Source organism: Azotobacter beijerinckii, assembly GCF_900110885.1.
Lineage (GTDB): Bacteria > Pseudomonadota > Gammaproteobacteria > Pseudomonadales > Pseudomonadaceae > Azotobacter > Azotobacter beijerinckii.
Window position 1 is genome coordinate 1 of record NZ_FOFJ01000010.1, and the last position, 55,354, is coordinate 55,354.

The 55,354-nt window shown below is 65.9% G+C and carries 53 protein-coding genes and 4 pseudogenes (1 of these 57 cut by a window edge); 35 read left to right on the forward strand and 22 right to left on the reverse strand.

All coding sequences use genetic code 11. The features are described from left to right. A partial coding sequence (locus BMY22_RS07125; RefSeq protein WP_143068469.1) for an ISAs1 family transposase occupies positions 1 to 299 on the forward strand: 299 nt, incomplete at its 5' end. A 15-nt stretch (positions 300 to 314) separates the two neighbouring features. Here BMY22_RS07125 and BMY22_RS07130 read toward each other — a convergent pair. The 4 genes and pseudogenes from BMY22_RS07130 to BMY22_RS07145 all read right to left on the reverse strand — a co-directional run. Beyond that, positions 315 to 2,331: pseudogene (locus BMY22_RS07130) on the reverse strand (molybdopterin-dependent oxidoreductase); the annotation flags it as partial. Positions 2,332 to 2,451: 120 nt separating this feature from the next. After that, a complete protein-coding gene (locus BMY22_RS07135) occupies positions 2,452 to 3,450 on the reverse strand; it encodes a Bug family tripartite tricarboxylate transporter substrate binding protein (protein WP_090620735.1) in 999 nt (332 codons plus the stop codon). Between the two features lie 60 nt (positions 3,451 to 3,510). Next, positions 3,511 to 4,652: pseudogene (locus BMY22_RS07140) on the reverse strand (LLM class flavin-dependent oxidoreductase). Positions 4,653 to 4,700: 48 nt separating this feature from the next. Then, positions 4,701 to 5,525, reverse strand: a complete 825-nt coding sequence (locus tag BMY22_RS07145) for a Bug family tripartite tricarboxylate transporter substrate binding protein (protein ID WP_244158819.1) — start codon at positions 5,523 to 5,525, stop codon at positions 4,701 to 4,703. Here BMY22_RS07145 and BMY22_RS07150 point away from each other — a divergent pair. Next, entirely contained in the window at positions 5,481 to 5,903 is a 423-nt protein-coding gene (locus tag BMY22_RS07150) for a PLP-dependent transferase (RefSeq protein ID WP_425265963.1), read from the forward strand. The genes BMY22_RS07145 and BMY22_RS07150 overlap by 45 nt on opposite strands. A 168-nt stretch (positions 5,904 to 6,071) precedes the next feature. Here BMY22_RS07150 and BMY22_RS07155 read toward each other — a convergent pair whose 3' ends face one another. Beyond that, positions 6,072 to 6,362 (reverse strand): YebG family protein, encoded by a 291-nt coding sequence (locus tag BMY22_RS07155; protein ID WP_090620736.1) that lies wholly within the window; start codon positions 6,360 to 6,362, stop codon positions 6,072 to 6,074. Positions 6,363 to 6,944: 582 nt separating this feature from the next. Between BMY22_RS07155 and BMY22_RS07160 the strand changes: the two genes are divergently transcribed. The 12 genes and pseudogenes from BMY22_RS07160 (at position 6,945) to BMY22_RS07220 (ending at position 17,263) form a co-directional block, all read left to right on the forward strand. Beyond that, a complete protein-coding gene (locus tag BMY22_RS07160; RefSeq protein ID WP_090620738.1) occupies positions 6,945 to 8,147 on the forward strand; it encodes a sugar transporter in 1,203 nt (400 codons plus the stop codon). Between the two features lie 444 nt (positions 8,148 to 8,591). After that, positions 8,592 to 9,371: a hypothetical protein gene (locus BMY22_RS07165; RefSeq protein WP_090620740.1), complete on the forward strand. Its 780-nt coding sequence runs from the start codon at positions 8,592 to 8,594 to the stop codon at positions 9,369 to 9,371. A 710-nt stretch (positions 9,372 to 10,081) separates the two neighbouring features. After that, a complete protein-coding gene (locus BMY22_RS07175) occupies positions 10,082 to 11,542 on the forward strand; it encodes a 2-hydroxymuconic semialdehyde dehydrogenase (protein WP_090620744.1) in 1,461 nt (486 codons plus the stop codon). Positions 11,543 to 11,664: 122 nt separating this feature from the next. Next, positions 11,665 to 12,462 (forward strand): 2-oxopent-4-enoate hydratase, encoded by a 798-nt coding sequence (gene dmpE, locus BMY22_RS07180; protein WP_090620746.1) that lies wholly within the window; start codon positions 11,665 to 11,667, stop codon positions 12,460 to 12,462. Further along, a complete protein-coding gene (gene dmpH, locus BMY22_RS07185) occupies positions 12,459 to 13,262 on the forward strand; it encodes a 2-oxo-3-hexenedioate decarboxylase (RefSeq protein ID WP_090620747.1) in 804 nt (267 codons plus the stop codon). The genes dmpE and dmpH overlap by 4 nt, the downstream gene beginning before the upstream one ends. Before the next feature lie 165 nt (positions 13,263 to 13,427). Further along, on the forward strand, positions 13,428 to 13,637 hold the full coding sequence (locus BMY22_RS07190; RefSeq protein ID WP_090620749.1) for a tautomerase family protein: 210 nt from the start codon (positions 13,428 to 13,430) through the stop codon (positions 13,635 to 13,637). Continuing rightward, a complete protein-coding gene (locus BMY22_RS07195) occupies positions 13,634 to 14,548 on the forward strand; it encodes an acetaldehyde dehydrogenase (acetylating) (protein WP_090620751.1) in 915 nt (304 codons plus the stop codon). The genes BMY22_RS07190 and BMY22_RS07195 overlap by 4 nt, the downstream gene beginning before the upstream one ends. Further along, positions 14,545 to 15,597 (forward strand): 4-hydroxy-2-oxovalerate aldolase, encoded by a 1,053-nt coding sequence (gene dmpG, locus BMY22_RS07200; protein WP_341865006.1) that lies wholly within the window; start codon positions 14,545 to 14,547, stop codon positions 15,595 to 15,597. Before BMY22_RS07195 ends, dmpG begins: the two co-directional genes overlap by 4 nt. Positions 15,598 to 15,699: 102 nt before the next feature. Beyond that, positions 15,700 to 15,918, forward strand: coding sequence for a tautomerase family protein (locus BMY22_RS07205; RefSeq protein ID WP_175559786.1), 219 nt, complete (start codon positions 15,700 to 15,702; stop codon positions 15,916 to 15,918). Next, complete coding sequence (locus BMY22_RS07210; protein ID WP_090620753.1) at positions 15,915 to 16,277, forward strand: 2Fe-2S iron-sulfur cluster binding domain-containing protein; 363 nt, start codon at positions 15,915 to 15,917, stop codon at positions 16,275 to 16,277. The genes BMY22_RS07205 and BMY22_RS07210 overlap by 4 nt, the downstream gene beginning before the upstream one ends. 63 nt (positions 16,278 to 16,340) lie before the next feature. Then, a pseudogene (locus BMY22_RS23700) lies at positions 16,341 to 16,436 on the forward strand (NAD(P)H-dependent oxidoreductase); the annotation flags it as partial. Positions 16,437 to 16,864: 428 nt separating this feature from the next. Next, the gene (locus tag BMY22_RS07220; protein ID WP_090620757.1) at positions 16,865 to 17,263 is read left to right on the forward strand and encodes a hypothetical protein; all 399 of its coding nucleotides are present in this window, start codon (positions 16,865 to 16,867) and stop codon (positions 17,261 to 17,263) included. Positions 17,264 to 17,536: 273 nt separating this feature from the next. Here BMY22_RS07220 and BMY22_RS07225 read toward each other — a convergent pair whose 3' ends face one another. Then, on the reverse strand, positions 17,537 to 18,157 hold the full coding sequence (locus tag BMY22_RS07225) for a cell wall hydrolase (protein WP_090620759.1): 621 nt from the start codon (positions 18,155 to 18,157) through the stop codon (positions 17,537 to 17,539). Positions 18,158 to 18,315: 158 nt separating this feature from the next. Here BMY22_RS07225 and BMY22_RS07230 point away from each other — a divergent pair, with 158 nt between their 5' ends. The 10 genes from BMY22_RS07230 (at position 18,316) to BMY22_RS07275 (ending at position 28,271) form a co-directional block, all read left to right on the forward strand. After that, entirely contained in the window at positions 18,316 to 18,531 is a 216-nt protein-coding gene (locus BMY22_RS07230) for a hypothetical protein (RefSeq protein ID WP_090620760.1), read from the forward strand. Between the two features lie 24 nt (positions 18,532 to 18,555). Continuing rightward, positions 18,556 to 20,235 (forward strand): urocanate hydratase, encoded by a 1,680-nt coding sequence (gene hutU, locus BMY22_RS07235; protein ID WP_090620762.1) that lies wholly within the window; start codon positions 18,556 to 18,558, stop codon positions 20,233 to 20,235. Between the two features lie 110 nt (positions 20,236 to 20,345). Then, positions 20,346 to 21,557, forward strand: coding sequence for an imidazolonepropionase (hutI, locus tag BMY22_RS07240; RefSeq protein WP_090620896.1), 1,212 nt, complete (start codon positions 20,346 to 20,348; stop codon positions 21,555 to 21,557). Further along, positions 21,550 to 22,359: an N-formylglutamate deformylase gene (gene hutG, locus BMY22_RS07245; RefSeq protein ID WP_090620763.1), complete on the forward strand. Its 810-nt coding sequence runs from the start codon at positions 21,550 to 21,552 to the stop codon at positions 22,357 to 22,359. Before hutI ends, hutG begins: the two co-directional genes overlap by 8 nt. A gap of 265 nt (positions 22,360 to 22,624) precedes the next feature. After that, positions 22,625 to 23,740, forward strand: a complete 1,116-nt coding sequence (locus BMY22_RS07250) for a branched-chain amino acid ABC transporter substrate-binding protein (protein ID WP_090620765.1) — start codon at positions 22,625 to 22,627, stop codon at positions 23,738 to 23,740. A 153-nt stretch (positions 23,741 to 23,893) separates the two neighbouring features. Continuing rightward, on the forward strand, positions 23,894 to 24,808 hold the full coding sequence (locus BMY22_RS07255; protein ID WP_090620767.1) for an ABC transporter permease subunit: 915 nt from the start codon (positions 23,894 to 23,896) through the stop codon (positions 24,806 to 24,808). Positions 24,809 to 24,810: 2 nt separating this feature from the next. Beyond that, on the forward strand, positions 24,811 to 26,088 hold the full coding sequence (gene livM / locus BMY22_RS07260; RefSeq protein ID WP_090620769.1) for a high-affinity branched-chain amino acid ABC transporter permease LivM: 1,278 nt from the start codon (positions 24,811 to 24,813) through the stop codon (positions 26,086 to 26,088). Then, positions 26,085 to 26,960 carry an ABC transporter ATP-binding protein gene (locus BMY22_RS07265; protein ID WP_090620771.1) on the forward strand — a complete coding sequence of 292 codons (876 nt, stop codon included), beginning with the start codon at positions 26,085 to 26,087 and terminating at the stop codon, positions 26,958 to 26,960. The genes livM and BMY22_RS07265 overlap by 4 nt, the downstream gene beginning before the upstream one ends. Next, a complete protein-coding gene (locus BMY22_RS07270; protein ID WP_090620773.1) occupies positions 26,957 to 27,673 on the forward strand; it encodes an ABC transporter ATP-binding protein in 717 nt (238 codons plus the stop codon). The genes BMY22_RS07265 and BMY22_RS07270 overlap by 4 nt, the downstream gene beginning before the upstream one ends. A 127-nt stretch (positions 27,674 to 27,800) precedes the next feature. After that, positions 27,801 to 28,271, forward strand: a complete 471-nt coding sequence (locus tag BMY22_RS07275; RefSeq protein ID WP_090620775.1) for a hypothetical protein — start codon at positions 27,801 to 27,803, stop codon at positions 28,269 to 28,271. 10 nt (positions 28,272 to 28,281) lie between these two features. Here the strand turns inward: BMY22_RS07275 and BMY22_RS07280 are convergent, their stop codons facing one another. From BMY22_RS07280 to arsB, 6 genes are all read right to left on the reverse strand, one after another. After that, a complete protein-coding gene (locus BMY22_RS07280; protein ID WP_090620776.1) occupies positions 28,282 to 29,466 on the reverse strand; it encodes a thiolase family protein in 1,185 nt (394 codons plus the stop codon). A gap of 310 nt (positions 29,467 to 29,776) precedes the next feature. Continuing rightward, on the reverse strand, positions 29,777 to 30,394 hold the full coding sequence (locus tag BMY22_RS07285; RefSeq protein ID WP_090620778.1) for a TPM domain-containing protein: 618 nt from the start codon (positions 30,392 to 30,394) through the stop codon (positions 29,777 to 29,779). A gap of 15 nt (positions 30,395 to 30,409) precedes the next feature. After that, positions 30,410 to 31,132, reverse strand: coding sequence for a TPM domain-containing protein (locus tag BMY22_RS07290; RefSeq protein WP_090620780.1), 723 nt, complete (start codon positions 31,130 to 31,132; stop codon positions 30,410 to 30,412). Next, positions 31,129 to 31,743: a LemA family protein gene (locus BMY22_RS07295; RefSeq protein WP_090620781.1), complete on the reverse strand. Its 615-nt coding sequence runs from the start codon at positions 31,741 to 31,743 to the stop codon at positions 31,129 to 31,131. The genes BMY22_RS07290 and BMY22_RS07295 overlap by 4 nt, the downstream gene beginning before the upstream one ends. A gap of 101 nt (positions 31,744 to 31,844) precedes the next feature. After that, complete coding sequence (arsA, locus tag BMY22_RS07300; RefSeq protein WP_090620783.1) at positions 31,845 to 33,608, reverse strand: arsenical pump-driving ATPase; 1,764 nt, start codon at positions 33,606 to 33,608, stop codon at positions 31,845 to 31,847. 13 nt (positions 33,609 to 33,621) lie between these two features. Further along, complete coding sequence (gene arsB, locus BMY22_RS07305; protein WP_090620898.1) at positions 33,622 to 34,701, reverse strand: ACR3 family arsenite efflux transporter; 1,080 nt, start codon at positions 34,699 to 34,701, stop codon at positions 33,622 to 33,624. 254 nt (positions 34,702 to 34,955) lie between these two features. On the opposite strand from arsB, the gene BMY22_RS07310 reads away from it, so the two are divergent. Continuing rightward, positions 34,956 to 35,312, forward strand: a complete 357-nt coding sequence (locus BMY22_RS07310; RefSeq protein WP_090620785.1) for a metalloregulator ArsR/SmtB family transcription factor — start codon at positions 34,956 to 34,958, stop codon at positions 35,310 to 35,312. Between the two features lie 68 nt (positions 35,313 to 35,380). Here BMY22_RS07310 and BMY22_RS23705 read toward each other — a convergent pair. Then, positions 35,381 to 35,479, reverse strand: a pseudogene (locus BMY22_RS23705) (arsenical resistance protein ArsH); the annotation flags it as partial. A 9-nt stretch (positions 35,480 to 35,488) separates the two neighbouring features. Here BMY22_RS23705 and BMY22_RS07315 point away from each other — a divergent pair. The 3 genes from BMY22_RS07315 (at position 35,489) to BMY22_RS07325 (ending at position 39,455) form a co-directional block, all read left to right on the forward strand. Then, complete coding sequence (locus BMY22_RS07315; protein ID WP_090620900.1) at positions 35,489 to 35,818, forward strand: YnfA family protein; 330 nt, start codon at positions 35,489 to 35,491, stop codon at positions 35,816 to 35,818. A gap of 22 nt (positions 35,819 to 35,840) precedes the next feature. After that, entirely contained in the window at positions 35,841 to 36,845 is a 1,005-nt protein-coding gene (locus BMY22_RS07320; protein ID WP_090620787.1) for an ArsJ-associated glyceraldehyde-3-phosphate dehydrogenase, read from the forward strand. A gap of 660 nt (positions 36,846 to 37,505) precedes the next feature. Continuing rightward, the gene (locus BMY22_RS07325) at positions 37,506 to 39,455 is read left to right on the forward strand and encodes a DNA topoisomerase III (protein WP_090620789.1); all 1,950 of its coding nucleotides are present in this window, start codon (positions 37,506 to 37,508) and stop codon (positions 39,453 to 39,455) included. A gap of 30 nt (positions 39,456 to 39,485) precedes the next feature. On the opposite strand, the gene BMY22_RS07330 is transcribed toward BMY22_RS07325, so the two are convergent. Then, on the reverse strand, positions 39,486 to 39,695 hold the full coding sequence (locus BMY22_RS07330) for a hypothetical protein (protein ID WP_090620790.1): 210 nt from the start codon (positions 39,693 to 39,695) through the stop codon (positions 39,486 to 39,488). A 196-nt stretch (positions 39,696 to 39,891) separates the two neighbouring features. Between BMY22_RS07330 and BMY22_RS07335 the strand changes: the two genes are divergently transcribed. Then, complete coding sequence (locus BMY22_RS07335; protein WP_090620792.1) at positions 39,892 to 40,224, forward strand: FxLYD domain-containing protein; 333 nt, start codon at positions 39,892 to 39,894, stop codon at positions 40,222 to 40,224. 414 nt (positions 40,225 to 40,638) lie between these two features. Further along, positions 40,639 to 41,850 carry an organoarsenical effux MFS transporter ArsJ gene (gene arsJ / locus BMY22_RS07340; protein WP_090620794.1) on the forward strand — a complete coding sequence of 404 codons (1,212 nt, stop codon included), beginning with the start codon at positions 40,639 to 40,641 and terminating at the stop codon, positions 41,848 to 41,850. Positions 41,851 to 41,867: 17 nt separating this feature from the next. On the opposite strand, the gene BMY22_RS07345 is transcribed toward arsJ, so the two are convergent. From BMY22_RS07345 to BMY22_RS07355, 3 genes are all read right to left on the reverse strand, one after another. Continuing rightward, positions 41,868 to 44,231: a heavy metal translocating P-type ATPase gene (locus tag BMY22_RS07345; protein WP_090620796.1), complete on the reverse strand. Its 2,364-nt coding sequence runs from the start codon at positions 44,229 to 44,231 to the stop codon at positions 41,868 to 41,870. A 145-nt stretch (positions 44,232 to 44,376) separates the two neighbouring features. After that, entirely contained in the window at positions 44,377 to 45,027 is a 651-nt protein-coding gene (locus BMY22_RS07350) for a methyltransferase family protein (protein ID WP_090620798.1), read from the reverse strand. Then, positions 45,014 to 45,268 carry a DUF2933 domain-containing protein gene (locus BMY22_RS07355; protein WP_090620799.1) on the reverse strand — a complete coding sequence of 85 codons (255 nt, stop codon included), beginning with the start codon at positions 45,266 to 45,268 and terminating at the stop codon, positions 45,014 to 45,016. The genes BMY22_RS07350 and BMY22_RS07355 overlap by 14 nt, the downstream gene beginning before the upstream one ends. 361 nt (positions 45,269 to 45,629) lie before the next feature. Here BMY22_RS07355 and BMY22_RS07360 point away from each other — a divergent pair, with 361 nt between their 5' ends. From BMY22_RS07360 to BMY22_RS07370, 3 genes are all read left to right on the forward strand, one after another. Continuing rightward, positions 45,630 to 45,953 (forward strand): hypothetical protein, encoded by a 324-nt coding sequence (locus tag BMY22_RS07360; RefSeq protein ID WP_090620801.1) that lies wholly within the window; start codon positions 45,630 to 45,632, stop codon positions 45,951 to 45,953. A gap of 84 nt (positions 45,954 to 46,037) precedes the next feature. Next, the gene (locus tag BMY22_RS07365; RefSeq protein ID WP_090620803.1) at positions 46,038 to 46,685 is read left to right on the forward strand and encodes a c-type cytochrome; all 648 of its coding nucleotides are present in this window, start codon (positions 46,038 to 46,040) and stop codon (positions 46,683 to 46,685) included. Between the two features lie 136 nt (positions 46,686 to 46,821). Continuing rightward, entirely contained in the window at positions 46,822 to 48,942 is a 2,121-nt protein-coding gene (locus BMY22_RS07370) for an LTA synthase family protein (RefSeq protein WP_090620805.1), read from the forward strand. A 41-nt stretch (positions 48,943 to 48,983) separates the two neighbouring features. Here the strand turns inward: BMY22_RS07370 and BMY22_RS07375 are convergent, their stop codons facing one another. From BMY22_RS07375 to BMY22_RS07395, 5 genes are all read right to left on the reverse strand, one after another. Continuing rightward, on the reverse strand, positions 48,984 to 50,228 hold the full coding sequence (locus tag BMY22_RS07375) for a VWA domain-containing protein (protein WP_090620807.1): 1,245 nt from the start codon (positions 50,226 to 50,228) through the stop codon (positions 48,984 to 48,986). A 121-nt stretch (positions 50,229 to 50,349) separates the two neighbouring features. Continuing rightward, positions 50,350 to 50,928 carry a TerD family protein gene (locus tag BMY22_RS07380; protein ID WP_090620808.1) on the reverse strand — a complete coding sequence of 193 codons (579 nt, stop codon included), beginning with the start codon at positions 50,926 to 50,928 and terminating at the stop codon, positions 50,350 to 50,352. Between the two features lie 38 nt (positions 50,929 to 50,966). Further along, positions 50,967 to 51,542, reverse strand: coding sequence for a TerD family protein (locus BMY22_RS07385; RefSeq protein ID WP_090620810.1), 576 nt, complete (start codon positions 51,540 to 51,542; stop codon positions 50,967 to 50,969). An 80-nt stretch (positions 51,543 to 51,622) separates the two neighbouring features. Beyond that, on the reverse strand, positions 51,623 to 52,795 hold the full coding sequence (locus tag BMY22_RS07390; RefSeq protein ID WP_090620811.1) for a TerD family protein: 1,173 nt from the start codon (positions 52,793 to 52,795) through the stop codon (positions 51,623 to 51,625). Then, positions 52,792 to 53,388, reverse strand: coding sequence for a TerD family protein (locus tag BMY22_RS07395; protein WP_090620813.1), 597 nt, complete (start codon positions 53,386 to 53,388; stop codon positions 52,792 to 52,794). Before BMY22_RS07395 ends, BMY22_RS07390 begins: the two co-directional genes overlap by 4 nt. A 525-nt stretch (positions 53,389 to 53,913) precedes the next feature. Between BMY22_RS07395 and BMY22_RS07400 the strand changes: the two genes are divergently transcribed. After that, the gene (locus BMY22_RS07400; protein ID WP_090620815.1) at positions 53,914 to 54,384 is read left to right on the forward strand and encodes a (2Fe-2S)-binding protein; all 471 of its coding nucleotides are present in this window, start codon (positions 53,914 to 53,916) and stop codon (positions 54,382 to 54,384) included. After that, positions 54,381 to 55,354, forward strand: the start of a protein-coding gene (locus BMY22_RS07405) for a xanthine dehydrogenase family protein molybdopterin-binding subunit (RefSeq protein ID WP_090620817.1). 1,342 nt of this gene lie beyond the right edge of the window; the window shows 974 of its 2,316 coding nt (coding positions 1-974); the start codon lies at positions 54,381 to 54,383; its stop codon lies off the right edge, out of view. Before BMY22_RS07400 ends, BMY22_RS07405 begins: the two co-directional genes overlap by 4 nt.

Here is a 55,354-nt window from a genome sequence, read left to right on the forward strand (position 1 = left end):
GCGAGTGCCGCTATTTCCTGAGCTCGATCGGCGACCTGGAACGCTTTGCCGGCGTGGTGCGCGACCACTGGGCCATTGAGAACAGCCAGCACTGGGTGTTGGATGTGCAGTTTCGCGAGGATGCCAATCGCAGTCGCAAGGACCACTCGGCCAGCAACCTGGCCGTGATACGCCGTGCGGCACTGAACCTGATACGACAGAACGACAGCAGTCAACTGAGCATTGGCAGGCGGCGCATGCGGGCTTGCACCAATGCGCAGTACCGAACCCAACTGCTGTTTGGCCCGGATGCCTCATAGCGCGATTGCCCTGGCTCCCGCCAGCAGCGCACCGTGCGCGTTGAACACGCGCACCACGTCGCCGTCGGCGATACCCCGTGCGGCGGCATCCTGCGAGTTGAGCATCAAGGGCTCGCGTTCGCGGATCTTCGAGGCGCGGCTGTAGGCACCGTGATCGTACTGGCTGTGCAGGCGGGTCTTCGGCTGGTTGGAGATCAGGTGCAGCGGATAGCGGGGCGCCGGCGGCTCGAACCAGACCGGGTGGCCGGGACAATCGGCATAACCGAAGCCGGCGATGCGTTCGGAGTAGAGTTCCAGCCTGCCGGAGGGCGTGCCCAATGGATGGGCGTGCGGATCGTCGCGGAAGGCCTTGAGCAGGACGGTCTGCTCCGCCGGACGGGGCACCTCGAAACAGCCCTCCGCCCAGAAGTCGTCGAAGTCCGGCAGCTCGATGCCCTGCTCCCGGGCGCGCTGCCGCGAGCCCTCGTAGGTGTGGCGCAGCCAGTCCATTTCGTCGCGCCCTTCGCCGAAGGCTTCGGCAAAGCCCAGGCGCCGGGCAAGATCGAGAAAGATGCGGTAATCGTGGCGCGCCTCGCCGACGGGGGCGATGGCTCGCTTCATCGCCACCATGAAACGGTCCGAGCTGGCGCTGCCGATGTCGTCGCGCTCCAGGACCGTGGTCGCCGGCAGCACGATGTCGGCGTACTTGGCCTGGGCCGTCCAGTATTGCTCGTGGACCACGATGGTCTGCGGGCGCTGCCAGGCACGGACGAAGCGGTTGAGGTCCTGGTGGTGATGGAAGGCGTTGCCGCCCGCCCAGTAGACCAGTCGGATATCCGGGTAGTGGTGGCGCTGACCGTCGTAGTCGAATGGCGCGCCCGGCTGCAGGAGCATGTCGGCGATGCGCGCGACGGGAATGAAATCGCGAACCGGGTTGCTGCCCTGATCCAGGCGTGGACCGGAAAACGGCTTGCGCCCGCTGCCGGTATTGTTCATCGCGCCATAACCCAGGCCGAAACCGCCGCCGGGCAGGCCGATCTGGCCCAGCAAGGCCGCCAGCGTCACGGTCATCCAGAACGGCTGCTCGCCGTGCACGGCGCGCTGCAGGGCGTAGGCGACGTTGATCATGGTGCGGCTGGCGGCCATGCGCCGGGCCAGTTCGACGATGCGCGGCGCGGGGATGTCGGTGCGCGCGGACGCCCAGTGCGGGTCCTTCGGCTGGCCGTCGGAATGCCCCAGCAGATAGTCGCGAAAGCGTTCGAAGCCCACCGTGTAGCGCGCCAGGAAGGCCTCGTCCTGCAGGCCCTCGTCGACCAGCACATAGGCCAGCGCCAGCATCAGCGCGGTGTCGCTGCCCGGCCGCAGGGGCCACCACTCGCAGTCGGTCGCCCCCTCCAGGTCGCTGCGCAGCGGGCCGACGTTGACGAAACGGACGCCGGCCCGCGACAGCTTGCCGATGGCCTCGCGCAGCAGGTGATCGCTGGCACCGCCCGGACTGACCTGGGCATTCTTCAGCGGCAGGCCGCCGAAGGCGACGAACAACTGGCAATGCTCGGCCAGGTTGTCCCAGGAGGTGTGCTGCGCGAGCAGCCAGTCCATGTCGCCGGCGATGTGCGGCATCAGCACGCGCCCGGCGCCCAGGCTGTAGCTGTCGCGGCTGGAGACGTAGCCGCCGAAGCCGTTGAGGAAGCGATGCAGCTGGCTTTGCGCATGGTGGAAGCGGCCCGCGCTGCTCCAGCCGTAGCTGCCGCCGAAGATCGCCCGGTTGCCGTAGTCCCGGCGGACCCGCTGCAACTCGGCGGCGACCAGATCCAGTGCAGTCTCCCAGTCGACTTCCACGAAAGGCTCGCGGCCCCGGCCGCTGCCGTCTTGTCCCGGCCGCTCGAGAAAGCCCCGCCGGACGCCGGATGCGGCTGGGCGAGTCGATCGCTCCGGGCAGAGAACTGCCGATCGGCGAGGGGTCGCGATCCCTGGGCACCGGACGCATTTCCACCAGCCGGCCGTTCTCGACCAGCGGCCGGTAGGCGCCCCAATGCAGTGAGGTGTAACTCATCGGACGGCTCCCGGGGCGATGGCCCGCTTCGGGGTGTCGTGCCAGCAAGGCTGTCGCCTTCCCTATCGATGCGCCGGCTGGCGCTCCGCCACGCCATAGCCATACCGCGGCGGACGCGGGCTACTCGATCCTCGCCCCAGACTCGGCGGCGATCTTGGCCCACTTCGCACTGTCCTCGCGGATCAGTCTGGCGAATGCCTCGGGCGTGGTGCTTTCCACGTCCAGGCCCTGCTCGGCGAACCTCGCACGGGTCGCCGGCTGACTGGCGATTTCGGCAAGCTCCCGGCCAAGGCGCTCCACCACGGGGGCGGGCGTGGCCACCGGCACCACGATGCCGAACCAGGAGGACACCTCGTAGCCCGGCAGGCCCGCCTCGGCGGCGGTCGGTACGTCCGGCAGAGCCGGCGAGCGCTTCGCGCTGGTGATCGCCAGCCCCTTCGCCTTGCCGGCCCTGATCTGCGGCGCCAGCACGGTCAGGGTGTCGAAGGCCACGTTCACCTCGCCGCCGAGCAGTGCGGCGACTGCCGGCGCGCTGCCCTTGTAGGGCACATGCAGCAGTTCGGTGCCGGTCAGGCTGCCGTACAGCGCGCCGGCCAGATGGCACAGCGTGTCACTGCCGCAGGAGGAATAGCTGACCTTGCCCGGATTCGCCCGCGCATGGGCCGTCAACGCTTGCAGGCTGTTTACCGGCAGCGTGTCGTTGGCCGCCACCACATAGGGCACCGAGGCCACCACCGATACCGGAGCGAAATCCTTGAGCGGGTCGAAGCGCAGGTCCTTGGCCAGGTGCGGCAGGATGGTGAGCTGGCCGGCCGGCGCCAGCGATAGTGTGTAGCCGTCCGGCACGGCCCTGGCCGCCGCTTCGGCGGCGATCGCGGTACCGGCGCCGGGCTTGTTCTCGACCACCACGGGTTGGCCCAGGCTGCTCGCCAGGCGTTCCGCGTAGAAACGCCATACCGTGTCCGCCGCGCCGCCCGGCGGGAACGGCACGATGAGCTTGAGCGGCCTGCTCGGCCAGTCGCCGGCCTGGACGCCCAGGGGTAGCAGGGCGATGGCGCCAAACGCGAGGAGACGCCGCAGGGGGCGACGGAGCAAGGATTTGCAACTGCGATACGACATGCATGACTCCAAGGATGACTTCCACAATGGAAGGGAATTGGGTGCCCGGACAAACGCCGCTCAAAACGGCGCCAAGGCCGCCGCCGGGATCGAGGCGGGGATCTTCCCGCGCACCCGCGGGAGCAGTTCGCTGCCGTATTGCAGCGCATCGGCGAGCAGGTCGAAGCCACGTACCAGGAAGGTGTCGACGCCGAGCCGGTGATAGGCAACAAGCGCGTCGGCGACCTGCTCCGGGGTGCCTACCAGTGCGGTGGAGTTGCCGCCGATGCCGGTGCTCGCCGCCGCACCGGAGGACGCGCCAGTCAGCGCGGTGATACCGGTCCACAGGCAACTGTCGAGCACCTCGCCACGCGCGGCGAACTCCAGCAGACGCTGCGAGCCGGTGTTCTGCGGCATCCCGCCAGCCGGCCGGGCACCGCCCAGGCGGGCGCGCACCGCGTCGCGGATGCGCTCGGCGCGCGCCCAGGCCTCGGCCTCGGTGGCGCCGAGGATCGGTCGCACCGAGAGGCTGAAACGCACCGCGCCGGCGCGCCCATGGCGGGCGGCGGCGGCGCGAACCGCAGCGATCTGCTCGGCGATGCCGGCCAGCGGCTCCCCCCGCATCATGAACACGTCGGCGTGCCGGCCGGCCACCTTCAGGGCCGCCGGCGAAGAGCCGCTGAAATAGATCGGCAGGTGTGCCTGCAACGGCTGCACCTGGGCGAAATGCTCCTTGACCCGATAGTAACGGCCCTCGAAATCGAAGGGCTCGCGGCTGCGCCAGGCGTGCTTGAGGACGTCCAGGTACTCGTCGGTGCGCGCATAGCGCTCGTCGTGATCGAGAAAGTCGCCGTCGCGCCGCTGTTCGGCTGCGTCGCCGCCGCTGATGATGTTGATTGCCGCGCGTCCGTCGCTGAAATGGTCGAAGGTGGCGAATTGGCGCGCCGCTACCGTCGGCGCGATCACGCCTGGCCGGTGCGCCACCGCGCCACCAGCAGGCCGAGGCGGCGAGTTTCTTGGGCCGCCTGGGCAGCCACCTGCAGGCCGTCCGGGGCCGTGCTGTGGTAAGCGATCAGCGCCCGGTCGAAGCCGGCGTGCTCCTGGGCACGGGCACAGGCGCCGAGAAAGGCCTTGTTCACCAGCGGACCGTCGCCCGGCCGGGCCTCGCTGGCTTCCCGATGGGAAAGAAAACCGATGAACTCGACGCGATGGGTGGCGCTCATGGTGGGGCTCCTGTGGGTGGGGGCGGGCGCGCTCGCCTTGCCCGGTAGCTATTGCGCCTGCGCCTTCAGGTTCGCCTTCTCGATGATCTCGGCGCTGACGTCGTGGGTCTTGCGGATCAGCCGGGAGGTCTCCTCCGGCGGCAGGCGCTGCGGGGACACCCCCATCGCCTGCAACTGGGCGATCACCGGCGCCGAGGCGAGCACTTTGTCGAAGGCTGCGCGCAGACGGGTCACCACCGCATCGGGAGTGCCGCGCGGGGCGACAGCCAGGAAGGCACCGGAGAAGTTCCACTGCGGGTAGGTGTCGAGTAGGGACGGGACACCGGGCAGGTCGGTGGCGTCGGGTGCGCCGAAATAGGCCAGCCCGCGCAGGTGCCCGCTCTTCACCGCAGCATTGGCCAGTGGGTCGGAGATCAGGTCGACGTGGCCGGAAATGACGTCGCTCAGGGCCGGTGCCGAGCCCTTGTAAGGCACATGGACGAGGTCGATGCCGGCCAGCAGCTTGAGGTACTCCAGCGAGATGTGGCCTGGAGTGCCGACGCCGGAGCTGCCGTAGGTGAGCTTGCCGGGATTGGCTTTTGCGTAGGCGACCAGCTCGCTGAGGCTGGTGACCGGCAACTTCGGATTGACCGCAATGACCGAGCGGGATTCGCCGATATTGGCCAGCGGGGTGAAGTCGGCGAACGGGTCGAACTTCGCCGGGATCAGCTGCGGGGCTATCGCCAGGTTGCCGACCGAGGCGTTCAGCAGGGTGTAGCCATCGGCCTTGGCGTGCGCGACATAGGCGGCGCCCAGGGTGCCGCCGTCAGCCCGGACGACGCCTGGCTGGTGCTGCGCGGCGCGCGGACGCTGGCGGCGCGCCTGGAGGTGCACGAACGCCAGGCGCTGGAGATCGCCCGCTGGCTGCAGGCGCGCCCGGACGTCGGCCGCGTCTACCACCCGGCCCTGCCCGAGCATCCCGGCCATGCGCTCTGGCGGCGCGATTTCACCGGCAGCAACGGGCTGCTGTCGTTCGAATTCGCCCGGGACGATCCGGCGCTGGCTGCGCGCTTCGTCGATGCGCTGCGCCTGTTCGGCATCGGCGCCTCCTGGGGCGGCTACGAAAGCCTGGCGGTCCTCGCCGAGCTGAGCGGACGCGGCGCCTTGCCCACGGCTTCGCGCAGCGTGGTGCGCCTGCATGTCGGTCTGGACGACAGCGCCTCCCTGATCGCCGATCTGGAACAGGCGCTGGCGGTGGCGACGGCGCGCTGAGTGGCACTGTCACGTTGTCGATGTATGGCAGACCGAAAGCGCAGCGCGCGAAGATGGCGAACTCACGCGGCGGCATCGGGGGCGCATCTCCCGTTTCTGCTGCGCGCTCAGTACCCGCGGAGCGCCTCCAGTGCTGGGAACCCCCCATTCTTCAGGGCGGCGAGGAGGTCAATCCTGGGCGTTGTCGTCGCCTTCTTTACCGGCATCGATGCCGGTGATCAGGGCGTTCAGGGCATCCGGTTTCTTACTGAATGCTTTGGCGAAGACATCGCGGTTCTTTGCCATGTAGATGCTCAGTTCTTCGGCTTGCTCTTCGCTGATGCTCGGAACTGCCTTCAGGATGACGGCCTGCACACTCTCGGCCAGCTCCAGCATCCGGTCGTGGGCATCTGCCTCAGCGCGATCCATGAACAGTTTCTCCGGGTCTCGACTGCTGCGATACAGTATTTCTACGGCCATTCACTGGCACTCCTTCCTCTCGATAGGCCCGGCCGGGCTTGATGGGTTTCCGCCTGCTATACAGCAGCTCTGCCGGGAACGCCAAAGCCGATGATCGCTTTCTGTGTCGTTGAATAAAACAGGCAGTGATCTTGCCCAGTCAGGTGGCCACCAGCAAGCGCGGCCACCAAGGTGGACGAGCCCAAGGCCTGGGGCGATGCCGCGACGGCTCGCACCCATGTCTCACCGAGCGCCTCATCAAGGCCTCGAAAGGCAAAAGACCTTGAAAGGGGGGCGACGTTAGGCCCATCGAGATGCCGGCTGTCAGGTACTAGAAAACGGCCCTGACAGGCCTGTTGTGGTGCAGGCCGGCGCACCCTAGAATTCGAGCCGTCTGGCTGTCTCCCCCATACCCATAATAAGTCTCCTAACTGCGCGCTATGCCGCTGCGCCCTGGCTTCAAGCCGTGGGCGGCGGGCTTTGGCGTGTCTGCGTTTTGGGTATGGGTGCGTGTCCCTATTTTGCGAGCAGGCGCTTGGTGTGTGCTTCCCATGCCCGGCGGACGGCCCCTGTCGCCTCCCTTTTGAAGGTGCACGTCGTTAAATGAACACTCCATCGAATGCCTCCGCCAGCAGTTGGCTGAGTGTGGTTGCACTGGCCCTGGCAGGCTTCATTTTCAACACGACCGAGTTCGTTCCCGTTGCCTTGCTGAGCGCCATTGGCGGCAGTTTCGACCTGTCGACCGACCGGGTCGGCCTGATGCTGACGATCTATGCCTGGGTGGTTACCCTCATGTCGCTGCCGATGATGCTGCTGACGCGCAATATCGACCGGCGCAAGCTATTGATATTTGTGTTCGTCTTGTTCATTGCCAGCCATGTTCTTTCGGCTGTGGCTTCCAGCTTCGGTGTCCTGCTGCTGGGCCGGATCGGCATTGCCCTTGCGCACGCCGTGTTCTGGTCGATCACTGCCTCCCTGGTCGTGCGTGTGGCTCCAGCGGGCAAACAGACGCAAGCCCTTGGCCTGCTGGCAACCGGCACCTCTCTGGCCATGGTGCTGGGCATCCCGCTGGGGCGCGTGGTGGGCGAGATGCTCGGCTGGCGCACGACATTCGCGGCGATTGCAGCGGTCGCCATGCTGGTCCTGGTGTGTCTGGCCAGGACGCTGCCATCGCTGCCCAGCCAGAACTCGGGTTCGCTCCGCAGCCTGCCGGTGCTGTTCAAGCGCCCGGCACTGGTGGCGTGCTACGCGCTGACCGCCGTGGCGATCACCGCGCATTTCACGGCCTACAGCTATATCGAGCCTTTTGCCGAGACCGTCGGGCATCTGACCGGCGAGGGGACGACGATCCTGCTGCTGCTCTTCGGCGGTGCCGGCATCATCGGTTCCCTGGTGTTCAGCTGTTTCTACAATAGGACCCCGAACGGCTTGCTGGTCACGGCAGTCTCCGCCATGGCGCTGTGCATGCTGCTGCTGTTGCCTCTGACCCAGGACGCCTGGGCGCTCGGCGCGCTGAGCCTGGCATGGGGGATCGCCATCATGTGCTTCGGGATGGTACAGCAGTCCAAGGTCATGGCCTTGGCTCCGGACGCCACCGATGTGGCGATGGCCCTCCATTCGGGCATCTACAACATCGGCATCGGCGGCGGAGCCTTGCTCGGCGGCGTGGTGAGCAGCCAGTTGGGGCTGGCGAATGTCGGCGTCGTTGGCGGACTACTGGCAGTGGGTGGACTGCTGTTGTGCTGCGCGACGGTCTATCGCTTCGGCAAACCGCTGCCCTCCCAGGCTTTTGCCGTTGGACAGTAGCAGGGCATGCACAGTGTGAGAGTAGGGTCGCCAGTTCAGGCGCTGCTCTTTTTTCTTCTGCCGGTGGCGAGATTTAATTGTTGATTTTTATATGAGAAATTTGGAGTGCGCTATGTGGAGTAATCAGGTTTCACCTGGATTTTGGTTGTTTTACTCTTCTCTGTTCTGGGTTTCCCGTATCAGATGTCTGCTGGTCGATGCGCTGGTTTTAATATGTTGTATCGGATTTATGCTTTTCTTGGCGCCACGAAGTGAAGCCCTTTTGGCTGTCGGTCTTGGTATGTAATTGATTGATCTTGCTCTCCCGATCTATTGTCGGGAGAGGCTACGCCAAGCCTTTGAAAGGGGAGATGCTTAAAGCCGTGTCCACGACTGCTGGGCAAGATCACTCGGCATCGGTGGAGAAAGACAGCTTCATCGGGATACTCGCGCAATGGGACGGGATTGTTTCACCCGCATGGCGAAGTCTTTTTCAGGGTTTTCCTGAATAACCCAAACCAGATCACCGTCAACCAACACGTGATCCCTCAGAAGCACCTAGCGGAATGGCTGTGCGGTGAGAATCTCATAACGGTCATCAACAAGCTGACTGGTGAGTCTCTGCAAAGGGCTCCTAAAGACGCGTTCGTGGTAGCCAGATTGTGGGATCAGCCCGCCGAGCAGGGCATGATCAAATCCACCGAAGACCTCTATCAGGAACAGATAGACCTCCTTCGGAGCCAGGGGAGCATAGACCGCCAGGTCATCATCACGGAATATTTCGTCATGTTGGCAGCGCGGGCCTACTGTACCGCCAGAGCAAGACCTTATTACGGCTCAATAATGGAACCGTCATCTTGGATGCCATCCCAGGCAGAGCTTGAAGAAGATGAAGTGGATCAGATTCATGATACTGTCCGTATATTCAGGGGGGCGGGGAATGCTCATGCTATGGCACGGCAGGTTGTGACAATGGCCCTCACGCAGATCTTCATTCGGGGTCGCTTGGTGCTGCAAGACACCGTCTGGGTGCCTTACTCAACAACTGGTGGAAAATTCATCCTCCCCGACTCGAACTGGGCACTGTACGAAGCGAAATTTCTCGCAGTGCCAGTGAGCCCAGATCTTGTGTTACTGGATGAGTTGCTCTTCAACCAGCTTTACGAAGCTGGACAGCTCAGCCCGGAGTATCTGAACGCACGCTTCCTTGAGGCGTCACTTCGGCACTACGTAGTGCCGAAGTGAGTTTCTCGCGCCTCAACGAGGAGGCCAATCACTTCCTGGCGATGGGGTAGGTAAGTCGCAGGAGAATGTATGGCAGCCGGAATGAAGGCTGAATCCCGGCTGCTCGCCATCGTTGTCGGGCTGGCTGGATGGTATATGGTCTGTTCCGGAGCTGGTTGCTGGGCACAATGCGATGCCGCCAAAGCAAGGCTTGGTAGTCGTACGCGCAGTTTTGACTGCCGCGATCCGAGTGCAGCAGTACCTCTGCTTGTGGCTGGTGGCGTGCAATGGCCATCTCCAGAGTTCGCGCTTGCGCCCCTTGAAGGGCAGTTCGCAGTTGATCCAGAGCGGGTGCTCGTACTGCCCGGATGAGTTTGATGTCTGCGTCGTGCAGACGCCCCAGATTGCTCATCCAGCGGCCCTTTTTAATGATGGCATGCAACTGGCCAAGGGGAGAAACTCGGTTTTGCAGGTGCACGTTGGACCTCTCCTTGTCTCGACGACGGTGGCACCAATTTGGTGCCAGATGCAGAACCCCCGATTTTGAGCGGTCCAACGGGGGGCAGAGGTTGATTGCTCGATAAAATACCCTGTAGGTATTGATGCAAAAGAAACAAAGTATTAGCCGGTATAGCTCCCCATCCCTATCCTCACTCCCAAGGCCCAGCCCCTCCGACCACCACCCCGGTCGCACCGGCTGGCCACCCCCAGAACAACAACGCGGAGTGACCATGCGCAAGATTGAGAACTTCATCGCCGGCGAGTACGTCGCCGCCGCCAGCGGCAAGCGTTTCGACAAGCGTTCGCCGCTCGATAACCGCGTGATCGCCTCCATTTCCGAGGCCGGTCGCCCCGAGGTGGATGCGGCGGTCAAGGCTGCGCGTGGCGCGCTCAACGGCGAGTGGGGCGGGTTGAGTACCGAGCAGCGCGTCGAGCTGCTGTACGGCGTGGCCAACGAGATCACCCGTCGCTTCGACGACTTCGTCGAAGCCGAGATGGCCGACACCGGCCAGCCCTCGCACGTGATGAAGCACGTGTTCATCCCGCGCGGCGCGGCCAACTTCAAGGTGTTCGCCGACGTGATCAAGAACGTCGCCAGCGAATCCTTCCAGATGGCCACCCCGGACGGCCGCGGCGCGCTCAACTATTCGATGCGCGTGCCCAAGGGCGTGGTCGGCGTGATCTGCCCGTGGAACGCGCCGTTCATGCTGATGACCTGGAAGGTCGGCCCGGCGCTGGCCTGCGGCAACACCGTTATCGTCAAGCCGTCCGAGGAGTCGCCGCAGACCGCCGCGCTGCTCGGCGAGGTGATGAACGCCGTGGGCATTCCGAAGGGCGTGTACAACGTGGTGCACGGCTTTGGTCCGGATTCGGCCGGCGAGTTCATCACCCAGCATCCGGGCGTCAACGCCATCACCTTCACCGGCGAGACCCGCACCGGCGCGGCGATCATGAAGGCCGCCTCGGAAGGCATGCGCGACGTGTCCTTCGAGCTGGGCGGCAAGAACGCCGGCATCGTGTTCGCCGACGCCGATTTCGACGCGGCGGTGGACGGCATCTTCCGCTCCGCCTTCCTCAACTCCGGGCAGGTGTGCCTGGGCACCGAGCGCGTCTACGTCGAGCGGCCGATCTTCGAGCGCTTCGTGCAGGCGCTGAAGGTCAAGGCCGAGGCCGTCAAGTTCGGCCGCCCGGACGATCACAACGCCAACTATGGTCCGCTGATCAGCCAGGAGCACCGCGACAAAGTGCTGTCGTACTACCGCAAGGCGGTGGAAGAGGGCGCCACCGTGGTTACCGGCGGCGGCGTGCCGGAGATGCCCGGCGAGCTGGCCGAGGGTTCCTGGGTGCAGCCGACCATCTGGACCGGCCTGTCCGACGACGCGGCGGTGGTGCGCGAGGAGATCTTCGGCCCGTGCTGCCACATCCGTCCGTTCGACAGCGAGAGCGAAGTGGTCGCGCTGGCCAACGACAACGTCTACGGCCTGTCCACCACCATCTGGACCAACGACCTGGCCCGCGCCCACCGCATGGCGGCGCGCGTCGAGGTGGGCATCACCTGGATCAACAGCTGGTTCCTGCGCGACCTGCGCACTCCGTTCGGCGGCTCCAAGCAGTCCGGCATCGGCCGCGAGGGCGGGGTGCATTCGCTGGAGTTCTACACCGAGACGCGCAACGTCTGCGTGAAGCTGTAAGCCGCGCCGCGGACCTGTAGGGGCGAATTCATTCGCCAATGAGGTACGTAAAAGGCGAATGAATTCGCCCTACAAGAGCCGGCCCAGACATTCGATTGCATTCGCCCCCACGGGACACAGACATGGACAACAACAAGATCGAGCAATACGGCGACGAGCTGTACGAGGCCTTCGTCGCCCGCCGTGCGGTGCCGCCGCTGCTGAGCCGCGAGCCGGAGATCACCATCGAGGACGCCTACCGCATCCAGCAGCGCTTCGTCGCGCGCCGCCTTGAGGCTGGCGAGACGGTGGTCGGCAAGAAGATCGGCGCCACCAGCAAGCCGGTGCAGGATTTTCTCGGCGTGTACCAGCCGGACTTCGGCATCCTCACCTCGGGCATGGTCTACCAGGAGGGCGACACCATCGACCTCGGCGAGCTGATCCAGCCCAAGGCCGAGGCGGAGCTGGCCTTCGTGCTCAAGCACGACCTCAAGGGGCCGGGCATCACCGCGATGGACGTGATCCGCGCCACCGACTACGTGCTGCCGTGCTTCGAGATCGTCGATTCGCGCATCACCGACTGGCAGATCAAGATCCAGGACACCGTGGCCGACAACGCCTCCTGCGGCGTGTACGTGCTGGGCAAGACCAAGGGCGACCCGCGCAAGCTCGACCTGAGCCTGGCCGGCATGGTGCTGGAGAAGAACGGCGAGCTGTTCTCCACCGGCGTCGGCGCGGCGGTGCAGGGCTCGCCGGCCAACGCGGTGGCCTGGCTGGCCAACACCCTCGGCGAGCTGGGCATTCCCTTCAAGGCCGGCGAGGTGATCCTCTCCGGTTCGCAGTCGGCGCTGGTGCCGGTGGTCGATGGCGACGAGCTGGTGTGCACGGTCGGCGGCCTCGGTAGCTGCCGGGTGAAATTCTCCGGGAGGAGCGCAGCATGAGCAGCAACCTGACCCTGTCCCGCGAGGACATCGTGCGCCTGGGCGAGCGCGTCGAAGGGGCGCAGACCCGCGCCTACGCGATCCCCAAGCTGACCGACGAATACCCGGACATGACCATCGCCGACGGCTACGCCGTGCAGAGCGAACTGCGCCGCCGCTTCATCGCCAAGGGCCACAAGCTGGTCGGCTGGAAGGCCGGGCTGACTTCCAAGGCGAAGATGCAGCAGATGGGCGTCAGCGTGCCGTCGATTGGCTTCCTCACCGACCGCATGGCGCGCCCGGAAAACTCGGCGATCAGCACCTCCGACCTGGTGCACCCGCGCGTCGAGTGCGAAGTGGCCTTCGTGATGAAGAAAACCCTGCAGGGGCCGGGCTGCACCGCGGCTGACGTGCTGGCGGCCACCGACTACGTGCTGCCGGCGGTGGAAATCATCGATTCGCGCTTCTCCGGCTTCAAGTTCGACCTGGCCAGCGTGATCGCCGACAACGGCTCCTCCGCGCGTTTCGTCGGCGGCGGCCGTGCCCGCTACGTCGAGGACCTCGACCTGCGCACCCTCGGCGTGGTCATGGAGAAGAACGGCGAGATCGTCACCATGGGCGCCTCCGCCGCGGTGCTCGGTCATCCGGCCGAAGCCATCGCCATGCTGGTGAACATCCTCGCCGAGCTGGGCGAAAACCTGCCGGCCGGCAGCTTCGTCATGAGCGGCGGCATCACCGAGGCCATCCCGGTCAAGCCGGGCGACAGCATCGTCGCGCGCTTCCAGGAACTGGGCAGCGTTTCCATGCGCTTCATCGAATAAGCGCCAGTCCACGATCTGCTGCGCGTCGGCCATGCGGCGTTGGAAGTGGTTTCGGAATGCTCATTTGCATTAAGCAAACTCCGCTTCCTCAACCACTTCCGCCTTGCCTGGCTCTAGCTCGCGAGATCGTGAACAGGCCCTTTCACAACAATAAGGAATACAGCCATGCCCATCATCGAAATGCACATGATCGAAGGTCGCACCGTCGAGCAGAAGCACCGCGTCGCCGCTGCCGTCACCAAGGCGGTCGCCGAGAGCCTGAATTGCAGCCCGGAAACCGTGCGCATCCTGATCACCGAGCACGGCACCGAGGAGTTCTACGTCGCCGGTCTGACCAAGTCGCAACGCGCCGCGTTGCAGGAGCAGGGCCAATGAAGAAGATTCGTTGCGCACTGATCGGCTCGGGCAACATCGGCACCGACCTGATCTACAAGATCCAGCGCAGTGAAGTGCTGGAGCCGGTGTGGATGGTCGGCATCGACCCCGAATCCGAAGGTCTGGCGCGTGCCCGCGCGATGGGCCTGAAGACCACCGCCGAGGGCGTGGACGGCCTGCTGCCGCACGTGCTGGAAGACAACATCCAGATCGCCTTCGACGCCACCAGCGCCTACGTGCATGCCGAGAACAGCCGCAAGCTCAACGAGCTGGGCGTGCTGATGATCGACCTGACCCCGGCGGCCATCGGCCCGCTGTGCGTGCCGCCGGTGAACCTGCGTCAGCACGCCGAGAAGCTGGAGATGAACGTCAACATGATCTCCTGCGCCGGCCAGGCGACCATCCCGGTCGTCCATGCGGTGTCGCGCATCCAGAGCGTCGGCTACGCCGAAATCGTCGCCAGCCTGGCGTCGAAGTCGGTCGGCCCGGGCACCCGCGCCAACCTCGACGAATTCACCTACACCACCTCCAGTGCGCTGGAGAAGGTCGGCGGCGCGCGCAAGGGCAAGGCGCTGGCGATCATCAACCCGGCCGAGCCGCCGATGATCATGCGCAACACCATCTACTGCCTGACCGACGACGAGCCGGACCAGGACAGGATCACCGCCTCGATCCTGGAGATGATCGGCGAGGTGCAGAAGTACGTGCCGGGTTACCGGCTGGTCAACGGGCCGCTGTTCGACGGCAACAAGGTCACGGTGTTCATGGAAGTGGCCGGCCTCGGCGACTACCTGCCGACCTACGCCGGCAACCTCAACATCATGACCGCGGCGGCCACCCGTACCGCCGAGATGTTCGCCGAGGAGATCATCAAAGGAACGATCCAGCTGCCAGCCCCGGAGGTTGCGTGATGAGCCAGTCCAATAGTCTGAAAGGCCGCAAGGTCATCCTCCACGACATGTGCCTGCGCGACGGCATGCACGCCAAGCGCGAGCAGATCAGCGTCGAGCAGATGGTCAAGGTCGCCAGCGCCCTCGACGCCGCCGGCGTGCCCTACATCCAGGTCACCCACGGCGCGGGCCTGGGCGGCAACTCGCTGCAGCACGGCTTCGCCCCGCACAGCAACGAGGAGTACATCAGCGCCGTCGCCGCGCAGATGAAGCAGGCCAAGGTCTCGGTGCTGCTGATTCCGGGGCTGGGCACTATGAAGGAACTGCAGTCGGCCTACGACTGCGGCGCGCGCAGCGTGCACGTCGCCACACACTGCACCGAGGCGGACACCTCGCCGCAGCACATCGCCTTCGCCCGCAAGCTGGGCATGGACACCTCGGGCTTTCTGATGATGGCCCACCTCAACGACGCCGCCGGCATCGCCAGGCAGGGCAAGCTGATGGAGTCCTACGGCGCGCAGACCGTGTACGTCACCGACTCGGCCGGCTTCATGCTGCCCGAGGACGTCAAGGCGCGCATCGGCGCCCTGCGCGAGGTGCTCAACCCGGAAACCGAGATCGGCTTCCACGGCCACCACAACCTGGGCATGGGCATCGCCAACTCCATCGCCGCCATCGAGGCCGGCGCCAGCTGCATCGACGGCTCGGCGGCGGGCCTCGGCGCCGGCGCCGGCAACACCCCGCTGGAGGTGTTCGCCGCGGTGTGCGAGCGCATGGGCATCGAGACCGGCGTCGACCTGTTCAAGCTGATGGACGTCGCCGAGGACATCATCGTGCCGATGATGGAACACGTGGTGCGCGTCGACCGCGAGTCGCTGACCTTGGGCTACGCCGGCGTCTACTCGACCTTCCTGCTGCACTCCAAGCGTGCTTCCGAGCGCTTCGGCGTGCCGGCGCGCGACATCCTGGTCGAGCTGGGCCGCAAGAAGATGATCGGCGGCCAGGAGGACATGATCCTCGACACTGCGATGACCATGGCCAAGGAGCGCGGTCTGCTGAAGAGCGCCTGAGTCGCCGGGGGCAAGGAGCGGGTCGACCGTGTTGGGGGTCATGCAGTCGCGGCCGACTCCGTTCCTGCCGGTGCGGCGAACGGATAGCGAGGGGAACCGAGCATGAGTGAGCACAAGGAACTGGCTGTGGTGGTGGGCGCCACCGGGGCCTTCGGCGATCTGCTGGTGGAGGTGCTCGGCGTGCGCCGCGAGCCGGTGTGCGGACGCTGCCACCGAGTGCCGCCGGAGGCGTGGTCCATAGGCGGCGCGCCGGCCAGCGTGCTGCGCGCCGAGGAAGTGGCCGCGCGTGCCCGCGCCGCAGCCGGGGAGGGCGCCGCATGAAGCATGAGATCCATATCGAGGACACCGGCGAGCGCTACGCCTGCGACGAGCAGGAAACGGTGCTCAACGGTATGGCCAGGCTCGGCCGCAAGGGCATCCCGGTTGGTTGCCGTGGCGGCGGCTGCGGGGTGTGCAAGGTACGGGTCACCGGGGGCAGCTATACGCAGACCCGGACCATGAGTCGCCAGCACGTCAGTGCCGACGAGCAGGAGCACGGCACCGTGCTGGCCTGCTGCATCCAGGCGCAGAGCAGCCTGAGCCTCAAAGTGGTGGGCAAACTGCAGAAGGCAGTGTGCAAAGGGCCGATTCCGCTGATCCTGGTGGCGACCGAGACGCCGCTAAATCGAATGAGCATCTGAGCCGCGCTGTAGGGACGAACTCGTCCGTCCTTGCGTTACGACCGGCTGGATTGGCAGGAGAACGGCGCGGGCCACGAGGTGCAGGTCTCCGACCTCTACGCGATGAGCTGGAAGCCGGTGGCCAGCGCCGCCGACTTCGGCAGCCGGGCCAACCCGGACCGTTCACGCAGGTCTTCAACGTGGCGATGGCCGAGTAGTCGACGAAGCTCAGGTGGCGACAGTCGAGGGTCATCTTGGCCGGGTCGAACTGGCTGGGGAAGGGCGTTGCGGAGGCGAGTCCCAAGAGCCATGGGTTACAGAGCGACCTCGTTAGGGTGGCCATCCTCGCGACAGAACGGTCTTGCCAATCACGAGTTTTTATTTCCACACAAAATCAATGGATTAGCGTTCCGATAAGAAGCGATCTCCGGTGTAATTGATACTTTTTGTCTTTAAATGCGTCGATATACAGTAAAAAATGAGGTTTTTATTGACTTGGATCAATGGAGCTGTTAATTTCTGCCTCAACGAAGGGACGCACCCTGAAGCGCTCGACGCTTCGCTCGGTCCCCAACGATTCGCACAAAGGTTTCCTCGGAGGATTCGCCATGAAAAAGCTCGGTACCCTGGCTCTGACCGTTACCCTGCTGGCCGCCGGCGCTGCTAACGCCGCTGAAGTGCTCGAGGAAGTCAAAGTTCAAACCACCGGCAAGTCGACCGGCAGCATGACCGGGATGATGATCGGCGGCGTCGGCGGCCCCATCGGCGCTCTGATCGGTGCCGGCGTCGGCGCCCTGTTCGGTGGCACTGCCCAGGAGACCACCGGGCTCAGCGAGCGCGCCTACAAGGTCCGCATCGCTGACGGCCACGAGAAGATCGTGCGCTCCAGCGAAGAGCTGGCGATTGGCGAAGAGGTCGACGTTCGCGGCCGCCGCGCCTTCCGCACCAGCGACATGGCGGTGGCTGACAAGAGCACCTACCGCAACGCCTACAGCTACCGCGACTGACTGATCGGTCCGCAGGTTCCAGGGCTCGGCTTTCACGCCGGGCCTAATGAGATGGATCAGCCCGATCCCCGCGAAGCGGTTACGCTGAGCGGGGATTGTTTTTTCCGGAGACCATCGCCATGAGCGCTGTCACGTCGATCTGGCTGCTCGACACCGTCTTGCGAAATACCATCCGCCCTTGTGCGCCCTTGCCGTGCAGGTGAAAGCAGTGTTTGCCCCAATGTTGTTGAAGATGGGATCAACCATTCAGCTGCCACTGATGAGCGCACCGACCTATCGTGCCTTACCGTCGGAAGGCTTATAGAAGAGAAATTTGCCGGTCTCGGCTGTCTTGATGTATTCCTTGGCCCAATCGGGGGTCACATTCTTACCGTGGAAATACAAAGCGCCGTTGGTTCGGTCTGTTAATTGTCGGTTGAGCGCTTTTCGCGCTATTTCCTTGGCAATCGCATATTGGTCGTCCTCCTTCACCTGATCCGAACGCCCATCACACCACCACGAAAACTGACAGGTCCCCTGCTCGGAGCCTTGCTTGACAACCTCGCACAGCGTGTCTGGAAACCCTTCGTGGCCTAGCCGGTTCATGGCAACGTTGGCGACGGCCTCCATGTTGGAAGACGCCTCGCCTTTGGCCTCCCAGTAGATGCTGCGCGCAAGACAGGTGATTGCATCGTCCAGGGGCGCTTCGCCTGCCGGATCGACCGCCTGCGCTTCAGGTTTCGTGATGGCCTTGGTCGGAGGTGCAGGTGCCTCGTTTCCCTTGGTCGCTGCCTTCTGTTCCAGTATCTCCGCCTTGTCTACTGCCGCTTCCGCTTTTTGCTCTCGGTCAGTCGCGATTACCTGGCCCCCGAGAAGGATTGTCGTGAGGCAGGCTACTATCCATATAAAGCGCATGATCGAACCTTTGGAATGAACCGAACTTGACCATATCTGCGCTTGTCCAGCCGACCATTCCGAGGCTCGCAAGTCAGGTGCGTAGCCGGATTGAATGCAGCTGACAGGGCAGTGCTACGGTCAAAGTAGGTGCGCTTTTTCAGGAAAGCAAAACTCACATGGGGAGCCCCATCCTGGCCGGCGAAGGCGACCCGCTCGACGGAATGCTGCGGATCTCCTCGGCCGACTGGTTCGGCACCTACGTCCTGCCGCCGGTGCTCGCCCGCTTCTCGCTCAGCCATTCCAAGGTCGTGGTCGAACTGGTGAGCGGCGCGCGCCTCTTCGCTGCCTGGGCCGCTTCGGTTGAGTCCGGCCGCGGCGGCTATGCTTGGTAGCAGGCCGCCGCGCGAGGACGCCCCATGAGCGAGTCCTTCCACCCGTACCGCGATGTCGAGATCCGCGCCCCGCGCGGCACGGCGCTGAACGCCCGAAGCTGGCTCTGCGAGGCGCCGCTGCGCCTGTTGATGAACAACCTCGATCCGGAGGTGGCGGAGAACCCCAGGGAGCTGGTGGTTTACGGTGGCATTGGCCGGGCGGCGCGCAACTGGGAATGTTTCGACAAGATCGTCGAGTACCTGAAAGCTCTGGAGGACGACGAGACCCTGCTGATCCAATCGGGCAAGCCGGTGGGGGTGTTCCGCACCCACCGCGATGCGCCGCGGGTGCTGCTCGCCAATTCCAACCTGGTGCCGCACTGGGCCACCTGGGAGCATTTCCACGAGCTGGATGCCAAGGGCCTGGCGATGTACGGGCAGATGACCGCCGGCAGCTGGATCTACATCGGCAGCCAGGGCATCGTCCAGGGCACCTACGAAACCTTCGTCGAGGCCGGCCGCCAGCACTATGCCGGCGACCTGCGCGGGCGCTGGCTGCTCAGCGCCGGGCTCGGCGGCATGGGCGGCGCGCAGCCGCTGGCGGCGACTTTGGCCGGGGCCAGCGCGCTGCTGGTCGAGTGCCAGCAGAGCCGGATCGATTTCCGCCTGAAGACCGGCTACCTGGACGAACAGGCGCGCGATCTGGACGACGCCCTGGCGCGTATCGTCCGCTACTGCGGCGAGGGCCGGGCGGTGTCGGTCGGCCTCTGCGCCAATGCTGCGGACATCCTCCCGGAACTGGTGCGCCGCGGCGTGCGACCGGACCTGCTCACCGACCAGACCAGCGCGCACGACCCGCTCAACGGCTACCTGCCCAAGGGTTGGACCTGGGTCGAGTACCGCGAGCGCGCCGCCCGCGAGCCGGCCGTGACCGTCAAGGCGGCCAAGCAGTCGATGGCCGAGCATGTGCGTGCCATGCTGGCCTTCCACGGGCAGGGCGTGCCGGTGTTCGACTACGGCAACAACATCCGCCAGATGGCCCGGGACGAGGGGGTGGAGAATGCCTTCGCCTTTCCCGGCTTCGTCCCGGCCTACATCCGCCCGCTGTTCTGCCGCGGCGTCGGGCCGTTCCGCTGGGTGGCCCTGTCCGGGGAGGCCGAGGACATTTACCGCACCGACGCCCGGGTCAAGGAGTTGATCCCCGACGATCCGCACCTGCACCGCTGGTTGGACATGGCCCGCGAGCGCATCCGCTTCCAGGGGCTGCCGGCGCGGATCTGCTGGGTCGGGCTCGGCCAGCGCGCCCGGCTCGGCCTAGCCTTCAACGAAATGGTCCGAAGCGGCGAACTCAAGGCGCCGGTGGTCATCGGCCGCGACCACCTCGACTCCGGCTCGGTGGCCAGCCCCAATCGCGAGACCGAGGCCATGCGCGACGGCTCGGACGCGGTGTCCGACTGGCCGCTGCTCAACGCCCTGCTCAACACAGCGAGCGGCGCCACCTGGGTGTCCCTGCACCACGGCGGTGGGGTGGGCATGGGCTACTCGCAGCATGCCGGCATGGCGATCGTCTGCGACGGTAGCGACGAAGCGGCGGCGCGGATCGCCCGGGTGCTGCACAACGATCCGGCCAGCGGGGTGATGCGCCACGCCGACGCCGGCTACCCCGAAGCCATCGCCTGCGCCCGTGAGCAGGGGTTGAAGTTGCCGATGGTGGACGCCGGATGATGCGCCTCGGCAGGAGCCAGCGTGCTGGCGATGCTTTTTCGCTGTCATGGATCGCCAGCACGCTGGCTCCTGCGGGAGCGGCGGTGGCGATCGAGGGGAGCCGTCCGACCATGACCTATACCCGCTGCTGGTACCACTGTCATGCCGCCACCATGAGGGGCGGGCATTATTCGGTGATCGAGGACGCCGCGATCCTCGTGCGCGGCGAGCGGATCGCCTGGATCGGCCGGCGCGAGGCCTTGCCGCCCGGCGCTGCCGAGGCCGTCGACCTCGGCGGTGCCTGGGTCACGCCGGGGCTGATCGACTGTCACACCCACCTGGTGTTCGCCGGCGAGCGCACTGCCGAGTTCGAGCTGCGCCTGGAAGGCGCCAGCTACGCGGAGATCGCCGCGCACGGCGGTGGCATCGCCAGCACGGTGCGCGCGACCCGCGCGGCCAGCGAGGAGGCCCTGCTGGAAGGCGCCCTGCGCCGCGCCCGGCAGTTGCTGCGCGACGGGGTGACCTGCCTGGAGGTGAAGTCCGGCTACGGCCTCGACCTGGCCAGCGAGCGCAAGCTGCTGCGGGTCGCCCGTCGGCTCGCCGAGCGCCTGCCGCTGACGGTGCGCACCACCTGCCTGGCCGCCCATGCGGTGCCGGCGGAATACGCCGGGCGGGCCGACGACTACATCGCTCGTGTCTGCGAGGAGATGCTGCCGGCGCTGGCCGAGGAGGGGCTGGTGGATGCGGTGGACGCCTACTGCGAGCACCTGGCCTTCTCGCCGGAGCAGGTCGAGCGGCTGTTTCGCTGCGCCAGCGCGCTTAGGCTGCCGGTCAAGCTGCACGCCGAGCAGCTCTCCGCGCAGGGCGGTACGCGGCTCGCAGCGCGTTACCGGGCGCTCTCCGCCGATCACCTGGAATACGCCGACGAGGCCGACATCGCCGCCCTGGCGGAAGCGGACACGGTGGCGGTACTGCTGCCGGCGGCCTTCTACCTGCTGCGCGAGCGCCAGTTGCCGCCGGTCGGGGCACTGCGCCGGCACGGCGTGCCCATCGCCGTGGCCAGCGACCTCAACCCCGGCACTGCGCCGGTGCTGTCTCTGCGCCTGATGCTGGCCATGGCCTGCACGTCCTTCGGCCTGACGCCGGAGGAGGCGCTGGCCGGCGTCACCCTGCACGCGGCCCGCGCCTTGGGGCTGCAGGACAGCCACGGCAGCCTGGAGGTCGGCAAGTACGCCGATTTTGTCGCCTGGGACATCCACCGCCCGGCCGAACTGGCCTATTGGCTGGGCGGCGAGCTGCCCAGGCAGATCGTTTTCCACGGACTGGAGGTCACCCATGGATGAGGTTCTGGCGTTCAGCCGCGGGCGGGTACCGCTGCTGATCAGCATTCCCCACGCCGGCACCCGCCTGACGCCCGAGGTCGAGGCCGCCTTGATACCGCGCGCCCGTTCCTTGCCGGACACCGACCGCTACCTGCCGCGGCTCTACGACTTCGCCGCCGGGCTGGGCGCGAGCTTGCTGGTAGGACGCTATTCGCGCTACGTGGTGGACCTCAACCGGCCGCCCGACGACAGCCTGCTGTACACCGTGCCGGGCACCGGACTGTTTCCCGCGACCTTTCTCGACGGCACGCCGCTGTTCCTGCCGGGGCAGGAGCCGGGCGCCGCGCAGCGGGCCGGCTATCTGGAGCGGGTCTGGAAGCCCTATCACGCCACCCTGGCGCAGGAGCTGGCGCGCTTGAAGGCGGAATTCGGCTACGCGCTGCTGTTCGACGCCCACTCGATCCGCGCCGAAGTACCCTGGCTGTTCGAGGGGCGCCTGCCGGACCTCAACCTGGGCACTCACTCCGGGGCGAGCTGCGCGCCGGAGCTGGCCGAGCGGCTGATGGCGGTGTGCGCGGCGGCCGAGGGCTACAGCCGGGTGCTCGACGGGCGCTTCACCGGCGGCTACATCACCCGTCGTTACGGGCGGCCGGGGGAGGGCGTCCACGCCGTACAGCTGGAGTTGGTCCAGTGTCGCTACATGGAGGAGGACGAGCCCTTCCGCTATCGCGAGGATCTCGCCGGGCCGACCCGCGACGTGCTGCGCGCGCTGCTGGAGGCTATGCTGGCTTGGGGCCGGGAGCATGGCCGGCGCAACCTGTGACGTGTCTTCGCAGCTCCGACGGCGCGCCGTCGACGACACGTAAGTCATTGTTTAAACTCGGCCCGCGAATCGTATACCCCTTATGCCAGTGTGACTTTCCACGCGCCGGTCTGATTGACCGTGTAGTGTGGCCGGGCATTCTCGCGCACCCACTGTCCGGATATCCCCGCAGGACAACCGTCGGGACCCGGATGCAGGAGACGACAGGTCTCGCTGGAAACGAAACGTCACTCCCCATACCTCCAACAACAAGGAGCTTCACTTCATGACGATGGTGAGAAAAGGCATGCTGGCTTTCGCGGTGTCCGCCGCGCTGGGCCTGTCCTCCGTGGCCCAGGCCGACGTGCTGATCGGCGTGGCCGGCCCGCACACCGGCCCCAATGCCGCCTTCGGCGAGCAATACTGGCGCGGGGCCAGCCAGGCCGCCGCCGACATCAATGCGGCCGGCGGCATCAACGGTGAACCGATCAAGCTGGTCAAGGGCGACGATGCCTGCGAGCCGAAGCAGGCCGTGGCCGTGGCCAACCGTCTGGTCGACCAGGAAAAGGTCGCCGCGGTGATCGGCCACTTCTGTTCCTCTTCGACCATCCCGGCCTCCGAGGTCTATGACGAGGCGGGCATCCTCACCATCACCCCCGGCTCGACCAACCCGCAGATCACCGAGCGCGGCCTGAGCGCCATGTTCCGCATGTGCGGCCGCGACGACCAGCAGGGCCAGGTCGCCGCCGACTTCATCGTCGATACCCTGAAGGGCAAGCGGGTGGCGGTCATCCACGACAAGGACACCTATGGCCAGGGCATCGCCGATGCGGCCAAGGCCCGTCTGCGCCAGCGTGGCGTGACCGAGGTGCTCTACGAGGGCCTGACCCGCGGCGAGAAGGACTTCAACGCGCTGGTCACCAAGCTGCGCGGCGCCAACGTCGATGTGGTCTATTTCGGCGGCCTGCACACCGAGGCCGGCCCGCTGCTGCGGCAGATGCGCGAGCAGGGCCTGACCGCCAGCTTCGTCTCCGGCGACGGCATCGTCACCGACGAGCTGGTCACCACCGCCGGTGGTCCGAAGTACGTCAAGGGCACCTTCATGACCTTCGGCGCCGACCCGCGCAAGATCCCCGAGGGACAAGCCCTGGTCGGGAAGCTGCGCGCCAGCGGCTACGAGCCGGAGGGCTACACCCTGTACGCCTATGCTTCCCTGCAGGCCCTGGCCGCGGCCTTCAATGCGGTCGGCAAGACCGACTCGGAGAAGGCCAGCCAGTGGCTGAAGAGCCATCCGGTCGCGACCGTGATGGGCACCAAGGAGTGGGATGCCAAGGGCGACCTGAAAGTCAGCGACTACGTGATCTACGAGTGGGACGACCAGGGCAAGTATCACCAGAGGTGACAAGCCGCCCAGGCCGAGTAGGGTGGAAAACGACCGCAGGTCTTTTCCACCTGCTGGCGGTGCGGTCCGGTGGAAAACCGCTGCGCGGGTTTTCCACCCTACGACGCTGCGCAGCCGCATTCTTCATGAACCGCCCATAGACGAGACTTACGCATGGACGGCATCTTCCTGCAACAACTGATCAACGGGCTGACCCTCGGGTCGGTCTACGGCCTGATCGCCATCGGCTATACCATGGTTTACGGGATCATCGGCATGATCAACTTCGCCCACGGCGAGGTGTACATGATCAGCGCCTACCTCTCGGCCATCGGTCTGTCGCTGCTGACGTTCTTCGGCCTGGAATCCTTTCCGCTGCTGATCTTCGGCACGCTGCTGTTCACGGTCTGCGTCACCGGCCTGTACGGTTGGACGATCGAGCGCATCGCCTACCGGCCGCTGCGCAACTCCACCCGCCTGGCGCCGCTGATCAGCGCCATCGGCATCTCGCTGATCCTGCAGAACTACGTGCAGCTCAGCCAGGGGGCGCGCCAGCAGGGCATACCGACCCTGCTCGACGGCGCCTTCCGCTTCCACGTCGGCGAGGGCTTTTTGCAGATCAGCTACACCAAGGTGTTCATCCTGGTCGCCGCCTTCGCCGGCATGGCCGCGCTGACCTGGGTGATCCACTGCACCCGGCTCGGGCGGATGTGCCGGGCCACCCAGCAGGACCGCAAGATGGCGCAGATCCTCGGCATCGATACCGACCGGGTGATCTCCTGGGTGTTCGTCATCGGCGCCGCCATGGCCGCGCTGGCCGGCCTGCTGATCACCCTGAACTACGGCACCTTCGACTTCTACGCCGGCTTCGTCATCGGCATCAAGGCATTCACCGCCGCGGTGCTCGGCGGCATCGGCTCGCTGCCCGGCGCCATGCTCGGCGGCCTGATCCTCGGGGTCGCCGAGGCGCAGTTCTCCGGAATGGTCAACACCGACTACAAGGACGTGTTCAGCTTCTCGCTGCTGGTGCTGATCCTGATCTTCCGACCGCAAGGACTCCTGGGACGGCCCCAGGTGACGAAGGTATGAACATGCCCGAGCGTTCTTCCCTGGATATCCGCCAGCCCCTGCTGGATAGCGTGCTCGCCGGGCTGATCGCCCTGGTGGTGTTCGGCCCCATCGTCGGCGTGGTGCTCGACGGCTACGGCTTCAACCTGCAGCCCGCGCGCGTCGCCTGGATCGTCGGCACGGTGATGCTCGGCCGTTTCCTCCTCAGTCTGTTCCTGCACAGCGTCATCGGCCGCGGCTGGCTGCAGCGTCTCGACGGCGGCGGCGCGGGCGTGCAGGTGCTGGCGCCGGACTATCGCTCGCGGTTGCGCTGGATCGTCCCGCTGGTGCTGCTGGCGGCAGTGGTCTTGCCATTCTTCGCCAACAAATACCTGCTCACCGTGGTCATCCTCGGGCTGATCTACGTGCTGCTCGGTCTCGGCCTGAACATCGTGGTCGGCCTCGCCGGGCTGCTCGACCTGGGCTACGTGGCCTTCTACGCGATCGGCGCCTACGGTCTGGCGCTCGGCTACGAATACCTCGGCCTCGGCTTCTGGAGCGTGCTGCCGCTGGCCGCGCTCACCGCGGCGCTGGCCGGGGCGCTGCTCGGCTTCCCGGTGCTGCGCATGCATGGCGACTATCTCGCCATCGTCACCCTGGGCTTCGGCGAGATCATCCGCCTGGTGCTGAACAACTGGCTGTCCCTCACCGGCGGGCCGAATGGCATGTCGGTGCCGGCGCCGACCTTCCTCGGCCTGGAGTTCGGCCGCCGGGCCAAGGACGGCGGGGTGCCGTTCCACGAGTTCTTCGGCATCGCCTACGACCCCAACCTCAAGTTCCTGTTCATCTACGCGGTGCTGTTGCTCACCGTGCTGCTGGTGCTCTACGTCAAGGGCCGGCTGATCCGCATGCCGATCGGCCGGGCCTGGGAGGCGCTGCGCGAGGACGAGATCGCCTGTCGCGCCATGGGCCTCAACCACGTGCTGGTCAAGCTCTCGGCGTTCATGCTCGGCGCCTCCACCGCCGGGCTGGCGGGGGTGTTCTTCGCCAGCTACCAGGGCTTCGTCAACCCGACCTCGTTCACCTTCTTCGAATCGGCGCTGATCCTCGCCATCGTGGTGCTCGGCGGCATGGGCTCGACCCTGGGTGTAGTGCTCGCCGCCTTCGTGCTGACGGTGGCGCCGGAGCTGCTGCGCAGTTTCGCCGACTACCGGGTGTTGCTGTTCGGCATGCTGATGGTACTGATGATGATCTGGCGGCCGCGCGGACTGATCCGCATCAGCCGCCGCGGTTTCGCGCAGCGTCCGGGGGTGGCGCCATGAAGGACGACGAGATTCTCAGCGTCGAGCACCTGTCCATGCAGTTCGGCGGCATCCGCGCGCTCCACGACGTCAGCCTGGGCGTCAAGCGCCACTCGATCACCGCGCTGATCGGCCCCAACGGCGCCGGCAAGACCACAGTGTTCAACTGCCTGACCGGCTTCTACCGCGCCAGCGGCGGCAGCATCCGCCTGAATGCCCGCGGCCGCAGCACCGACGTGCTGCAGGTGCTCGGCGGGCCGTTCCGGGCGGGCGACTTCGTCAACCCGCGGCGCTTCGCCAGCCGCCTGCGCTACAAGCTGTTCGGCGGCACCCACCTGGTCAACCGTGCCGGGCTGGCGCGGACCTTCCAGAACATCCGGCTGTTTCGCGAGATGTCGGTGCTGGAGAACCTGCTGGTGGCCCAGCACCTGTGGGTCGAGCGCAACCTGCTGGCCGGCATCCTCAACACCCGGGGCTTCCGGCGAGCCGAGGAGCAGGCGCTGGAGCACGCCTTCTACTGGCTGGAGGCGGTCGATCTGGCCGACTGCGCCAACCGCCTGGCCGGCGAGCTGTCCTACGGCCAGCAGCGCCGCCTGGAGATCGCCCGGGCCATGTGCACCCGGCCGCAGCTCCTCTGCCTGGACGAGCCGGCCGCCGGCCTCAACCCGGCCGAAACCGCCGCGCTCAGTCGGATCATCCGCACCCTGCGCGACGCGCACGAGGTCACCGTGCTGCTGATCGAGCACGACATGGGCCTGGTGATGGGCATTTCCGACCACATCCTGGTGCTCGACCACGGCGAACTGATCGCCGAAGGTCCGCCCGCGGCGATCCGCCACGACCCCAAGGTGATCGCCGCCTACCTGGGCGCCGACGAGGAGGAGCTGGCATGAGCGTGCCGCTGCTGGAATTTCGCAACGTCGACCTGCACTACGGGCCGATCCAGGCGCTGCGCCAGGTCAGCCTGCACGTCGAGGAGGGCGAGACGGTCAGCCTGATCGGCGCCAACGGCGCGGGCAAGTCGAGCCTCTTGATGTCGATCTTCGGCCAGCCGCGCCCGAGCGCCGGGCAGATCCTCTACCGCGGCGAGGACATCACCCGCAAGTCGGCCCACCATGTCGCCTCCGGCGGCGTGGCCCAGTCGCCGGAAGGACGCCGGGTGTTCCCCGACATGAGCGTGGAGGAGAACCTGCTGATGGGCACCATCCCCATCGGCACGGCGCACGCCGACGAGGACCTGCGGCGGATGTTCGCGCTGTTTCCGCGTCTCGAGGAGCGGCGCAACCAGCGCGCCATGACGCTCTCCGGCGGCGAGCAGCAGATGCTCGCCATCGCCCGCGCGCTGATGAGCCGGCCGCGCCTGCTGCTGCTCGACGAACCCTCCTTGGGCCTGGCGCCCATCGTGGTCAAGCAGATCTTCCAGATCCTCCGCGACCTGGCGGCCGGCGGCATGACTATCTTCCTCGTCGAGCAGAACGCCAACCACGCGCTCAAGCTCTCCGACCGCGGCTACGTGATGGTCAACGGGCAGATCCGCCTGTCCGGTACCGGGGAGGAACTGCTCGGCAACCCGGAGGTGCGCAGCGCCTATCTGGGCGGGCACTGAGCGGCGGTGCTGCGCAAGGAGGGACTTTTTCCGCCCGCAGCCCGGCTCCAGCCCTTAAACTTGCATCGCCCACGGGGCGGCCGCCGGCCGGCCCCGTTTCGTTTCGGCTCGATTCAGCGAGGATTTCATGCAGGACAACGCTTTCCCGGTTGCCGGTCAGGTCGGTTACGTCGCCATCGAGCAGCCGTTCGGCGTGCAGCCGCCCAAGGTGCATTGCCCGATCTGCGGCCAGCAGCAGTTCGTCGAGCGGGACGACGAGTATCTGGAAACTCCCTGCGAGCACCTGGCCTTCGTTTTTGGCGGCGATGAGGACGAGTTCGTCTATGCCTCTGCCGACTTCACCGAGCGTTTCGCCCGCTTCGATGCCGAACTGGATGCGCGCTTCCCCGACGAGGCATCGCGCGGCGGCGAGGACTACGAGGAGGCCAGCAGCTTCTACCGCGACCTGTTTCCCCGCCGGCTGGCCGAGATGGGCTACGGTGCCCACCTGCTGGCCCTGCGCATCACCTATGGCGGCATGGCCGAAGGCGGCCCGGTGTGGTTCAGCGACGTCTACGGCTTCGACTACGCCGCAATCCGCGAGGACGATGCGCCTTAACCCATCCGGATCACAATATTTCCAGCGCGAGCGCGATGCCCTGTCCTCCGCCAATGCACAGCGTCACGATGCCGCGCTTTTCACCGCCACGCTGCATGGCGTGCAGCAGGCGGGTCGTCAGCACCGCACCGCTCGCACCAATCGGGTGTCCATGCGCGATTGCGCCGCCCTCGACGTTGACGATCGCCTCGCTGAAGCCGATCTCGCGAAGACAGGCCAGTGCAATCGCCGCGAAGGCTTCATTGATCTCGACCCGCTCCACATCGGCCACCGACCAGCCGGCCCGGGTCAGCGCCTGCCGTACCGCAGGCACCGGCCCGAGGCCGAACAAGCCTGGCTCGACCGCGCCCACACCATAACTGACCAGTCGGGCCATCGGGGCCAGACCGTTGCGCTCCGCCCAGTTGCGCTCGGCCACCAGCATGGCCGCCGCACCGCTATTGAGCCCCGGCGCATTGCCCGCCGTGATGGTGCCGTCCTTGCGAAACGCCGGTTTGAGCCGGGCCAGGGATTCGGCCGTGGTTTCCGGGCGGTTGTGCTCATCCTTGGCAAACAGGCTCGGCCCCTTGCGGCCAGGCACCTCCACGGTGGCGATTTCGGCCTCGAACAACCCCGCCGCCTGAGCTTGTGCAAAGCGCTGCTGGGAACGAAGTGCCCAGCGATCCTGATCGTCACGCGAGATACCGCACTGGCTGACCAGGTCTTCGGTATGCCAGCCGGAATGCTGCCCGCTGAAGGCATCGTTCAGCCCATCGAAGAGCATGCTGTCGTGCATGGTGACATCTCCCATCCGCGCACCCCAGCGACCCTGTGGCAGCAGGTAGGGGGCACGGTCCATGTTCTCCATGCCGCCGGCAATGGCACACTCGGTCATGCCTGACCAGACTTCAAGCGCAGCACTGGCGATAGCCTGAGCACCGGAGCCGCAGACGCGGTTGACTGCCAGGGCAGGAACTTCCAGCGGCAGCCCCGCTGCGATACCGGCCTGGCGGGCCGGATTCATTTTCACGCCGGCCTGAATCACGTTGCCCATGATCAGCGACTGCACCTTGTCGGCCGCCAGACCCGAGCGTGCCAGACTCTCGCGAATCGCCGCCGCTCCCAGATCCGGTGCCGGCACATTCTTGAGCGCGCCATCATAGGTGCCAATCGCGGTACGTACGGGGTTGCACAGCACTACGTCGATCTTGCTCATGGATGGTTCTCCTGCCTGCCGAGTGAGTTGAAGAACTGCCTCTGGAGGTCGCCATGCCCGTCGTGCTCAGGGCAAGGGCGCGAGTCCCGGAGACACCGGCGCGAAGCTGTCGCCGAGGGGCGTTGGTGGCCGGTCACGGAGACGGAAGGGACGCCCCCCGTTGCACGGCACCGCCGTAAGCGTAGTTGCGCACGTTGAACTTGAGCGACTGGCCCGGGACCCCGGCCGACATGATGTCGCTGCGGTAGACGGCGTGCGCAAGGCTTGAAGAATAGCCGTCGGCGCTCAGGAGCCTTGAAAGGGCGGGCTCTCAGGACAGAATCACCAGACGGTCGGGCAGCTCGTTGCGTTCATGGGTGGCGGGCAGGTGCTCCTTGAGCAGCGCGCCGCAGGCCTCGATGCAGGTGAGGAAGCCCTGCAACGTCTCGCCGCGTTTCACCTGGGCGGTGAAGGTTTCGACGATGGCCTGCCAGGTGGAGTCGTCCAGGCGACTGGAAATTCCCCGGTCGACCAGAATTTCCACATAGCGCTCGGCCTCCGAGACGAAGATCAGCATGCCGCTCTCCGCCTCGGTGCGATGCAGGTTGAGTTCGATGAACTGCCGCCGGGCCAGGTTGCTGGCGCGCCAGTGGCGTACCGCCCGGGGGACCAGTCGGGTGGTGATGGCGGGAAGACGGAACAGCAGGCTGCAGAGGATGAAGGTCGCCCACTGCGCCAGCAGCAGGTGCCCCGCGCTCAGCCAGCCACCGACGAGGTTGACCGGGCCGGGCAGCAGCAGGGCGACCAGCCCGGCCCAGAGCAGGGAGATATAGGTGTAGTCGTCGGCCCGCGCCGCCAGTACCGTCACCAGTTCGGCATCGGTATCGCGCTCGATCCGCTCGATCGCCGCGGCGACCTGCCGCTGTTCGCTTTCGGTCAGCAATTTCATGGGTTGTCCGTGTCCTTACCAGCCACCTGAGGCTCCACCGCCGCCGAAGCCGCCGCCCCGCCCGCTAAAACCACCCCCACCACCGCCTCCGCGACGCAGGCCGCCCAGCAGCGCACCGGCTATGAATGCACCGCGGCCATGCCCGCTGCGGATCAGCAGCAGGATGACCATCAGCAGCAGGAGTAGCGCGCCCGGCGACGGCCCGTCCGCATCCCGATCCGCGGCGCCCGATCCTTGTTCGCCCGGCAAGGGCTCGCCGCCCAGTACCCGGATCATCGCCGCCGCCCCTTCGGTGACGCCGCGGGCAAAGTCGCCTTGCTTGAAGGCGGGAGCGATGATGTTGTGGATGATGAGCGAGGACTGGGCGTCGGTCAGGCGCTCTTCCAGGCCATAGCCGACCTCGATGCGGACCTGCCGTTCGTCGCGCGCGACGATCAGCAAGGCGCCGTTGTCCTTGCCCTTCTGGCCGATGCCCCAGCGGCGGCCCAGTTCGACGCCGAACTCCTCGATGCTGCGCCCTTGCAGGTCCGGAACGGTGACCACCACCAGCTGATCGCCGGTCGCCTGCTCATGGGCCGCCAGCATCTGGGTCAGGCGGGCCTCGGTGGACGCATCGAGCAAGTCGGCATGATCGACCACCCGTCCGCTCAAGGTCGGGAAACTGACCTCCTGCGCCTGGACGAGGAGGGCGCAGGCGCAGAGCAGCAGGCCCTGAAGGAGCCTGTGTGCCGCGCTCATCGGAACTTCACTTGCGGCGCCTGTTCCGCGCCCTGGGTCGTGGCCTCGAAGCTCTCGCGGACCGGCATGTCGCTGTAGAGCACGCTGTGCCAGATGCGCCCGGGGAAGGTGCGAATCTCGGTGTTGTAACGCGCCACGGCGGCAATGAAGTCGCGACGCGCCACCGCGATGCGATTTTCGGTGCCTTCCAGCTGGGACTGCAGGGTGAGGAAGTTCTGGTTGGACTTCAGCTCGGGATAGCGCTCGGAGACCACCATCAAGCGGCTCAGCGCGCCGCTCAGCTGATCCTGTGCCTGCTGGAATTGCTGCAGCTTCTGCGGATCGTCCAGCGTGCGGGCATCCACCTGGATGGAGGTGGCCTTGGCCCGGGCCTCGATCACCGCGGTCAGGGTTTCCCGTTCCTGCTGGGCGTAGCCCCTGACCGTTTCCACCAGATTGGGAATCAGGTCGGCACGCCGCTGGTACTGATTTTCCACCTGCCCCCAGGTCGCCTTGACCTGCTCGTCGTAGGTGGGAATGTCGTTGATGCCGCAGCCCGCCAGGAGCCACGACACGACCAGGAGCGTGGCCAGCCGCCAATCGAACCGATAGCCTTGCTTGGAATGGATCATCCGCTTGTTCCGTCTTGCCAATGGAGTGGGCCTGCCACAACGGTAGACCATTGGCAGCCAGAAGCCTGGCGGCCAAGGGGTTTCGAACGGCCGCGGATGCGTCACCGGCCGCCCGGCCTGCTCAGTGCCAGCAGGCGCTGCACGCCGACCGGCTCCTCGGCGAGCAGCGGCACCACCGCATGGCGGCGGGCATGTCGGCTGGCCACCGCCTCGATTTCGCGCAACTCGCTCCAGGCCCGCTGGCGCAGCAGGGGCGAGTCGGTGTGTGCGGCGGCGACGCTGTTGTTGATCACCCAGGCCCAGGGTTCGATGCCGGCGCGGCGCAGGTCGGCCTGCAGGTTGGCGGCCTCCAGTACCGGGGTGGTTTCCGCCAGGGTCACCAGCAGCACCTTGGTCTGCTGCGGGTCCTGCAGTTGCATCATCGGCGTGGTGAAGCGCATCCCGCTGGCGCCCATCTGCCGCTCGATCTCGCGGTGGTAGGCGCCGGTGGCGTCGAGCAGCAGCAGGGTGTGGCCGGTCGGTGCGGTGTCCATGACCACGAACTTGCGGCCGGCCTCGCGGATGACCCGCGAGAAGGCCTGGAACACCGCGATCTCCTCGGTGCAGGGCGAGCGCAGGTCCTCGGCCAGCAGCGCGCGGCCGGCCTCATCCAGCTTGGCGCCCTTGGTCGCCATCACGTGCTGGCGGTACTGCTCGGTCGCGGCCTGGGGATCGATGCGGCTGACGCTGAGGTTGTCCAGCGAGCCGTTCAGGGTTTCGCCCAGATGGCCGGCGGGGTCCGAGGTGGTGAGGTGCACTGGCAGGCCGCGGTGGGCCAGCTCCACCGCCACGGCGGCGGCCAGGGTGGTCTTGCCCACGCCGCCCTTGCCCATCAGCATCACCAGGCCATGGCCGGCGGCGGCGATCTCGTCGACCAGTTCGGCGAGGCTCGGGGCCGGCAGCGTGGGCGCGGCGGCTACCGCTTCGAGGGGGGCGCTGCCGGCGCCGTCGAGCAACTGGCGCAGCGCCTCGACGCCGACCAGGTTGAACGGCTTGAGGGCGATCCGGTCGCAGGGCAGGGCGCCGAGTGCTGCAGGCATGGCCGCCAGCGCCGCCTGCTCGCGGGCGCAGACGGCGGCGGCCAGGGTGTCCTGCGCGGCCTCGGTGGGTGGCAACACGCCGTTGATCACCAGGTACTGCTGGCGCAGGCCGATGGCAGCCAGTTCCTCGTGGGTGCGTGCCACCTCGCGCAGGGTCGCCTGCTGGGCGCGGGCGACCAGCACCAGGCGGGTGCGTTGCGGGTCTGCGAGGGCTTCCACCGCTTCGCGATACTGGCTGCGTTGTTTGTCCAACCCGGCCAGCGGGCCGAGGCAGGAGGCGTCGCCCTTGCCGGCTTCGAGAAAGCCGCTCCAGGCGCCGGGCAGTTGCAGCAGGCGGATGGTGTGGCCGGTGGGGGCGGTATCGAAGACGATGTGCTCGTAGTCGGCAGTCAGCGCCGAGTCGACCAGCAGTGCGGTGAACTCGTCGAAGGCGGCGATCTCGGTGGTGCAGGCGCCGGACAGCTGCTCCTCCATGCCGCGGACCACGTCCTCGGCCAGCACGCCGCGGGCCGGGCCGACGATGCGCTCGCGATAGGCCTCGGCGGCGCCCTGCGGGTCGATCTCCAGCGCCGTCAGGTTGGCTACCGCCGGCACGGCGGTGATGTGGTTGCCGATGGCGATGCCGAACACCTGACCGACGTTGGACGCCGGGTCGGTGCTGACCAGCAGCACCCGCTTGCCGCTCTCGGCGAGGCGGATGGCGGTGGCGCAGGCGATCGAGGTCTTGCCGACGCCGCCCTTGCCGGTGAAGAACAGAAAGCGCGGTGGCTGCTCGAGAAATTCCATGGGTGTTGCCTCCTCAGTTGTGCGACAGGCCGCGCTCGTACCAGGCGCGGCTGCGGTTCACCGTGCGTACCAGCCAGAGCATCACCGGCACCTCGATCAGCACGCCGACCACGGTGGCCAGCGCGGCGCCGGAATCGAAACCATAGAGAACGATGGCTACCGCCACCGCCAGTTCGAAGAAGTTCGAGGCGCCGATCATCGTCGAAGGCCCGGCGATGTCGTGGCGTACCCGGAAACGGCGATTGAGCCAGTAGCCGAGTCCGGCGATGAACAGGGTCTGCAGCAGGATCGGTACGGCCAGCATCAGGATGATCAGCGGCTGTTCGACGATCGCCTCGCCCTGGAAGGAGAACAGCAGCACCAGGGTGGCGAGCAGGGCGACGATGGAGAACGGGCCGATCTTCGCCAGCGCCGTCTGGAAGGCCGCCGCACCGCGCCTGAGCAGCCGGGCACGGATGAACTGGGCGATGGCCAGCGGGACGACGATGTACATCGCCACCGACAGCAGCAGGGTGTCCCAGGGCACCGGGATCGACGACACGCCGAGCAGCAGGGCGACGATGGGCGCGAAGGCGAAGATCATCACCAGGTCGTTGAGCGCCACCTGGGTCAGGGTGAAGTTGGCGTTGCCGCCGCACAGGTTGCTCCACACGAACACCATCGCCGTGCAGGGCGCGGCGCCGAGCAGGATCAGCCCGGCCATGTAGCTGTCGATCTCGCCGGCCGGCAGCCAGGGCGCGAACACCTGTTCGATGAACAGCCAGCCGAGCAGCGCCATGGAGAACGGCTTGACCGCCCAGTTGACGAACAGAGTGATGCCCATCCCGGCCTTCTGCTGGTAGAGCTCGTGCAGGGCGCCGAAGTCGATCTTCATCAGCATGGGGACGATCATCACCCAGATCAGCACGCCGACCGGGAGGTTGACCTGGGCGATCTCCAGCGCGCCGACCCCCTGGGCCACGGCCGGTGCATAGAGGCCGAGCAGGGTGCCGGCGACGATGCAGAGGAACACCCAGAGGGTCAGGTAGCGCTCGAAGAAGCCGAGCGGGGCGCCGGCGGCCTGCCTGGCCGCCACTTCGCAGGGGCTGGACATGGGGGAGATCTCCTTTTCCGGCCGGTTCACGTCGATGGTCATCAGTCTTTCATCTGTCTTTTCGAATATGTTGACATCCAGATGAGTTCGGGCTGTCGGGGGGGCTTTGGCCCCGATAGCCCGGAGCTTCAAATCATCGACTCCTTGAAAGTCCATGCAGCTCGGACTCGTCAAGTGTGCTCCTTTCACTTAATATGCGGCAAGCCATATGTTTTGGTTTCCAAATTCATGAAAAGCAACGTCTGGGGATTGCCATGGTCGAGCACCTGACTCCCACCATGGTCTTCAAGTGTCTGGCCGAAGAGACCCGGGCGCGGATGACCCTGCTGATCGCCCGCGAGGGTGAGCTGTGCGTCTGCGAGCTGACCGCGGCGCTGGAGCAAAGCCAGCCGAAGATTTCCCGCCACCTCGCCCAGCTGCGCGCCTGTGGCGTGCTGGAAGACCGCCGCCAGGGGCAGTGGGTGTATTACCGCCTGCATCCCCATCTGCCGGACTGGGTGCACGAGATGCTGAAGACCATCCTGGCCGCCAACCGGAACTGGCTCGGCCCCGAGTTGCAGCGTCTGGAGCGCATGCGCAATCGCCCCGAACGCGCAACCATCTGCGCCTGAACCTGCAACCCGCGTCGCGGACGGAGACAGCCCATGCACGACGATCTGCCCAACCTCGGTCCGCGCATTCTGTTGCTCTGCACCTTGGGATGGGTTTTCTGCGCGTCGTCCGGCAGCGGCAGGCCGAAAGGATCGAAGATCCGCGTTTCGGCGCCGAAACGCTCCAGGCCAGGCCCATGCTGAAAACCGTTGCCCTGTTTGCAGTGACCGCCGTTGCCGAGATTCTCGGCTGCTATCTGCCCTATCTCTGGCTCCGGGAGGGCAGGAGCGCCTGGCTGCTGGTGCCGGGGGCGATCTCCCTGGCGCTGTTCGCCTGGCTGCTGTCGCTGCATCCGACGGCGGCCGGGCGGGTCTATGCCGCCTATGGCGGGGTATACATCGGCGTTGCCCTGTTCTGGCTGTGGTGGGTCGATGGAGTACGTCCGACCTGGTGGGACCTGCTCGGCGGCAGCGTCGCCCTCACCGGCATGAGGGCGATCATCATGCTGGCCCCGCGAAACTCCTGATTTCTGAAACGAGGAAACCTTCATGACCATCAAGGTAGGCATCAATGGCTTCGGCCGCATCGGACGTCTGGCCCTGCGCGCCGCCTGGGGCTGGCCGGAGCTGGAGTTCGTGAGAATCAACGACCCGGCCGCCGACGCAGCCACCCACGCCCACCTGCTCAACTTCGACTCGGTGCACGGCCGCTGGCGGCACGAGGCCGGCAGCGACGGCGACTGCGTGACGATCGACGGCAAGCGCATTCCGGTCACCGCCAACAAGGCCATCGCCGACACCGACTGGTCGGATTGCGACGTGGTGATCGAGGCCAGCGGCAAGATGACCAAGGTCGCCCTGCTGCAGGCCTATCTGGACCAGGGCGTCGGGCGCGTGGTGGTCAGCGCGCCGGTCAAGGAGCCGGGCGCGCTCAACGTGGTGATGGGGGTGAACGACCAGCTGTTCGATCCGGCGCAGCACCGCATCGTCACCGCCGCGTCTTGCACCACCAACTGCCTGGCGCCGCTGGTCAAGGTGATTCACGAGAACCTCGGCATCCGCCACGGCGCGATCACTACCATCCACGACCTGACCAACACCCAGAGCATCCTCGATACGCCGCACAAGGACCTGCGCCGCGCCCGCGCCTGCGGCATGAGCCTGATCCCCACCACCACCGGTTCGGCTACGGCGATTGCCGAGATCTTCCCGGAGCTGCGCGGCCGCCTGAACGGCCACGCGGTGCGCGTGCCGCTGGCCAACGCCTCGCTGACCGACTGCGTGTTCGAGGTGGAGCGCGAAACCACGGTGGAGGAGGTCAACGCCCTGCTCAAGGCCGCCGCCGAGGGGCCGCTTGCGGGCATCCTCGGCTACGAGGAGCGGCCGCTGGTGTCCATCGATTACCGTACCGACCCGCGTTCGTCGATCGTCGACGCGCTCTCGACCATGGTGGTCAACGGCACCCAGGTGAAGCTCTATGCCTGGTACGACAACGAGTGGGGCTACGCCAACCGTACCGCAGAGCTGGCGCGGCTGGTGGGACTGGCCCGCTAAGCACGCCGACGTTTCCCGCTGTCATTACCGCTCAGCGCGGGGGTCCAAGCGCCTGGCAGAGGCATCGGCTCGATGGGGTGCCGGCGCCCCGTTGAGGGGAAAGTCCAGACGCAAAGGCTTCAATCGCCTTTGTATGTGCCTTGCCAGGCGATACCGACTATCGACACCAGAAGAATCGTCGACCAGAAAGCCCACTGAATACCCATGGTGCATAACCTCCGGAGCAGTGATGCTTGCTAAATCCCAAGCAAGTATCCTTCCAGCGAAGGGGTGTCCGCTCTACGGGGCTCACTGCGCGGCAGGCTCGCATCCGCGACGATGGGCAATTGTCCCATATATGAAACAGTCGGCCTTTCTTTAAGAGGTGGCATGTTTCATATGTGGGATATTCCGGCGGGCTGCGGGTTTCCAGACCATGGCGTCCGGCAAGCTGGTGTTGGGGATTTTTGCCGTGCCGGCCGCGTTCGAGCGAGGTCGGCCTGATCCTCGGCGCGGGCATGTGGCTCGAAAAAGGGCAGCCGTTCACGACAAACGCCGCCAGGTGGTGCTTGTCGGGGCCAGGTCGGCATCTTTATCTGTGCATTTATACAGGCAGCGATTGCCTGAACGCCGATTACTGCACATGCTTGACGCCATCGCGACAACCGACGATGGCGGACCATGCGACTCTTCCTCTGTGAAAAACCTTCCCAGGCCAAGGATATTGCCAGGATGCTCCAGGCCACCCGGCGCGGCGACGGCTGCTGGCTGGGTGCGAACGTGACGGTGACCTGGTGTATCGGCCACCTGCTGGAAACCGCGCCGCCGGATGCCTACGACGCCCGCTACAAGCGCTGGGTGCTGGATGATCTGCCGATCGTTCCCGAGCAGTGGAAGATGCTGGTCAAACCCAAGACCGCCAGTCAGTTCAAGGTCGTCAAGCGCCTGCTCGGCGAGGCCCGCGAGCTGGTCATCGCCACCGACGCCGACCGCGAGGGCGAGATGATCGCCCGCGAACTGGTGGAGCACTGCCGCTATCGCGGGCCGATCCAGCGGCTCTGGCTGTCGGCGCTGGACGATGCGTCGATCCGCAAGGCGCTGGCGGCGCTCAAGCCGGGCGCCGAGACCTTCACCCTCTACCATGCGGCACTGGGCCGCTCGCGCGCCGACTGGCTGATCGGCATGAACATGAGCCGGCTGTTCACCCTGCTCGGGCGGCAGTCCGGCTATCAGGGCGTGCTACCGGTGGGCCGTGTGCAGACGCCGACCCTGCGCCTGGTGGTCGACCGCGACCGCAGCATCGCCGACTTCGTTCCGGTGCCGTACTGGGCCATCGAGGTGCAACTGCTCGGCGCCGACGGTACGCCCTTCGTCGCCCACTGGCGTGCGCCGGAGGAGGTCTGCGACGAGCAGGGGCGCTGCCTCAAACAAGAATTGGCGCAACGGGCGGCAGACGCCATGCGCCGCGCCGCCAGCGCGCGGCTGGTCGAGCTGAAAACCGAGCGGATGCGCGAGGCGCCGCCGCTGCCGTTCGACCTCGGCACCCTGCAGGAGGTCTGTTCGAAGAAGCTCGGCCTGGGCGCCCAGGAAACCCTCGATATCGTCCAGGCACTCTACGAGACCCACAAGGTCGTCACCTATCCGCGCAGCGATTGCGGCTACCTGCCGCTCAGCCAGCACGGCGAGGCGCCGGCGATCCTGGCGGCGCTGGGGCGTGCCGATCCCGCCCTGGCCGGGCTGCTGCCGTACCTCGATCCGCAGCGCCGCTCGCGGGCCTGGAACGATGCCAAGGTCGGCGCCCACCACGGCATCATCCCCACCGCTGCCGCCAAGGATCTCGACCGCCTGGTGGGCAAGCAGCGCGCCGTGTTCACCCTGATCCGCGCGCGCTACCTGGCGCAGTTCCTGCCCAACCACGAGTACGACCGCACTCAGGCCGACTTCGACTGCGCCGGCCACGCCTTGCGCGCGGTGGGCAAGCGCATCGTCGAGCCGGGCTGGCGCCGTGCGCTGCCCGAAGCCCTGACCCCGGCCAAGGGGCGCGAGGCACCGCCGCCGCAAGACCTGCCGGCCCTGTGCGAGGGGCAGGACTGCGCCGTCGCGCAGGTGACGCTCAAGGATCTCTGGACCCAGCCGCCCAAGCCGTTCACCGAGGGCGACCTGATCAAGGCGATGAAGAACGTCGCCAAACTGGTCGACGACCCGCGGCTTAAGCAGAAGCTCAAGGACACCACCGGCATCGGCACCGAGGCGACCCGCGCCGGAATCATCCAGGGCCTGCTGGAGCGCGGCTATCTCATCAAGCAAGGCAAGGCCCTGGCGGCCACCCCGGCGGCCTTCGGTCTGATCGACGCCGTGCCGCGGCCGATTGCCGACCCCGGCACCACGGCGATCTGGGAGCAGGCGCTGGACATGGTGCAGAGCGGCGAGATGCCGCTGGAGGAATTCGTCGCCAAGCAGTCGGCGTGGATGAGCAAGCTGGTGGAGCGTTGCGCGGGCCTGCGCCTGACCATCGGCGGACCGGCGATCCCGGCCGGAGGCGGCGCCGCGCCCTGGAAGAAGAAGCGCAAGGCCGCCCCGCGCAAGACGGCGACGGGGCGGCGCAGCAAAAAGCCGGTTGCTACGGATTGAACCCGGTAGGGGCGGGTAATCGAGTGAATCCTAGACGCCTTCGGTGCGAATGTACTCCTCGGTCGCCCGGACTACCTGTTCGCGCCAGCTATCGGCCTCCTCGCCGAGCAGGGCTACGGCCTGGCACATGGCCAGGAGGGCTTCGCGGTAGAGTGTCGGATCGTTGTGTGCGACGGCCTGATCGGCCTGTCGCCGGGCTTGTTCGAGCAGGCTGTCGAGAGCGTTCTTGTCGAAGTGCATGGCGGTCGCTCCGGAGATTACTTTTATAGAGAGTAGATCAGCGGTTCTCTGCAGAAATAGCGCTTTATGCTATTAACGCCGGGCTTTACTTCAATCTGGGCAGTATGGAGAGGTACTTAAATGGGACTTTTTCATGGGCGAATGACCAAGTGTCAGGCTGCCCGATTCGGGGGATGCAATGCAGTCAAGAGTGAAAATGGCACTGATGGCCCTGGTGTTCTCGGCCGGTGCGCTGGCAGCGGATGACATTAGGTTGCGAAACATGCAGCTGATCACCATGGGCCACAAGACCTACCTCCAGGGGACGGGGGTGAACGTCTCGGGACGCGATCTGGAAAACGTGGCCATCGATCTCGATATCCTCAAGGCGGGCAAGATAGTCGGCAGCCGTGTCATCGAGGCACGCGTGATCGGTGCCGACGAGGCCTGGCGGATCTGGCTGCCCATCGACATCGATGGCTCCGACGGTTTCCGCGTCCGCACCATCCGCGCGGTTGGCGCGTCCAGCGAAGGCGTGGCTGCGCACTGATCCACCGGGCTGCGGTGCCGTGACCCTCTATGCCGCCATCGAGAGCGGCGTGCGTTCGGCGATGTCCGCAGCCGCAAGGTAGCGTCAGCGTGCGATCACCGGCGGCAGTTCGCCCGTCCAGCGTTCGATCTCCACACACCACGTCGCCGTCGGCAATGCCGCCGTGCGGCGGCATCCTGCGGGTTGAACATCTCTTCTCGTCGCGGCCTTGCAGAAGCATGGATATTCCTCGATGAGGGCCGGAACCGATCCGGCCGGCTGGATGAGGCGACATGCTGGGTAGGCACAGTGCAGGCAAGGAAATTCGAATATCCGATAGGGGTTATATTTGGCTTGCTTTTTATTCTTCTGGTCGGCGTTTAGCCGCCGTCTTTCACAAGCGATCCGAACCTCTGCTTCCCAGGACCCAACCCCATGCACACCCTGTCCAACCTGTCCCCGGAGGTACGTCAGTACCTCTTGGTCACCGGCAACTACTGGGCCTTCACCCTCACCGACGGCGCTTTGCGCATGCTGGTGGTGCTGCATTTCCACGGCCTCGGCTACAGCCCGCTGGAGATCGCCGCGCTGTTTCTCTTCTACGAGTTCTTCGGCGTGGTCACCAACCTGGTCGGCGGCTGGCTCGGCGCGCACTTGGGCCTCAATCGCACCATGAACCTTGGCCTCGGCCTGCAGGTGCTGGCGCTGCTGATGCTCACCGTGCCGGCGGCCATGCTCACGGTGCCCTGGGTGATGGCGGCGCAGGCGCTGTCCGGCATCGCCAAGGACCTCAACAAGATGAGCGCCAAGAGTTCGATCAAGCTGCTGGTGGCGGACGGCCAGCAGGGCACGCTGTATCACTGGGTCGCGCTCCTGACCGGCTCGAAGAACGCCCTCAAGGGCGTCGGCTTCTTTCTCGGCGGCGCGCTGCTGGCGCTCTTGGGGTTTTCCGGCGCGGTGCTGGCCATGGCCGCGGTGCTGGCGCTGATCTGGCTGGGCAGTCTGGCGACGCTCAAGAAGGATCTGGGCAAGGCCAAGAGCAAACCCAAGTTCCGCGACCTGCTCTCGAAGAGCCGGGCGATCAACATCCTGTCCGCCGCGCGTTTGTTTTTGTTCGGTGCCCGCGACGTGTGGTTCGTGGTGGCGCTGCCGGTGTATCTGGCGAGCACCTTCGGCTGGGACTTCTGGCTGGTCGGCGGCTTTCTCGCCGTCTGGGTGATCGGTTACGGCATCGTCCAGTCGTTCGCCCCGTACTTCACCGGCAAGCGGCGCGGCCAGGTACCGGACGGCCGCGCCGCCTTCGGCTGGGCGCTGTCGCTGGCCGGGCTGCCGGCGGCGATTGCCCTCGGCCTCGACACGGGGCTTTCCGCGCAGGCGGTGCTGATCGGCGGCCTCCTGCTGTTCGGCGCGCTGTTCGCCGTCAACTCCTCGCTGCACAGCTACCTGATCGTCAGCTATGCGAAGGAGGACGGCGTGTCGCTGGACGTGGGCTTCTACTACATGTCCAACGCCCTCGGCCGGCTGCTCGGCACCCTGCTGTCGGGCTGGGTGTTCCAGGCGTATGGCCTCACGGCCTGCCTGTGGGTGTCGAGTCTCTTCGTGCTGCTGGCGGCGCTGATCTCCCTCGGGTTGCCGAAGGTTCGTTGACCGGCACGCTGCGATGCTCAGGCGCTGCCGATGGTCGCCCGCTTGAGTAGGGCGGAGTTGACGATCACCGACAGCGACGACAGGGCCATGGCCGCGGCGGCGAGGATCGGGTTGAGCAGGCCGAGGGCGGCGATGGGCACGCCGATACTGTTGTAGACGAAGGCCCAGAACAGGTTGCGCTTGATGGTGCGCATGGTCGCCCGCGACAGGCGGATGCCGGTCACCACGTCGCGCACGTCGCTGCGCACCAGGATGATCCCGCCGGTTTCCTTGGCCACGTCCGAGCCGGAGCCGATGGCGATGCCGATGTCGGCGGTGGCCAGCGCCGGGGCGTCGTTGACGCCGTCGCCGACCATCGCCACGACCTTGCCCGCGGCCTGCAACGCCTTGATCGCCTTGGCCTTGTCGGCCGGCAGCACGTCGGCGATCACCCGGTCGATGCCCAGCGCGCGGCCGATCGCCTCGGCGGTGCGGGCGTTGTCGCCGGTGAGCATCACCACCTCGATGCCCTCGGCGCGCAACGCGACGATGGCCTCCAGGGCTTCGTGCTTGAGGGTGTCGGCCACTGCGACGATGGCCGCCAGCCGGCCGCCCTCGGCCAGTAGCATCGCGGTCTTGCCGTCGGCCTGCAGGCGTTCCAGTTCGCTCTCGGCGTCGCCCAGCGCCACCCCCTCGCGCTCCATCAGCCGGCGATTGCCGAGCAGCACGGTATGACCGTCGATCTCGCCGCGCACGCCGTGGCCGGGGATCGAGTCGAAGCCCTGCACCCTGGCCGGCTCGATGCCTTCCTCGCGGGCGCCGCGCAGTATCGCCTCGGCCAGGGGGTGTTCGGAGTCGACTTCCAGGCTGGCGGCCAGGCGCAGGGCCTGACCGCGGTCGAAGCCGCCCAGAGGCAGCACGTCGGTGAGCGCCGGTTCGCCGCGGGTCAGGGTGCCGGTCTTGTCGAAGACCACGGTGTCGAGCTTCTCGGCCTTCTCGAGGATCTCGCCGCCGCGGATCAGGATGCCGGCCTGGGCGCCGCGGCCGACGCCGACCATCAGCGCCGCCGGGGTGGCGATGCCGAGGGCGCAGGGGCAGGCGATGATCAGCACGGCGATGAACGCCAGCAGGCCCTGCGGGAAGTTGCCGGCCAGCCACCAGCCGACGAAGGCCAGCACGGCGGTACCGACCACCGCCGGCACGAAGTAGCGGGTCACCTGGTCGGCGATGCGCTGGATCGGCGCGCTGCTGGCCTGGGCTTCCTCGACCATGCGGATGATCTGCGCCAGCGCCGTCTCGGCGCCGATCCGCGTGGCCTCGAAGCGGAAGCTGCCGGTGCGGTTGAGGGTGCCGCCGATGACGCGGGCGCCAGGCTGTTTCTCCACCGGCATGGATTCGCCGGTCAGCATGGACTCGTCGACGGCCGAGCTGCCCTCGGTCACCAGGCCGTCGGTGGCGATGCGCTCGCCGGGACGGACCACCACGGTTTCGCCGACCATCACGCTGTCGGCGGGGATTTCCGTCTCCACGCCGTCGCGGATCACTCGGGCGGTGGCGGGCTTGAGGTCGAGCAGCTTGCGCACCGCCGCCGAGGAGTGCTTCTTGATGATCTCTTCCATGTACCTGCCCAGCAGCACGAAGGCGATGATGACCGCGGATACCTCGAAGTAGACGGCGCGCTCGTCCACCTTCACCGGCAGTACCTCGGGGAAGAACAGCACCGCCACGCTGTAGAAGTAGGCCACCGAGGTGCCCAGGGCGATCAGCAGGTCCATGTTGATCGTGCGGTTGCGCAGGGTGTTGAAGGCACCCTTGTAGAAGCTCCAGCCGCCGATGAACTGCACCGGGGTGACCAGCAGGAACAGCCACATGCCCCAGGTGAACCAGGGCAGGGCGGGAATCGGCGCCCAGGTGAGAATCGTCGCCCCGGCGGCCAGGCCGATGAAGGCCCCGGCGCGCAGGATGGCCAGCGCCAGCACGCCGGTCAGGGCGATGGTCACCCGCCGGCGCATGGATTTCAGTTCGGTTTCCGGCGACTCGAAGATGCGCTGGCAACTGGTGCTGCAGAAGTAGTAGGTCCGCCCGCCGCGCTCGCTGTGCAGGGCGGTGGCCTTGTCGACCAGCATCCCGCAGACCGGGTCCTTCGCCAGGCCCGCTCGTTCCTTGCCGGAGGTCGCCTGCATCGGTTGCTCCGCGTGGGCTGTGAATGGCGCGCGCGCGCGGGCTGCGGGAGCTCTGACGTACTTGCCGGGTGCGGCTTCGAACTGTTCGAGGCAATGCGGCGAGCAGAAGAAGTAGGGCTGACCCTCATAGGTGGTGCGGGGGGCTGCCGAGGTTTCCTCGACCGGCATGCCGCAGACGGGGTCTACTGTTGGGGTGCGTCCGGGTACTTCGGTGTTCATAAGTCCCTCGCCATTGTCCGAAATCTAGGCAGCGGCTTCGACGCTGCTTGTGGAGCCTCGGGGGGCTCGTCTCTTCTGCCCGGTACGCGATTAGTCCGCACTCAGGTGGGGGCCGCCGCAGAGATGGGATACCCGACAGCCTGTTTCAGACTTCGTGGGCTTCCCGCTTCCGGCGAGGAAAAAACCTGGGCGTGTGCTGGGCGTATTGCTCGAAGTCCCTGCCGAACTGTTTGCGCATTTCCGCTTCTTCGGTAATTGCCAGGCGGCCGTACATCGCCAGCAGGAGCGGAAACATGATCAAGGTCAGCAGTGTCGGCCACTGCAGCAGGAACCCCAGCAGGATCAGTACGAACGCCACGTACTGCGGATGCCGGATTCGTGCGTAGGGGCCGGTCGTTGCCAGCCTGTGGTTGCGTTGCGCCTGATAGAGGACATTCCAGGCACTGGCCAGCAGATAGAAACCAAAGCCGAGCAAGAAGTAGCTGGCGATATGGAGGATGCCAAAGTGGGGATTGCCCTTTTCGCCAGCCAGAGTCGACCAAAGGTGCCCAGCATCATGGGACAGGAGATCGAGTTCCGGATGTTTGCTTTGCAACCAGCCGGACAGCAGATAGATGGTCAGCGGAAATCCGTACATCTCGACAAAGAGCGCGACGATGAATGCGGAAAACGCCCCGAAGCTTCTCCAGTCCCGTGCGCTCGCCGGTTTGAAGAAGCTGAAGGCGAACATGATGAAGACTGCCGAGTTCAGGATAACCAGCGACCATAATCCATAGGCCGGTTCAGCGTGGTTCATGAGGAGTCTTTCCGTCTATTCCTCTCCTGTCGTTTTTGCCATGGCCATGGCCGTGATGCATGAACAGGTGCATCAAGGGACAGGCAAGAAACAACAGATACGGCAATGCACCCACGACATGTGCGGTGTGCTCGGTGAGAAGAAAATAACCCGCTACTGCCCCGATCACGAGAAGACCGACGGCATGGCGTGAGTGCCAGAAACCCTTCGGGGGTTCGTCGGGCCCATGGTCATGCTTCATGAGTGTTTCTCCGTTGCGGGGTTGTCCAGGGGCAACTACATCGTTGGTAGATGCTTGTTTATGGATATCTGCCAGTTTTGGCGGAATTTATCTCGATCTTGCTCGATTTTCATGGGCTTTTGTTTGCTATTCATGCATTTGCATCCAGTCTAGTGCAATCCGACCGGGAGACTCCAAGCTGACGAAAATGTAATTCGGCCTGCGTGCCACATGCTTTGCTTGCCTTACGCAAATGTAATCAAAGCCTGTTAATCGGCGTGGCAGAGTAGTGAACCGCTAAAGCGGCTATTTTTTCTCTGGACGGCATCGTCGATCCTTCTCGGCCGCTGCCGCTTCGCGTCAATCCATCAGGAGTCGAAGAATGAGCAACTTCCCGAAACGCAAGGTTCTATTGGGCGGCTTTCTGGCGCTGTTCCTCGGTGCCGCCCTGCAACTGCCCGCGATGGCTGCGCAGGAGAAGAATGAAGCCGCTGCCGCCGATCACGCCAAGGAGCACCCCAAGGCACACCAGGAGCACCAGGGCGGTACCCCGAGTGGCGAGCACAAGATGAGCCACGAAGAGCACGAGAAGATGATGGAGGACATGCACGAAGAGCACATGGGCAAGGGCGGCATGGATCACGGCAGTCAGACCGCGCCCGACGACGAGAAGGGGGACTACGAGGAGGACGACTCGGAGGAGTGATTTCTCTAGTGCCGGCGGGACATTCGCGCCCGCCGCCTGCTGCCGACGGAAACGCATCGAGCTGATAGCTGATAAAGGAAAACCATGGGAGTTTGCAAGACGTTGGCCGTGAGCGGCCTGGCAGTTGCCGCGATCGGCGCGGGCGTGGTGTATTCGGGGCTGATCGAGGTGGGCGCCGACGTTCCGCATTCCGCGCCGGTCCATGCCGTGCTGGAAACGCTGCGTGAGCGTTCGATCGCCGTGCGTGCCGAGGATATTCAAGTGCCGTCGCTCGGCGACGAGGCGCTGATCCGCGCCGGGGCCGGAAACTACGATGCCATGTGCGTCGGCTGCCACCTGGCGCCGGGGCTGGGCGAAACCGAATTGAGCAGGGGTCTCTATCCGGCGCCGCCGAATCTGAGCCGGGTCGGCAGCGGCGGGAACCCGGCCGGCGCCTTCTGGGTCATCAAGCACGGCATCAAGTCCTCCGCCATGCCGGCCTGGGGACGGAGCATGGCCGACCAGCACATCTGGGAACTGGTGGCGTTCGTCGAGCGACTGCCGAGCCTCGATGCCGAGGCCTACCGGAGCCTGGTCGCGAGCAGCTCAGGGCACCGGCACGGCGGCGGGGAGAGCCTGTCGCAGGGGCATGGCGGCAGCCATCACGAGGACTCCGCTCCGGCTGCCGGGCAGGGCGAGGCACCGGCCTCGAAGACGCACATCCATGCCGACGGGAAACGGCATGTCCATTAAATGCGGCATCGGCGCCTCGGGCGCCGAAATTGACGGGTAGAACCAATCCTTGACAGTTTGTTCATCTGTTTTTGACGTATTCACCATGCCCCTATGAATAGAGTTGCCGCAGACTTCCTCCTGGAGCGCGGCAACCATGCCTACGAGCCGTCCTGTCGGGCTCGCCTTTTTGCGAAAAAATCACCGGGCATCAGCCCCGCAACCTGCGCCAACATCCTTCAACGTTTCCCTCGGACAGCACCTGGCCTTCACCCTGGCTAGCGCTGCCGTATTGATGGCCCTGTATTCCCTGCTGCGGCTGGCGTTGCTGATCTACAACAGCGAGCAGATCGGCACGGCCTCCGCCACGACCATCGCCGAGGCATTTTTCAACGGCCTGCGCTTCGACCTGCGCCTGGTCGTCTATATTTGCGCGCCTTTGCTGCTGGCCGTGGCGAGCCGTCGGGCGATGCGGGCGAGGGCGCTGCTGCGCACCTGGCTGACGCTCTTCGCCAGTCTGACCCTGTTTCTCGGCGTGCTGGAGCTGGACTTCTACCGCGAGTTCCATCAGCGCCTGAATGGCCTGGTCTTCCAGTATGTGAAGGAAGATCCGCAAACCGTGCTGAGCATGCTCTGGTACGGCTTTCCGGTGCTTCGCTACCTGGCCGCCTGGCTGCTCGCGACGGTTCTGCTGGGCTGGGTGTTCGGCCGCCTGGACCGGATCACCCGCTCGCCGGCCGTGGCGGGGCAAGAAGCCGCAGGCAGCCGCTGGCCGGTTCGGGCCGTGGCCTTATCGCTCTGTCTGGCGCTGGCGGTGCTCTCGGCGCGGGGAACCCTGCGCCAGGGGCCGCCGCTGCGCTGGGGCGATGCCTTCACCACCGACTCGATGTTTGCCAATCGGCTCGGCCTCAACGGCAGCCTGACGCTGATGGATGCCGCGCACAGCCAGTTCTCCGATCAGCGCGACAATATCTGGAAGGCCACTCTGGCGAGCGGCGAAGCCCGCCAGACCGTGCGGCAGATGCTGTTGACGGATGCCGACCGGCTGGTCGACGAGGGCAGCGCCGCCGTCCGCCGCGACTACTCGCCGCCACAGGAGAGCACCCTGCCGATCCGCAACGTGGTGGTGATCCTGATGGAAAGCTTCGCCGGCCATTACGTCGGCGCGCTGGGTGCACCGGGCGGCATCACGCCGAGCTTCGACCGGCTGGCGCAGGAGGGACTGCTGTTCACCCGCTTCTTCTCCAACGGCACCCATACCCACCAGGGTATGTTCGCCACCATGGCCTGCTTTCCCAACCTGCCCGGTTTCGAATACCTGATGCAGACGCCCGAGGGCGGTCACCGGTTTTCCGGACTGCCGCAACTGCTCGGCGCGCGGGGCTACGACAGCCTGTACGTCTACAACGGCGACTTTGCCTGGGACAATCAGTCGGGCTTCTTCGGCAGCCAGGGGATGCAGAATTTCATCGGCCGCCACGACTTCGTCAACCCGGTATTCTCCGACCCGACCTGGGGCGTTTCCGATCAGGACATGTTCGATCGAGCGGCCGAGGAGCTTGAACGCCGAAGCGCCGACGGAAAGCCGTTCTATGCCCTGTTGCAGACGCTCTCCAACCACACCCCCTATGCCTTGCCGGAACAGCTGCCGGTGGCCCCGGTGACCGGCTTCGGCGAGCAGGACCAGCACCTGACGGCGATGCGCTATGCGGACTGGGCGCTGGGCCGTTTCTTCGACAAGGCGCGTCAGTCGCCCTATTTCAAGAACACCCTGTTCGTGGTAGTCGGCGACCACGGCTTCGGCAGCAAGGAGCAGCTCACCGAGATGGACCTGCTGCGCTTCAACGTGCCGTTGCTGTTGATCGCTCCGGGCCTGCAGGAGAAGTTCGGCGCCCGCCGCGACATCGTCGGCACCCAGGTCGACATCGTGCCGACCGTCATGGGCCGCCTGGGTGGCGAGGTTCGTCACCAGTGCTGGGGCCGCGACCTGCTCGCCCAGCCGGCGGACAGCCCGGGCTTCGGCGTGATCAAGCCCTCGGGTGGCGACCAGACGGTCGCCCTGATCAGCGGCGACCGGGTGCTGGTGCAACCGCGCGACAGGCCGGCGAAGCTTTATTACTACCGTCTCGGCAGCGATCCGGCCAGCACGCCGCTCGCCGGGGCTCCCGACGCGGCGCTGCTCAAGCGCGAGCTGAACGCCTTCCTGCAGACCGCGACATCCAGCCTGCTGGAGAACACGGCTGGGGTGGCCGACGGCAAGTCTCAGCCGGCGCGTTGAGAGCGGCGCTCAGGGCTCGATGAGCGCCGCCCGTTATTTCTTCAGGCGACGATTCCCTTGGCCCTGGCTGCCTTCAGCCAGCCGGGGAATTCCTCCATCAGTCGGTCGTAGAGGATTTCCTCGCTGAGGTCATGCAGGTCGTCGAGGGCGAAGAAGTTGCAGTTGTCGACCGCACGGCCGTTCATGTCGTCGAGCTTTTCGAGAATGCCGTAGTTGCGCCCGGCCAGGCCGACGAACTGCCAGAAGATCGGCAGCGTGGCCGCTTCGCTGATCAGTTTGACGATCCGCCGGCTGTCGTAAATGCCGCCGTCGCTGACGAACAGGATGTAGACCGGCGTGGCGCCGTTGCCGCGGCGGTAGAACTCGATGGCTTGTTCGATGACCCGGTATTCGGTGTTGATGCGTGAGCCCAGCTCCCATTTCCGCCAGCCGCCGTGGTCGGTGTCGATGAAGTCGTGGAAGTTCTGCAGGGTGATGCTGCCGAGTTGCTGGGGCAGGTCGCCGAAGGCCCAGCAGTCGAGCTGGCCATCGTTGTCGAAGTGAACCGCCAGCGGCAGCAGGCGATTCACCACTTCCTGAACCCGGCCGCGCTTGTACTGGTTGTGCATGGAGCCCGAGCCGTCGAGGATCAGGCCCACCCGGGCGCGCACGCCGGTCAGCCGGGCTTTTTCCAGGCTGACCTGTGCCTTCTTGGCCAGGCTCACCAGTTGCGGGGCGGCGGCAGCCACTTTCTTTTCGAGGGAAACGTGGCCGGCGGGTGCCGGGGCTGGCGGGACTTCCGCTACCTCGCCGCCGAAGTGGTGTACCAGTGCATCCAGACCCTCGTTGAAGCCTTGCAGCACCGCATTCAGCCGCCAGGCGCCGTCCTTGCGGTAGAACTCCACCAGCATGACGGCACGTTCCTCGGCGAAAATTTCGCCGGCGAACGCGCAGGCGACCTTGGGGAGGCCGACGTCGCCAATCCTGAACCGACTCGCGCCGAGCTGGCGCAGCGTGCCCTGGCCGTCGATAGCCGCGGTGAAGACGAGCCTGTCGATGCCGGCTGGGACCTCGGCCAGCGAGAGGCCGAAGGTCGTCGGGGTCAGCAGTCGCACGCTTTGGCAGGGCGATTCCGGCTGGTTGAAGAAGACCATGTAGCGGTCGTCGGAGAGCTTGCCCTGGGCATCGAGGCCGAAGCAGGCCAGGTCGAGCGCCAGCGAGCCCTGAATGTCGAAAGCCACTTCCACGGAGCTTGAGTGTGTAATCGAAGACAACGGCAGCCGCTGGCCCCGGATGAGTTCGAGCATTCGGAAAGTCCTTGTTCAAGCGAAGCCGATGCATGTGCTGGTTCTGTTCCAGAGGACTCTGGAACAGAGGGAAAGGGCAAGGGAGGCCGCGGTGCGAGGCCTCCCTTGCTACCAAGTCCTATCAGGCGAGGTTGACGCCGAAGTTGGCCGCCAGCGGAGCCAGGCCGCCCGCGAAGCCCTGGCCGATAGCCTTGAACTTCCACTCTTCGCCGTGGCGATACAGCTCACCGAAGATCATCGCGGTTTCGGTGGAGGCATCTTCGCTCAGGTCGAAACGGGCGATCTCGGTGCCGCCGGCCTGGTTCATCACGCGGATGTAGGCCTTGTTCACCTGGCCGAAGCTCTGGTGGCGAGCGGTAGCTTCGTGAATGGTGACCGCGAAGACCAGCTTCTTGGCCTCGGCGCCCAGGCCGGCCAGGTTCACGGAGACCAGCTCGTCGTCGCCGCTGCCTTCACCGCTGCGGTTGTCGCCCTGGTGTTCGACGTTGCCGCAGGCCGACTTCTTGTTGTTGTAGAAGACGAAGGCCTGATCGTTCAGCACCTTGTCGTTCTCGCCGACCACGAATACCGAGGCGTCCAGATCGAACGCGGCGCCATCGGTGACGCGAGCATCCCAGCCCAGGCCGACATTCACGGCGGTCAGGCCGGGGGCCTCTTTGGACAGGGATACGTTGCCGCCTTTGCTCAGGGATACAGCCATTTTCAACTTCCTTCTGGAGGTGTTCGCTGGGGATTGGGTTATAGGTTCAGGCCGAACTGGTTGCACATCGCTTTCAGGCCACCGGCATAGCCTTGGCCGACGGCGCGGAACTTCCATTCGCCGTTGTGGCGGTACAGTTCGCCGAAGATCATCGCGGTTTCGGTGGACGCATCCTCGGCCAGGTCGAAGCGCACGACCTCGACGCCGGAGACGCTGTTGACGATGCGGATGAAGGCCTTGCCCACCTGGCCGAAGCTCTGGCGACGCGCTTCGGCTTCGTGGATGGTCACGACGAACGCGATCTTGTCGACGTCGGCCGGAACTTTGGTCAGGTCGACCTTGATGGCCTCGTCGTCGCCGTCGCCGAGACCGTCACGGCTGTCGCCGGCGTGCTCGACGGCGCCTTCGGGACTGCGCAGTTGGTTGTAGAAGATGAAGTCCTGTTCGCCGCGAACCTTGCCGTCGGCGTTCAGCAGGAAGGCGCTGGCGTCCAGGTCGAACGCGGCGCCGTCGGTGACGCGCGGGTCCCAGCCCAGGCCGACCAGGATCTTGGTCAGGCTCGGGTCTGTCTTGGACAAGGACAGGTTGCCGCCTTTCTGCAGGGTAAGTGCCATGATTTACTCTCCTTGGTAGGGGTAGGCGTTTTCTTTACGATCGGAACAGTCGGCAGGCGAAGCCCTGCCCGTTGTCCGGGTTATTTGGAGCCCACGCTCCAGCGAAGGCCCCACTGGTAGGCCTGATCGGCCTTCTGCTGGTCCTGGAAGAAGCGCACTTCGCGGGAGACCTTCACGCTGCCGCCTACGTTCTCGAGCAGGGCGATGGCGCAGCAACCGAGTTTGCCGCCTTCTTCGCTCACGCGAACCTCGATGGGCGGTTGGCCGGGAGCGAAAAGCGTCACGACGCCATCGGTGGCATTCCAGTTCGGGACGCCCTGGTAGATGAAGGCGTACACCAGTACGCGGCGGATGTTGCGCCACTCCTTGCCGTTGATCCGCAGCCACTCGCCGTCACGGACTGCGCCGGTGCGGTCATCGCCCATGAGGTGAATGTAGGGGGCGTTGTCGAAGCTGCCGAAGGCCTTGCCGAGCGCCTGGATCACGCCCTTGCGACCGTCCTGCAGCTCGAACAGGCAACCCACGTCCAGATCGACTCCGCCGGATCTGCCCAGCAGGCCGGAGAAGAGTCCGCCGGAGGTAGTGGGGCGGTTCCAGTTCAGGTTGATCTTGATCTCGCCGAAGTCGCCATCGCCTTTCTTCTCCAGGCTGATGCTGGCGCGGGACTTGTCGAGGGTGATCTTGCTCAGGTTGATCCGGGCGGGGGGCGCCGGCGCTGGAGCGGGAGTCGTTGGCGGGTTTGCGGTCGGGACCGCGATCTCGACCCCGAAGTGGCTGGCCAGCGGCGCGAGACCGCCGGCAAAGCCCTGCGCAACGCAACGGAACTTCCAGGCACCCTGGCGGCGGTAGAACTCGCCGAGGATCAGCGCGGTTTCCTGCATGTCCTGGGTCGGGATGGGCGCTTCGATGCCACCGCTGACGCTCAGGGCCAGATGCGGGAATGCCGCAAAGCGCGCCTTGTTCTCGTCGATGGTGGCAGTCAGGGCCACTTTCTCCACGGCGGCATCCAGACGGTCCAGATCGAGGCAGAAGACCACCCGACCGGATTCAACCTGGGACAGTTGGACAGCCCCGTTGGCGACAATGGTCTGGCCATAGAAGCACATGTCGGCATCGCCGCGGACCTTGCCGTTGGCGTCGAGCAGGAAGGCCGAAACGTCCAGACCCGCACCGGCTACCGGGGTAAAGCCGATCGTGGCGGTCAAAGGGCCTTGGGCGAGGGGCGCATTGGCTCCGGGAGCCAGCGTGGTCATGCGTTCACCGCTGCCACGGCTTCGTTACCCAGATCGGCCACGGTTCGACCGTTGCTGCGCTGGCCGACCGCGGTCACGTTCCAACCCGAAGCGGTGCGGGTCAGATAGGCCATGATCATGCCGGTATGGTGGCCTTGATCGCTCAGGTTGAAGCGGGCCAGTTCCTTGCCGGTTACGTCATCCACGATACGGCAGTAGGCGTTGCCCACCTTCTCGAAGGTCTGGCCCAGGAAGGAGTTCACGGTGAACACCAGATGCGCGATGTTGCCGGACAACGCTTCCAGGTTCACGGAGATGGTTTCGTCGTCGCCATTGCCATTGCCGTCGCCGGTACGGTTGTCGCCCGAGTGAGCGATCAGGCCGTCATTGGACTTCAGTTGACGGAACCAGACCATATCCACGGGGCGTTGGTTGTTGTCCACCACGATGCAGGAGGCATCCAGGTCGACGGCCGTGTCGCTGTTCAGCAGCTTGCCGAAGAAGCCGGATGGCTTGACCGGGTCCCAGCCCAGCCCCATGCGGATCTTGCGCAGACCCGTACCGGCTTCCTTGTCCAGAGAGATCGTTTGTTTCTTTGCGAGGCTGATGCTCATGGGTAGTCCGTTCCAGTTGTGTTGGATGTTCAATGTGGGATGCGTAGAGGGAGGCTTCGGGCTTGGCTGTGAGCGGGCTTTCTTGCCGTATGCGTCACCGAGGCTCAGGCGAGCGCTGTCACGCCTGGCGAGGACGCGATGAGGCGGGTCGGCCGGAGTGTTGGCGGCGAACTCATCGAAGTTGGCGCTCACCGCTGAAGGGCGAGCCGGGATATCCCTGCCGAGTACGCAAGGGGCGAAGAGGAGGGCGTGCCTGGGGCTGCGGCGCTTGGCAAAATCAAACAACAATGCAGGCGATCACGACAGTTTCGTGCCGACAAAGTAAGTGAAGGCACTTTGCTTGACAATGGTTGATTTGAGGAAAAACATTTCGGCTTCCGATCCGCTCTCCCATGTTTGTCGCTGAATCAATGGATCATTGAACCCCCTTCAACGATCTATGGGATAGATTAATCCTCCTTCGGCCCACTCGGCCGCTCGGCCCCGAACTAAAGCCCCCAGGAACAGCATCCGGACACCATTCCCATGATTACCCTCAACCTGAACGGCAAGGATCATTCGCTCGACGTTCCCGAGGAGATGCCCTTGCTCTGGGCGATCCGCGACGTCGCCGGCTACAGCGGCACCAAGTTCGGCTGCGGCATGGGCCTGTGCGGCGCCTGCACCGTGCATGTCGACGGCCAGGCGACCCGCGCCTGCATCACCCCGGTCGGCCTGGCGGTCGGCAAGAAGGTCACCACCCTCGAGGCGTTGCACGCCGACCCGGTCGGGCAAGTGGTTCAGCAGGCCTGGCTGGAACTCGGCGTGGCGCAGTGCGGCTACTGCCAGGGCGGGCAGATCATGACCGCCACCGCCTTGCTCAAGGGCAACCCGAACCCAGACGACGCGCAGATCGAGACGGCCATGGCCGGCAACGTCTGCCGCTGCGGCACCTACAACCGGATCCGCGCGGCCATCCACGTCGCCGCCGACAAGCTGAAGGAGGGCCAGGCATGACCCAGTCGAACAGTGACGATTTCGCCGTTGCCAACCTCAGCCGGCGTGGCTTTCTCAAGGGCGTGGTGGCCAGCGGCGCACTGCTGATCGCGGCGAACTGGGGCTGGCGCAATGCTTTTGCCGAGGAGAAGAAAGCCTATGGCGCCGACGGCATGGCGCACGGCTGGGTCGACGATCCCAAGGTGTTCCTCGCCCTCGGTGCCGACGGGCTGGTGACCTTCGTCTGCAGCCGCTCGGAGATGGGCCAGGGCGTGCGTACCAGCCTGGCCATGGTGGTCGCCGACGAGCTGGAGGCCGACTGGGCGATGATACGGGTGGTCCAGGCGCCGGGCGACGAGCAGCGCTACGGCAACCAGGACACCGACGGCTCGCGCAGCATGCGCCACTGGTTCGAGCCGCTGCGTCGTTGCGGCGCGGCGGCGCGGCAGATGCTCGAGCAGGCCGCCGCCGAGCGCTGGCAGGTGCCGGTCGGCGAATGCCGGGCGCAGATGCACAAGGTGGTGCATGGGCCGAGCGGGCGAAGCCTCGGCTACGGCGAGCTGGCCGAGGCCGCCGCGGCCCTGCCGGTGCCGGCGCGCGACAGCCTGCGCCTGAAAGCGCCGGAACAGTTCCGCTACATCGGCAAGGAGTCGACCCGTGCCATCGACGGCGCCGACATCGTCAACGGCCGCGCCGTCTATGGCCTCGACCCACGCTTCGAGAGCATGCTTTACGCCGTGGTGGCCCGCCCGCCGGTCTACGGCGGCAAGCTGAAGACCGTCGATGCCGGCGCCGCGCTCAAGGTGCCGGGCGTGGTCAGGGTGGTTGAGATCGCCGGCTCGCCGATTCCTTCCGAGTACCAGCCGCTGGGCGGGGTGGCGGTGGTGGCCTCCAATACCTGGGCGGCGATCAAGGGCCGCGAGGCGCTCAAGCTCGACTGGGACGACGGCGCCAATGCCGTCTACGATTCGGTCGCCTACCGCCAGGCCAT

What these genes read in the sequence shown, in the direction of transcription:
- BMY22_RS07135 (WP_090620735.1), bottom strand. Translation starts at nt 3,450, where the DNA reads ATGTCGTATCGCAGTTGCAAATCCTTGCTCCGTCGCCCCCTGCGGCGT.
- BMY22_RS07155 (WP_090620736.1), bottom strand. Translation starts at nt 6,362, where the DNA reads ATGGCCGTAGAAATACTGTATCGCAGCAGTCGAGACCCGGAGAAACTG.
- BMY22_RS07160 (WP_090620738.1), top strand. Translation starts at nt 6,945, where the DNA reads ATGAACACTCCATCGAATGCCTCCGCCAGCAGTTGGCTGAGTGTGGTT.
- BMY22_RS07175 (WP_090620744.1), top strand. Translation starts at nt 10,082, where the DNA reads ATGCGCAAGATTGAGAACTTCATCGCCGGCGAGTACGTCGCCGCCGCC.
- dmpE (WP_090620746.1), top strand. Translation starts at nt 11,665, where the DNA reads ATGGACAACAACAAGATCGAGCAATACGGCGACGAGCTGTACGAGGCC.
- dmpH (WP_090620747.1), top strand. Translation starts at nt 12,459, where the DNA reads ATGAGCAGCAACCTGACCCTGTCCCGCGAGGACATCGTGCGCCTGGGC.
- BMY22_RS07190 (WP_090620749.1), top strand. Translation starts at nt 13,428, where the DNA reads ATGCCCATCATCGAAATGCACATGATCGAAGGTCGCACCGTCGAGCAG.
- BMY22_RS07195 (WP_090620751.1), top strand. Translation starts at nt 13,634, where the DNA reads ATGAAGAAGATTCGTTGCGCACTGATCGGCTCGGGCAACATCGGCACC.
- BMY22_RS07205 (WP_175559786.1), top strand. Translation starts at nt 15,700, where the DNA reads ATGAGTGAGCACAAGGAACTGGCTGTGGTGGTGGGCGCCACCGGGGCC.
- BMY22_RS07210 (WP_090620753.1), top strand. Translation starts at nt 15,915, where the DNA reads ATGAAGCATGAGATCCATATCGAGGACACCGGCGAGCGCTACGCCTGC.
- BMY22_RS07220 (WP_090620757.1), top strand. Translation starts at nt 16,865, where the DNA reads ATGAAAAAGCTCGGTACCCTGGCTCTGACCGTTACCCTGCTGGCCGCC.
- BMY22_RS07225 (WP_090620759.1), bottom strand. Translation starts at nt 18,157, where the DNA reads ATGCGCTTTATATGGATAGTAGCCTGCCTCACGACAATCCTTCTCGGG.
- BMY22_RS07230 (WP_090620760.1), top strand. Translation starts at nt 18,316, where the DNA reads ATGGGGAGCCCCATCCTGGCCGGCGAAGGCGACCCGCTCGACGGAATG.
- hutU (WP_090620762.1), top strand. Translation starts at nt 18,556, where the DNA reads ATGAGCGAGTCCTTCCACCCGTACCGCGATGTCGAGATCCGCGCCCCG.
- hutI (WP_090620896.1), top strand. Translation starts at nt 20,346, where the DNA reads ATGACCTATACCCGCTGCTGGTACCACTGTCATGCCGCCACCATGAGG.
- hutG (WP_090620763.1), top strand. Translation starts at nt 21,550, where the DNA reads ATGGATGAGGTTCTGGCGTTCAGCCGCGGGCGGGTACCGCTGCTGATC.
- BMY22_RS07250 (WP_090620765.1), top strand. Translation starts at nt 22,625, where the DNA reads ATGACGATGGTGAGAAAAGGCATGCTGGCTTTCGCGGTGTCCGCCGCG.
- BMY22_RS07255 (WP_090620767.1), top strand. Translation starts at nt 23,894, where the DNA reads ATGGACGGCATCTTCCTGCAACAACTGATCAACGGGCTGACCCTCGGG.
- livM (WP_090620769.1), top strand. Translation starts at nt 24,811, where the DNA reads ATGCCCGAGCGTTCTTCCCTGGATATCCGCCAGCCCCTGCTGGATAGC.
- BMY22_RS07265 (WP_090620771.1), top strand. Translation starts at nt 26,085, where the DNA reads ATGAAGGACGACGAGATTCTCAGCGTCGAGCACCTGTCCATGCAGTTC.
- BMY22_RS07270 (WP_090620773.1), top strand. Translation starts at nt 26,957, where the DNA reads ATGAGCGTGCCGCTGCTGGAATTTCGCAACGTCGACCTGCACTACGGG.
- BMY22_RS07275 (WP_090620775.1), top strand. Translation starts at nt 27,801, where the DNA reads ATGCAGGACAACGCTTTCCCGGTTGCCGGTCAGGTCGGTTACGTCGCC.
- BMY22_RS07280 (WP_090620776.1), bottom strand. Translation starts at nt 29,466, where the DNA reads ATGAGCAAGATCGACGTAGTGCTGTGCAACCCCGTACGTACCGCGATT.
- BMY22_RS07285 (WP_090620778.1), bottom strand. Translation starts at nt 30,394, where the DNA reads ATGAAATTGCTGACCGAAAGCGAACAGCGGCAGGTCGCCGCGGCGATC.
- BMY22_RS07290 (WP_090620780.1), bottom strand. Translation starts at nt 31,132, where the DNA reads ATGAGCGCGGCACACAGGCTCCTTCAGGGCCTGCTGCTCTGCGCCTGC.
- BMY22_RS07295 (WP_090620781.1), bottom strand. Translation starts at nt 31,743, where the DNA reads ATGATCCATTCCAAGCAAGGCTATCGGTTCGATTGGCGGCTGGCCACG.
- arsA (WP_090620783.1), bottom strand. Translation starts at nt 33,608, where the DNA reads ATGGAATTTCTCGAGCAGCCACCGCGCTTTCTGTTCTTCACCGGCAAG.
- arsB (WP_090620898.1), bottom strand. Translation starts at nt 34,701, where the DNA reads ATGTCCAGCCCCTGCGAAGTGGCGGCCAGGCAGGCCGCCGGCGCCCCG.
- BMY22_RS07310 (WP_090620785.1), top strand. Translation starts at nt 34,956, where the DNA reads ATGGTCGAGCACCTGACTCCCACCATGGTCTTCAAGTGTCTGGCCGAA.
- BMY22_RS07315 (WP_090620900.1), top strand. Translation starts at nt 35,489, where the DNA reads ATGCTGAAAACCGTTGCCCTGTTTGCAGTGACCGCCGTTGCCGAGATT.
- BMY22_RS07320 (WP_090620787.1), top strand. Translation starts at nt 35,841, where the DNA reads ATGACCATCAAGGTAGGCATCAATGGCTTCGGCCGCATCGGACGTCTG.
- BMY22_RS07325 (WP_090620789.1), top strand. Translation starts at nt 37,506, where the DNA reads ATGCGACTCTTCCTCTGTGAAAAACCTTCCCAGGCCAAGGATATTGCC.
- BMY22_RS07330 (WP_090620790.1), bottom strand. Translation starts at nt 39,695, where the DNA reads ATGCACTTCGACAAGAACGCTCTCGACAGCCTGCTCGAACAAGCCCGG.
- BMY22_RS07335 (WP_090620792.1), top strand. Translation starts at nt 39,892, where the DNA reads ATGGCACTGATGGCCCTGGTGTTCTCGGCCGGTGCGCTGGCAGCGGAT.
- arsJ (WP_090620794.1), top strand. Translation starts at nt 40,639, where the DNA reads ATGCACACCCTGTCCAACCTGTCCCCGGAGGTACGTCAGTACCTCTTG.
- BMY22_RS07345 (WP_090620796.1), bottom strand. Translation starts at nt 44,231, where the DNA reads ATGAACACCGAAGTACCCGGACGCACCCCAACAGTAGACCCCGTCTGC.
- BMY22_RS07350 (WP_090620798.1), bottom strand. Translation starts at nt 45,027, where the DNA reads ATGAACCACGCTGAACCGGCCTATGGATTATGGTCGCTGGTTATCCTG.
- BMY22_RS07355 (WP_090620799.1), bottom strand. Translation starts at nt 45,268, where the DNA reads ATGAAGCATGACCATGGGCCCGACGAACCCCCGAAGGGTTTCTGGCAC.
- BMY22_RS07360 (WP_090620801.1), top strand. Translation starts at nt 45,630, where the DNA reads ATGAGCAACTTCCCGAAACGCAAGGTTCTATTGGGCGGCTTTCTGGCG.
- BMY22_RS07365 (WP_090620803.1), top strand. Translation starts at nt 46,038, where the DNA reads ATGGGAGTTTGCAAGACGTTGGCCGTGAGCGGCCTGGCAGTTGCCGCG.
- BMY22_RS07370 (WP_090620805.1), top strand. Translation starts at nt 46,822, where the DNA reads ATGCCTACGAGCCGTCCTGTCGGGCTCGCCTTTTTGCGAAAAAATCAC.
- BMY22_RS07375 (WP_090620807.1), bottom strand. Translation starts at nt 50,228, where the DNA reads ATGCTCGAACTCATCCGGGGCCAGCGGCTGCCGTTGTCTTCGATTACA.
- BMY22_RS07380 (WP_090620808.1), bottom strand. Translation starts at nt 50,928, where the DNA reads ATGGCTGTATCCCTGAGCAAAGGCGGCAACGTATCCCTGTCCAAAGAG.
- BMY22_RS07385 (WP_090620810.1), bottom strand. Translation starts at nt 51,542, where the DNA reads ATGGCACTTACCCTGCAGAAAGGCGGCAACCTGTCCTTGTCCAAGACA.
- BMY22_RS07390 (WP_090620811.1), bottom strand. Translation starts at nt 52,795, where the DNA reads ATGACCACGCTGGCTCCCGGAGCCAATGCGCCCCTCGCCCAAGGCCCT.
- BMY22_RS07395 (WP_090620813.1), bottom strand. Translation starts at nt 53,388, where the DNA reads ATGAGCATCAGCCTCGCAAAGAAACAAACGATCTCTCTGGACAAGGAA.
- BMY22_RS07400 (WP_090620815.1), top strand. Translation starts at nt 53,914, where the DNA reads ATGATTACCCTCAACCTGAACGGCAAGGATCATTCGCTCGACGTTCCC.